This is a genomic window from Actinomadura sp. 9N407 (assembly GCF_044326315.1).
Lineage (GTDB): Bacteria > Actinomycetota > Actinomycetes > Streptosporangiales > Streptosporangiaceae > Spirillospora.
The window spans coordinates 1-55950 of record NZ_JBIRAW010000015.1; the positions used below are offsets into that span (position 1 = coordinate 1).

General features: G+C 69.9%; 55 protein-coding genes (1 of these 55 only partly in view). 34 read left to right on the forward strand and 21 right to left on the reverse strand.

The genetic code is table 11. The annotated features are described in order from the left end of the window. Positions 1-34: 34 nt before the first annotated feature. From ACH34Q_RS23520 to ACH34Q_RS23535, 4 genes are all read right to left on the reverse strand, one after another. Positions 35-787 carry a succinate dehydrogenase/fumarate reductase iron-sulfur subunit gene (locus ACH34Q_RS23520; protein ID WP_395985188.1) on the reverse strand — a complete coding sequence of 251 codons (753 nt, stop codon included), beginning with the start codon at positions 785-787 and terminating at the stop codon, positions 35-37. Continuing rightward, the gene (locus tag ACH34Q_RS23525; RefSeq protein ID WP_395985189.1) at positions 787-2724 is read right to left on the reverse strand and encodes a fumarate reductase/succinate dehydrogenase flavoprotein subunit; all 1938 of its coding nucleotides are present in this window, start codon (positions 2722-2724) and stop codon (positions 787-789) included. Before ACH34Q_RS23525 ends, ACH34Q_RS23520 begins: the two co-directional genes overlap by 1 nt. A gap of 2 nt (positions 2725-2726) precedes the next feature. Further along, positions 2727-3416, reverse strand: a complete 690-nt coding sequence (locus ACH34Q_RS23530) for a succinate dehydrogenase cytochrome b subunit (protein ID WP_395985190.1) — start codon at positions 3414-3416, stop codon at positions 2727-2729. Positions 3417-3594: 178 nt separating this feature from the next. Then, on the reverse strand, positions 3595-4833 hold the full coding sequence (locus ACH34Q_RS23535) for a PP2C family protein-serine/threonine phosphatase (protein WP_395985191.1): 1239 nt from the start codon (positions 4831-4833) through the stop codon (positions 3595-3597). Between the two features lie 286 nt (positions 4834-5119). Here ACH34Q_RS23535 and ACH34Q_RS23540 point away from each other — a divergent pair, with 286 nt between their 5' ends. Further along, complete coding sequence (locus ACH34Q_RS23540) at positions 5120-6844, forward strand: ABC transporter transmembrane domain-containing protein (RefSeq protein ID WP_395985192.1); 1725 nt, start codon at positions 5120-5122, stop codon at positions 6842-6844. Next, entirely contained in the window at positions 6841-8577 is a 1737-nt protein-coding gene (locus ACH34Q_RS23545; RefSeq protein ID WP_395985193.1) for an ABC transporter ATP-binding protein, read from the forward strand. The genes ACH34Q_RS23540 and ACH34Q_RS23545 overlap by 4 nt, the downstream gene beginning before the upstream one ends. Positions 8578-8644: 67 nt before the next feature. On the opposite strand, the gene ACH34Q_RS23550 is transcribed toward ACH34Q_RS23545, so the two are convergent. Beyond that, positions 8645-10756: a prolyl oligopeptidase family serine peptidase gene (locus ACH34Q_RS23550; RefSeq protein ID WP_395985194.1), complete on the reverse strand. Its 2112-nt coding sequence runs from the start codon at positions 10754-10756 to the stop codon at positions 8645-8647. Positions 10757-10911: 155 nt separating this feature from the next. Between ACH34Q_RS23550 and ACH34Q_RS23555 the strand changes: the two genes are divergently transcribed. The 4 genes from ACH34Q_RS23555 (at position 10912) to ACH34Q_RS23570 (ending at position 14361) form a co-directional block, all read left to right on the forward strand. After that, on the forward strand, positions 10912-12303 hold the full coding sequence (locus ACH34Q_RS23555) for a serine/threonine-protein kinase (protein WP_395985195.1): 1392 nt from the start codon (positions 10912-10914) through the stop codon (positions 12301-12303). Positions 12304-12365: 62 nt separating this feature from the next. Next, complete coding sequence (gene mshB, locus ACH34Q_RS23560) at positions 12366-13349, forward strand: N-acetyl-1-D-myo-inositol-2-amino-2-deoxy-alpha-D-glucopyranoside deacetylase (protein WP_395985196.1); 984 nt, start codon at positions 12366-12368, stop codon at positions 13347-13349. Then, complete coding sequence (locus ACH34Q_RS23565; protein ID WP_395985197.1) at positions 13346-13819, forward strand: DUF6113 family protein; 474 nt, start codon at positions 13346-13348, stop codon at positions 13817-13819. Before mshB ends, ACH34Q_RS23565 begins: the two co-directional genes overlap by 4 nt. Before the next feature lie 44 nt (positions 13820-13863). After that, positions 13864-14361, forward strand: coding sequence for a flavin reductase family protein (locus ACH34Q_RS23570; RefSeq protein ID WP_395985198.1), 498 nt, complete (start codon positions 13864-13866; stop codon positions 14359-14361). Between the two features lie 39 nt (positions 14362-14400). Here the strand turns inward: ACH34Q_RS23570 and rocD are convergent, their stop codons facing one another. Beyond that, the gene (gene rocD / locus ACH34Q_RS23575) at positions 14401-15594 is read right to left on the reverse strand and encodes an ornithine--oxo-acid transaminase (protein ID WP_395985199.1); all 1194 of its coding nucleotides are present in this window, start codon (positions 15592-15594) and stop codon (positions 14401-14403) included. An 88-nt stretch (positions 15595-15682) separates the two neighbouring features. Between rocD and ACH34Q_RS23580 the strand changes: the two genes are divergently transcribed. Beyond that, positions 15683-16141 carry an Lrp/AsnC family transcriptional regulator gene (locus ACH34Q_RS23580; protein WP_395985200.1) on the forward strand — a complete coding sequence of 153 codons (459 nt, stop codon included), beginning with the start codon at positions 15683-15685 and terminating at the stop codon, positions 16139-16141. Between the two features lie 25 nt (positions 16142-16166). Here the strand turns inward: ACH34Q_RS23580 and ACH34Q_RS23585 are convergent, their stop codons facing one another. Then, complete coding sequence (locus ACH34Q_RS23585; protein ID WP_395985201.1) at positions 16167-17288, reverse strand: protein kinase; 1122 nt, start codon at positions 17286-17288, stop codon at positions 16167-16169. A gap of 122 nt (positions 17289-17410) precedes the next feature. Between ACH34Q_RS23585 and rraA the strand changes: the two genes are divergently transcribed. The 3 genes from rraA to ACH34Q_RS23600 all read left to right on the forward strand — a co-directional run bounded on the left by rraA (position 17411) and on the right by ACH34Q_RS23600 (position 21701). Next, positions 17411-17890 carry a ribonuclease E activity regulator RraA gene (rraA, locus tag ACH34Q_RS23590; RefSeq protein ID WP_395985202.1) on the forward strand — a complete coding sequence of 160 codons (480 nt, stop codon included), beginning with the start codon at positions 17411-17413 and terminating at the stop codon, positions 17888-17890. A gap of 153 nt (positions 17891-18043) precedes the next feature. Next, complete coding sequence (locus ACH34Q_RS23595) at positions 18044-20101, forward strand: M6 family metalloprotease domain-containing protein (protein ID WP_395985203.1); 2058 nt, start codon at positions 18044-18046, stop codon at positions 20099-20101. Positions 20102-20405: 304 nt separating this feature from the next. Continuing rightward, entirely contained in the window at positions 20406-21701 is a 1296-nt protein-coding gene (locus ACH34Q_RS23600) for a hypothetical protein (RefSeq protein WP_395985204.1), read from the forward strand. On the opposite strand, the gene ACH34Q_RS23605 is transcribed toward ACH34Q_RS23600, so the two are convergent. Further along, positions 21690-22901 (reverse strand): Cmx/CmrA family chloramphenicol efflux MFS transporter, encoded by a 1212-nt coding sequence (locus ACH34Q_RS23605; RefSeq protein ID WP_395985205.1) that lies wholly within the window; start codon positions 22899-22901, stop codon positions 21690-21692. The two genes, ACH34Q_RS23600 and ACH34Q_RS23605, sit on opposite strands and share 12 nt — an antisense overlap. A gap of 65 nt (positions 22902-22966) precedes the next feature. Beyond that, a complete protein-coding gene (locus ACH34Q_RS23610) occupies positions 22967-23539 on the reverse strand; it encodes a TetR/AcrR family transcriptional regulator (RefSeq protein ID WP_395985206.1) in 573 nt (190 codons plus the stop codon). Between the two features lie 47 nt (positions 23540-23586). Here ACH34Q_RS23610 and ACH34Q_RS23615 point away from each other — a divergent pair, with 47 nt between their 5' ends. Beyond that, on the forward strand, positions 23587-24480 hold the full coding sequence (locus tag ACH34Q_RS23615; protein WP_395985207.1) for a Gfo/Idh/MocA family protein: 894 nt from the start codon (positions 23587-23589) through the stop codon (positions 24478-24480). On the opposite strand, the gene ACH34Q_RS23620 is transcribed toward ACH34Q_RS23615, so the two are convergent. Further along, positions 24473-24916: an ATP-binding protein gene (locus ACH34Q_RS23620; RefSeq protein WP_395985208.1), complete on the reverse strand. Its 444-nt coding sequence runs from the start codon at positions 24914-24916 to the stop codon at positions 24473-24475. The genes ACH34Q_RS23615 and ACH34Q_RS23620 overlap by 8 nt on opposite strands. A gap of 130 nt (positions 24917-25046) precedes the next feature. Here ACH34Q_RS23620 and ACH34Q_RS23625 point away from each other — a divergent pair, with 130 nt between their 5' ends. The 5 genes from ACH34Q_RS23625 (at position 25047) to ACH34Q_RS23645 (ending at position 28086) form a co-directional block, all read left to right on the forward strand. Further along, entirely contained in the window at positions 25047-25361 is a 315-nt protein-coding gene (locus tag ACH34Q_RS23625; RefSeq protein WP_395985209.1) for a helix-turn-helix domain-containing protein, read from the forward strand. Then, a complete protein-coding gene (locus ACH34Q_RS23630; protein ID WP_395985380.1) occupies positions 25309-25800 on the forward strand; it encodes a DUF5753 domain-containing protein in 492 nt (163 codons plus the stop codon). The genes ACH34Q_RS23625 and ACH34Q_RS23630 overlap by 53 nt, the downstream gene beginning before the upstream one ends. After that, entirely contained in the window at positions 25797-26012 is a 216-nt protein-coding gene (locus tag ACH34Q_RS23635) for a DUF397 domain-containing protein (protein ID WP_395985210.1), read from the forward strand. Before ACH34Q_RS23630 ends, ACH34Q_RS23635 begins: the two co-directional genes overlap by 4 nt. Before the next feature lie 90 nt (positions 26013-26102). After that, positions 26103-27332: a hypothetical protein gene (locus tag ACH34Q_RS23640; protein WP_395985211.1), complete on the forward strand. Its 1230-nt coding sequence runs from the start codon at positions 26103-26105 to the stop codon at positions 27330-27332. A gap of 28 nt (positions 27333-27360) precedes the next feature. Further along, positions 27361-28086, forward strand: coding sequence for a hypothetical protein (locus ACH34Q_RS23645; protein WP_395985212.1), 726 nt, complete (start codon positions 27361-27363; stop codon positions 28084-28086). A 253-nt stretch (positions 28087-28339) separates the two neighbouring features. On the opposite strand, the gene ACH34Q_RS23650 is transcribed toward ACH34Q_RS23645, so the two are convergent. Further along, complete coding sequence (locus tag ACH34Q_RS23650) at positions 28340-29008, reverse strand: TetR/AcrR family transcriptional regulator (RefSeq protein ID WP_395985213.1); 669 nt, start codon at positions 29006-29008, stop codon at positions 28340-28342. A gap of 74 nt (positions 29009-29082) precedes the next feature. Here ACH34Q_RS23650 and ACH34Q_RS23655 point away from each other — a divergent pair, with 74 nt between their 5' ends. Beyond that, complete coding sequence (locus tag ACH34Q_RS23655; protein WP_395985214.1) at positions 29083-30012, forward strand: NAD-dependent epimerase/dehydratase family protein; 930 nt, start codon at positions 29083-29085, stop codon at positions 30010-30012. Between the two features lie 394 nt (positions 30013-30406). Here the strand turns inward: ACH34Q_RS23655 and ACH34Q_RS23660 are convergent, their stop codons facing one another. The 3 genes from ACH34Q_RS23660 to ACH34Q_RS23670 all read right to left on the reverse strand — a co-directional run bounded on the left by ACH34Q_RS23660 (position 30407) and on the right by ACH34Q_RS23670 (position 34313). After that, a complete protein-coding gene (locus tag ACH34Q_RS23660; protein ID WP_395985215.1) occupies positions 30407-32131 on the reverse strand; it encodes a serine/threonine-protein kinase in 1725 nt (574 codons plus the stop codon). A gap of 243 nt (positions 32132-32374) precedes the next feature. After that, the gene (locus tag ACH34Q_RS23665) at positions 32375-32872 is read right to left on the reverse strand and encodes a hypothetical protein (protein ID WP_395985216.1); all 498 of its coding nucleotides are present in this window, start codon (positions 32870-32872) and stop codon (positions 32375-32377) included. Between the two features lie 838 nt (positions 32873-33710). Then, positions 33711-34313, reverse strand: a complete 603-nt coding sequence (locus ACH34Q_RS23670) for a hypothetical protein (RefSeq protein ID WP_395985217.1) — start codon at positions 34311-34313, stop codon at positions 33711-33713. 181 nt (positions 34314-34494) lie between these two features. Between ACH34Q_RS23670 and ACH34Q_RS23675 the strand changes: the two genes are divergently transcribed. Next, complete coding sequence (locus ACH34Q_RS23675) at positions 34495-36273, forward strand: serine/threonine-protein kinase (RefSeq protein WP_395985218.1); 1779 nt, start codon at positions 34495-34497, stop codon at positions 36271-36273. Here ACH34Q_RS23675 and ACH34Q_RS23680 read toward each other — a convergent pair whose 3' ends face one another. Then, entirely contained in the window at positions 36274-36606 is a 333-nt protein-coding gene (locus ACH34Q_RS23680; protein WP_395985219.1) for a YnfA family protein, read from the reverse strand. It abuts the gene before it with no gap. Positions 36607-36677: 71 nt separating this feature from the next. Between ACH34Q_RS23680 and ACH34Q_RS23685 the strand changes: the two genes are divergently transcribed. Both ACH34Q_RS23685 and ACH34Q_RS23690 read left to right on the forward strand, forming a co-directional pair. After that, positions 36678-37625, forward strand: coding sequence for a zinc-binding dehydrogenase (locus tag ACH34Q_RS23685; protein WP_395985220.1), 948 nt, complete (start codon positions 36678-36680; stop codon positions 37623-37625). After that, positions 37622-38503 carry an LLM class flavin-dependent oxidoreductase gene (locus ACH34Q_RS23690; RefSeq protein ID WP_395985221.1) on the forward strand — a complete coding sequence of 294 codons (882 nt, stop codon included), beginning with the start codon at positions 37622-37624 and terminating at the stop codon, positions 38501-38503. Before ACH34Q_RS23685 ends, ACH34Q_RS23690 begins: the two co-directional genes overlap by 4 nt. Before the next feature lie 80 nt (positions 38504-38583). Here ACH34Q_RS23690 and ACH34Q_RS23695 read toward each other — a convergent pair whose 3' ends face one another. Beyond that, a complete protein-coding gene (locus ACH34Q_RS23695; protein WP_395985222.1) occupies positions 38584-39102 on the reverse strand; it encodes an NADAR family protein in 519 nt (172 codons plus the stop codon). A 122-nt stretch (positions 39103-39224) separates the two neighbouring features. Here ACH34Q_RS23695 and ACH34Q_RS23700 point away from each other — a divergent pair, with 122 nt between their 5' ends. Beyond that, a complete protein-coding gene (locus ACH34Q_RS23700) occupies positions 39225-41195 on the forward strand; it encodes a TNT domain-containing protein (protein ID WP_395985223.1) in 1971 nt (656 codons plus the stop codon). 121 nt (positions 41196-41316) lie between these two features. Here ACH34Q_RS23700 and ACH34Q_RS23705 read toward each other — a convergent pair whose 3' ends face one another. Together ACH34Q_RS23705 and ACH34Q_RS23710 are read right to left on the reverse strand one after the other, a co-directional pair. Next, positions 41317-41997: a hypothetical protein gene (locus ACH34Q_RS23705; RefSeq protein ID WP_395985224.1), complete on the reverse strand. Its 681-nt coding sequence runs from the start codon at positions 41995-41997 to the stop codon at positions 41317-41319. A 293-nt stretch (positions 41998-42290) separates the two neighbouring features. Continuing rightward, positions 42291-43097 carry a class I SAM-dependent methyltransferase gene (locus ACH34Q_RS23710; RefSeq protein ID WP_395985225.1) on the reverse strand — a complete coding sequence of 269 codons (807 nt, stop codon included), beginning with the start codon at positions 43095-43097 and terminating at the stop codon, positions 42291-42293. A 175-nt stretch (positions 43098-43272) separates the two neighbouring features. On the opposite strand from ACH34Q_RS23710, the gene ACH34Q_RS23715 reads away from it, so the two are divergent. Then, positions 43273-43629 (forward strand): hypothetical protein, encoded by a 357-nt coding sequence (locus ACH34Q_RS23715; protein WP_395985226.1) that lies wholly within the window; start codon positions 43273-43275, stop codon positions 43627-43629. A gap of 146 nt (positions 43630-43775) precedes the next feature. Next, entirely contained in the window at positions 43776-44696 is a 921-nt protein-coding gene (locus ACH34Q_RS23720) for an enoyl-CoA hydratase-related protein (protein WP_395985227.1), read from the forward strand. Between the two features lie 171 nt (positions 44697-44867). On the opposite strand, the gene ACH34Q_RS23725 is transcribed toward ACH34Q_RS23720, so the two are convergent. Continuing rightward, a complete protein-coding gene (locus ACH34Q_RS23725; RefSeq protein ID WP_395985228.1) occupies positions 44868-45101 on the reverse strand; it encodes a DUF397 domain-containing protein in 234 nt (77 codons plus the stop codon). Positions 45102-45163: 62 nt separating this feature from the next. On the opposite strand from ACH34Q_RS23725, the gene ACH34Q_RS23730 reads away from it, so the two are divergent. Together ACH34Q_RS23730 and ACH34Q_RS23735 are read left to right on the forward strand one after the other, a co-directional pair. Further along, positions 45164-45943: a polysaccharide deacetylase family protein gene (locus tag ACH34Q_RS23730; RefSeq protein WP_395985229.1), complete on the forward strand. Its 780-nt coding sequence runs from the start codon at positions 45164-45166 to the stop codon at positions 45941-45943. Between the two features lie 95 nt (positions 45944-46038). Continuing rightward, positions 46039-46689 (forward strand): hypothetical protein, encoded by a 651-nt coding sequence (locus ACH34Q_RS23735; protein WP_395985230.1) that lies wholly within the window; start codon positions 46039-46041, stop codon positions 46687-46689. 12 nt (positions 46690-46701) lie between these two features. Here the strand turns inward: ACH34Q_RS23735 and ACH34Q_RS23740 are convergent, their stop codons facing one another. Further along, entirely contained in the window at positions 46702-46959 is a 258-nt protein-coding gene (locus ACH34Q_RS23740) for a hypothetical protein (protein WP_395985231.1), read from the reverse strand. A gap of 113 nt (positions 46960-47072) precedes the next feature. On the opposite strand from ACH34Q_RS23740, the gene fdxA reads away from it, so the two are divergent. The 8 genes from fdxA (at position 47073) to ACH34Q_RS23780 (ending at position 53937) form a co-directional block, all read left to right on the forward strand. Then, on the forward strand, positions 47073-47399 hold the full coding sequence (gene fdxA, locus ACH34Q_RS23745; protein ID WP_366613636.1) for a ferredoxin: 327 nt from the start codon (positions 47073-47075) through the stop codon (positions 47397-47399). Positions 47400-47581: 182 nt separating this feature from the next. After that, complete coding sequence (gene dapC, locus ACH34Q_RS23750) at positions 47582-48667, forward strand: succinyldiaminopimelate transaminase (RefSeq protein ID WP_395985232.1); 1086 nt, start codon at positions 47582-47584, stop codon at positions 48665-48667. A gap of 249 nt (positions 48668-48916) precedes the next feature. Then, complete coding sequence (locus tag ACH34Q_RS23755) at positions 48917-49525, forward strand: DUF4178 domain-containing protein (protein ID WP_395985381.1); 609 nt, start codon at positions 48917-48919, stop codon at positions 49523-49525. A 6-nt stretch (positions 49526-49531) separates the two neighbouring features. Beyond that, positions 49532-50101 carry a DUF2617 family protein gene (locus tag ACH34Q_RS23760; protein ID WP_395985233.1) on the forward strand — a complete coding sequence of 190 codons (570 nt, stop codon included), beginning with the start codon at positions 49532-49534 and terminating at the stop codon, positions 50099-50101. Continuing rightward, the gene (locus ACH34Q_RS23765) at positions 50098-50526 is read left to right on the forward strand and encodes a DUF4247 domain-containing protein (protein WP_395985234.1); all 429 of its coding nucleotides are present in this window, start codon (positions 50098-50100) and stop codon (positions 50524-50526) included. Before ACH34Q_RS23760 ends, ACH34Q_RS23765 begins: the two co-directional genes overlap by 4 nt. Continuing rightward, on the forward strand, positions 50523-51719 hold the full coding sequence (locus ACH34Q_RS23770) for a hypothetical protein (protein ID WP_395985235.1): 1197 nt from the start codon (positions 50523-50525) through the stop codon (positions 51717-51719). The genes ACH34Q_RS23765 and ACH34Q_RS23770 overlap by 4 nt, the downstream gene beginning before the upstream one ends. Then, positions 51716-52144, forward strand: coding sequence for a DUF350 domain-containing protein (locus ACH34Q_RS23775; RefSeq protein ID WP_395985236.1), 429 nt, complete (start codon positions 51716-51718; stop codon positions 52142-52144). Before ACH34Q_RS23770 ends, ACH34Q_RS23775 begins: the two co-directional genes overlap by 4 nt. Before the next feature lie 35 nt (positions 52145-52179). Then, entirely contained in the window at positions 52180-53937 is a 1758-nt protein-coding gene (locus ACH34Q_RS23780) for a polyamine aminopropyltransferase (RefSeq protein ID WP_395985237.1), read from the forward strand. Between the two features lie 17 nt (positions 53938-53954). Here ACH34Q_RS23780 and ACH34Q_RS23785 read toward each other — a convergent pair whose 3' ends face one another. After that, entirely contained in the window at positions 53955-54719 is a 765-nt protein-coding gene (locus ACH34Q_RS23785; RefSeq protein WP_395985238.1) for a MerR family transcriptional regulator, read from the reverse strand. Positions 54720-54823: 104 nt separating this feature from the next. On the opposite strand from ACH34Q_RS23785, the gene ACH34Q_RS23790 reads away from it, so the two are divergent. After that, a protein-coding gene (locus ACH34Q_RS23790) for an acyl-CoA dehydrogenase family protein (RefSeq protein ID WP_395985239.1) crosses the window boundary here: on the forward strand, positions 54824-55950 show its 5' portion. The gene runs 16 nt beyond the window's last position; the window shows 1127 of its 1143 coding nt (coding positions 1-1127); it begins with the start codon at positions 54824-54826; its stop codon lies beyond the right edge, outside the window.

The following is a 55950-nucleotide window of genomic DNA, read 5'->3' on the forward strand; positions in this document are numbered from 1 at the left end:
CCCCCCACCCCCCCCCCCCCCCCTCGACCGGGGGTTACTTCTTGCGGCCGCCGGCGCTGGCCTTGAGGTAGTCGTGGTTGAGCCGGCCGATCACGTCGATCGGGATGCCCTTCGGGCACGCGGAGGTGCACTCGCCGGTGTTGGTGCAGCCGCCGAAGCCCTCCTCGTCGTGGGTCTCCAGCATGCTGACCACCCGGTCCCAGCGCTCGGGCTGGCCCTGCGGCATCAGCCCGAGGTGGGTGACCTTGGCGCCGAGGAACAGCGCGCCCGAGCCGTTCGGGCAGGCCGCGACGCAGGCACCGCAGCCGATGCACTCGGCGGCCTCGAACGCGCGGTCGGCGTCCGGCTTGGGCACCGGCGTCGCGTGCGCCTCGGGCGCGGTCCCGGTCGGGGCGGAGATGAACCCGCCGGCCGAGATGATCCGGTCGAACGCCGACCGGTCCACGACCAGGTCCTTGACGACCGGGAACGCCTTGGCGCGCCACGGCTCGACGTCGATGACCTCGCCGTCCTTGAACTTGCGCATGTGCAGCTGGCACGTCGTGGTGGCCCGCTCGGGGCCGTGCGGCGTGCCGTTGATGACCAGCGAGCACATGCCGCAGATGCCCTCGCGGCAGTCGTGGTCGAACGCCACCGGCTCCTCGCCCTCGGCGATGAGCCGCTCGTTCAGGACGTCCAGCATCTCCAGGAAGGAGGCGTCGGGGGAGATGTCGTCGATCTTGTACTCGACCATCGCCCCCTTGGTCCCGGAGCTCTTCTGGCGCCAGACGCGCAGTGTCAACTTCATTACTTGTACGACCTCTGGCTCGGCTTGCAGTAATCGAACTCGAGGGCCTCCTTGTGGAGGACGGGCCGCTCGTCCCGCCCGCCCCACTCCCAGGCGGCCACGTAGGCGAAGTTGTCGTCGTCGCGCTTGGCCTCGCCCTCCTCGTCCTGGCTCTCGGCCCGGAAGTGGCCGCCGCAGGACTCGGCGCGGTGCAGCGCGTCGATGACCATCAGCTCGCCCAGCTCCAGGAAGTCGGCCACCCGGCCGGCCTTCTCCAGTTGCTGGTTGAGCTCCTCGCCCGTACCGGTGACCTTGACGCGCGTCCAGAACTCCTCGCGCAGCGCCGGGATGAGCTCCAGGGCCTTGCGCAGGCCCTCCTCGGTACGTTCCATGCCGCAGTACTCCCACATGATGTGGCCGAGCTCGCGGTGGAACGAGTCCACGGTACGGTCCCCGTCGATCGACAGGAGCCGTTCGATCTGGTCCTTCACCCGGGTCTCGGCCTCGGCGACGGAGGCCTCGTTCACCGGCGGGAGCTTCGTCTGGGCGATGTAGTCGCCGACGGTGTTCGGCAGGACGAAGTAGCCGTCCGCCAGGCCCTGCATCAGCGCGGACGCGCCGAGGCGGTTGGCGCCGTGGTCGGAGAAGTTGGCCTCGCCGATCACGAACAGGCCGGGGATGTTGGAGCGCAGGTCGTAGTCGACCCACAGGCCGCCCATCGTGTAGTGCACGGCGGGGTAGATGCGCATCGGCGTCTCGTACGGGTTCTCGCCGGTGATGCGCTCGTACATCTCGAAGAGGTTGCCGTACTTGGCCTCGATGGCCTTGCGGCCGAGCCGCCCGATCGCGCCGGCGAAGTCGAGGTAGACGCCCAGGCCGCCGGGGCCGACGCCGCGGCCCTCGTCGCAGACGTTCTTGGCGGCGCGGGAGGCGATGTCGCGGGGGACCAGGTTCCCGAACGAGGGGTAGATGCGCTCCAGGTAGTAGTCGCGCTCGTCCTCGGGGATGGCGGACGGCTTGCGGTCGTCGCCGCCCTTCACGGGCACCCACACCCGGCCGTCGTTGCGCAGCGACTCCGACATCAGCGTCAGCTTCGACTGGTGGTCGCCGCTGACCGGGATGCAGGTCGGGTGGATCTGGGTGTAGCAGGGGTTGGCGAAGTACGCACCGTGCTTGTGCGCGCGCCAGGACGCGGTGACGTTGGAGCCCATCGCGTTGGTCGACAGGAAGTAGACGTTCCCGTAGCCGCCGCTGGCCAGCACCACCGCGTCGGCGGTGTGGTGCGAGACCTCGCCGGTGATCAGATTCCGCACGACGACGCCGCGGGCGCGGCCGTCCTCCATGATCAGGTCGAGCATCTCGTGCCGCGCGTGCAGCTCCACGTTCCCGGCGTCGACCTGGCGCATCAGCGCCTGGTACGCGCCGAGCAGCAGCTGCTGGCCGGTCTGGCCGCGGGCGTAGAACGTCCGGGAGACCTGGGCGCCGCCGAACGAGCGGTTGTCGAGCAGGCCGCCGTACTCGCGGGCGAACGGGACGCCCTGCGCGACGCACTGGTCGATGATCTGGGTGGAGATCTCGGCCAGCCGGTGCACGTTCGACTCGCGGGACCGGAAGTCGCCGCCCTTGACCGTGTCGTAGAACAGCCGGTACACGCTGTCGCCGTCGTTGCGGTAGTTCTTGGCGGCGTTGATCCCGCCCTGCGCGGCGATCGAGTGGGCGCGCCGCGGGCTGTCCTGGAAGCAGAACTGGACGACGTGGTAGCCGGCCTCGCCGAGGGTGGCGCCGGCCGAGCCGCCGGCCAGCCCGGTGCCGATGATGATGATCTTCTTCTTGCGCCGGTTGGCCGGGTTGACCAGCTTGGCCTCGAACTGGCGGGTGGTCCAGCGGTCCCCGATCGGGCCCTCGGGGGCCCGCTCGTCGGCGACCGGATCGCCCGACTTGTAGAAAGTGTCGGTCATGTTCAGTTCACCCATCCGAAGGTGACGGCGAGGGGCACGGAGATGAAGCCGACGGTGATCACGGCGGCGACCGTTCCGGCCAGGATCCGCAGTGCGCGCTCGTTGGCCGGGGTACGCAGGCCGAGCGTCTGGAACGCGCTCCAGAGCCCGTGCCGCAGGTGCAGGCCGACCAGCAGGACGGCCAGGACGTAGAAGGCGGTGACGGGCCAGCGGGACGTGTCGAAGCCCTCGACGACCCGCTGGTACGGGGTGGCGTCCGGGCCGCCCCCGTTGACCACCAGGAACGTCATGTCCAGCAGGTGCCAGATGATGAACAGCAGGATGACGACGCCGCCGTACCGCATCGTGTGGACGGCATAGCCCTGCGCGTGCGACTTCTTCTTGGAGTGGTACTTCTCCGGCCGCGCCTTGGAGGCGCGGCGGGCCAGCGATACCGCCGACCACATGTGCAGGACCACCGCGATGGCCAGCACGACCTCGGTGAGCGTCAGTACCGTCCGGTGGGGGACGGCGGGCTCGCCGATCGTCCGCAGCCAGTGGGCGTAGTGATCGAAGCTCTCCGCCCCGTAGAAGACCTTGAGGTTGCCGAACATGTGCGCCAGGAGGAACAGCACGAGGATGCCGCCGGTGACGGCCATCACGGCCTTCTTGCCGACGGTCGATCGATAGATCGCAGGTATCGCTATAGCCACGACCTGCACGCTACGTCTGCCCTGGTCAGCAGATCCAAGTCATCGGCGCACTGGTTTCCATAGCCTCCGGCTATGACCCAAGCGGATCGGGCATTACGGTCACTTGGGGACGTTCGTCGTGGTGAGAGACCTCACACCAAGATCAGGAACTGTCGGGGCCGCCGGATCGCCCGCCGGATCACGATGCCGCGCCATCGCGGGAGAGCAGCAGGACCGCCAGGTCGTCGGTGAGGGCGTCGCCGTTGAGCTCCTCGACCTCGCCGACCAGAGTGTCGATCAGGCCCCGGCCGGTCGCGCCCCGGTGGCGCGCCTTGCGTGCCAGCCCGACCAGCCCTTCGGTGCCCAGCCGGGCCGGGCCCTGGCCGGTCCGGCCCTCGATGAGGCCGTCGGTGTAGAGCATCAGGCTCCACGACTCGCCCAGGTCGATCTCGGTCGTCGGCCACTCGGCGCCCGGCACCAGGCCCAGCGCCGGGCCGTGCGCGTACTCCGGCAGCGCGGTCACCTCGCTCGTGCCGCCGTCGCCGCCGTCCCCGCGGTTCTCGCGGAACAGCAGGGGCGCGGGATGGCCGGCCAGGTGCATCCGGGCGGTCCGCAGCGACGGCGCGATCGTGATCATGCACAGCGTGGTGAAGATCTCCTCGCTGCGCCGCTCGTGCCCGAGCACCGTGTCGAGCGTGCCGAGCAGCTGCTCGCCGGTGTGCCCGGCCAGCACGAGCGTCCGCCACGCCATCCGCAGCTGGACGCCCAGCGCCGCCTCGTCCGGGCCGTGCCCGCAGACGTCGCCGATCATCAGGTGGACGGTGCCGCCCTCGGTCTGCACCGTGTCGTAGAAGTCGCCGCCCAGCAGCGCGCGGCGGCGTCCGGGCCGGTAGCGGGTGTGGTGCCGCAGCCCCGGGTCGTCGATCAGCGGTACGGGCAGCAGGCCGCGCTCCAGCCGGGCGTTCTCGCGGCCCAGGATCCGGGCCTCCACCAGCCGGCGCTCGGTCTCCTCGGCCCGCTTGCGCTCGATCGAGTAGCGGATCGCGCGGGCCAGCAGCGGCCCGTCGACCTCCTGCTTGACCAGGTAGTCCTCGGCGCCGGCCGCGACCGCGCGGACGCCGAGCCGGGTGTCGTGGAAGCCCGTCAGCACGACCACGGCGGCGTTCTGGGAGATCGCCAGGACCTCCCGCAGCCGCTCGACCGGATCGTGGTCGTCGGGCGCGGACAGGTCGACGATGATGCACTGGGTACGGCGGGTCACCGAGCGGCGGGCGGCGGCCAGGCTCTCGGCCACCGTCATCCTGATCTCCAGGCCGCTGTCGGCGAGCATCTTCTCGACCAGGAAGACGTCCCCGGGGTCGTCGCCGATGAGGAGCAGGTCGATCCTGTCCTCGGCCCCAAGGGCGACGGCATGCGAACGATGGCTGATGGTGCTCACAGGGCTTCCGAAGTGTCGGTCGGGCGGCGGCACTGGCAACGGGCGGATCCGCGGATCCCGGCGGCGGGCGCGCCGCTCGCGGGCTCATGGGACCGGACCGCGCCGGGGCAGCGGCGTTTGCCTGGCCGCCTGGTTCCCGGCTCATGGAGCGGAGATGCAACGCTCCGTACGATCCGACCTTATCGTCTCCGATCACGATCGCGCATCCCCGGGCCGCCGCCGCGTGCCCGGCGGCCGCCGGAAAACCTGTCGAACTTCCGCCTCGCCCGTGCCTAACCTTCGGTCCGTGAAGCCGTTGCCGGTCGAAGATCCCGGCGAACCCGATCATCGGTCGCCGGCGCGCTACCTGCTCTGGCTGGCCCGTACCCAGGTGCGCAGCATCACAGCCGGCGCCGCCCTCGGGACCATCTGGATGCTCAGCCAGGCGCTGATGCCCGCCGTGATCGGCCGCGCCATCGATCAGGGCGTGGCGGCCAAGGACTCCGGTGCCCTGCTGTCCTGGGCCGGAGTGCTGCTCGGCCTGGGCGTCGTCCAGGCCGCGTCCGGCGTGACGCGGCACCGGTTCGCGGTGTTCAACTGGCTGGCCGCCGCGTACCGGACCGTCCAGGTCGTGACCCGCCAGGCGACCCGCCTCGGCTCGACCCTCCCGCGGCGCCTCAGCGCCGGCGAGGTGGTGAGCGTCGGAGTCGCCGACGTCGCCCACATCGGGGACGCGATGGACATCCTGTCGCGGGGCTCGGGCGCCATCGTGGCCGTCGCGGCGATCCTGCTGGCCTCCTCGCCGCCGCTGGGCCTGGTCGTGCTGATCGGCGTGCCGCTGATCCTGGCGCTGGCGGCGCCGCTGCTGCGCCCGTACCGCGAGCACGAGCAGCGCCAGCGGGAGCTGGCCGGCGAGCTGAACACCCAGGCCACCGACCTGGTGGCGGGCCTGCGCGTGCTGCGCGGCATCGGCGGCGAGCGGCTGTTCGCCGGCCGCTACCGGGCCGAGTCCCAGCGGGTACGGGCGGCGGGCGTGGCGGTGGCGCGGGCCGAGTCCAAGCTGAGCGGGGCCGAGGTCCTGCTGCCCGGGCTGCTGATCGCGCTGGTCACCTGGCTGGGCGCGCGGTTCGCGGCGGCCGGGACGATCAGCGTGGGCGAGCTGGTGGCGTTCTACGGGTACGCCGTGTTCCTGATCCATCCGCTCAAGACGGTGGGCGAGGCCGCCGGCAAGCTGACCAAGGCGCATGTGGCGGCGAGCCGGGTGGTCACGGTGCTCGGGCTGCGGCCCGAGGTGGCGCTGGCGGGCACGTCCCGTCCAGCGCCGGGCGGCGAGCTGGTGGACGCGGCGTCCGGGCTGGTCGTACGGCCCGGACGGCTCACCGCGATCGCGGCGAGCGACCCGCGCGACGCGCAGGCGATCGCCGACCGGCTCGGCCGGTACGCCGACGGGGACGTGACGTACGCCGGGACGCCGCTGAGCGAAATCGCCGAGCTGCGCGCGCACATCCTGCTCGCGGTCAACGAGGACCACCTGTTCTCCGGGCCCTTGGCGGACGGCCTCACCACGCCGGGCACCGGCGAGGACGCGCTGGAACGGGCGGTCCGGATCGCGAGCGCCGAGGACATCATCGCCGCGACCGGCGCGGACGCCCATGTCGCCGAGGCGGGCCGGGAGTTCTCCGGCGGCCAGCGGCAGCGGCTCCGGCTGGCCCGCGCGCTGGCCGCCGGGCACGAGGTCCTGATCATGGTGGAGCCGACCAGCGCGGTCGACGCCCATACCGAGGCCCGGATCGCCGAACGGCTGGCCACGGCCCGCGCGGGCCGTACCACCGTGGTGTGCACCACCAGCCCGCTGATGCTGGACCGGGCCGCCCACGTCGTCTACGTCGAGGACGGAACGGTGATCGCCGAGGGATCCCACCGGGACCTGCTGGACACCGAGCCGCGCTACGCCGCCACCGTCACGCGCGGTGAGGAGCAGCCCACAGGGGCACGGGACGGGACCGTCCGGGAGGAGGTGGCGAGCCCGTGAGCACCGAGATCCTGCCGATCGCGACGACCCGGCAGGTACGGGCGTACGCGCGGCGGCTGGCGCTGCGCCACCCGCGCGCGCTGCTGGGCGCGCTGGCGCTGCACGCCTCGGCCGCCATCGCCGGGCTGGTCACCCCGTGGCTGCTGGGCAACCTGGTGGAGGGGGTACGCGGCGGCGACGCGAGCATCGACTCGGTGGGCCTGGCCATCGCGGCCTTCGTGATCGTCCAGGGCGTGCTGCTGCGCTACGCCCACCTGGCGTCCGCGGTGCTGGGCGAGAAGGTCCTCGCCGAGCTTCGCGAGGAGTTCGTCGAACGGGTGCTGGCCCTGCCCCTGTCCACGGTGGAACGGGCCGGTACGGGCGACCTGGTCAGCCGAACGTCCCGGGACGTCGCCGCCCTCGCGACCAGCGTCCGGTACGCGATGCCCGAGACACTGATCGGGATCGTCGCGACCGTCCTGACGATCGGCGCGCTGATCCTGACAGGCCCGCTGGTGGCGCTGCCCTGCCTGATCGCCGTACCGCTGCTGTGGGGCGTGATGCGGTGGTACCTGAAACGGGCCGTCCCGGGCTACCTGCGGGAGAACGCCACGTGGGCGGAACTCACCGACGGACTGGCCGAGACCGTGCAGGGCGCCCGTACCGCCGAGGCCCTGGGCCTGGAGGCCCGCCGCAACCGCCGCGGTGACACCGACATCGCCCGTTCCTACGCGGCCGAGCGCTACACGCTGCGGCTGCGCACGGTGCTGTACCCGGTGATCGAGATGAGCTTCGTGCTGCCGGTCGCCGCCACGCTGGTGATCGGCGGGCTGTTCTACATCAACGGGATGGCCACGCTGGCGCAGGTGACGGCCGCCACGCTGTACGTCCAGCAGCTCATCGGACCGGTGGAGATGCTGCTGCATTGGATGGACGAGCTCCAGATCGGCTCGGCCTCGCTGGCCCGCCTGCTGGGGGTCGGCGACGGCACGGACGACAAGCCCGCGTTGGACGCCCCGCGAGCCCCGTCCAACGGCGAGGAACGCCTGACCGCCCGCGACGTCCGCTACGCGTACCGGCCGGGCAAGGACGTCCTGCACGGCGTCGACCTGGACCTTCGTCCCGGCGAACGGCTCGCCATCGTGGGGCCGTCCGGTGCCGGGAAGTCGACGCTGGGCCGCCTGCTGGCCGGGATCGACGCGCCGCGTACCGGCTCGGTGACGGTCGCGCCCGGCGACGTCCCGCTCGCCGACCTGCCGCTGGACGAGCTGCGCGGCCATGTCGCGCTGATCACCCAGGAGCACCACGTCTTCCGGGGCACGCTCCGCGAGAACCTCCTGATGGCCCGCGAGGACGCCACCGCCGACGCCATCGAGTCGGCCCTGCGCGCCGTCGAATGGGACGGCCCCGGCCTGGACACCACCGTCGGCACCGGCGGCGAGCCGCTCTCGCCCGCCCAGGCCCAGCAGCTGGCGCTGGCCCGGCTGATCCTGGCCGACCCGCACACCCTCGTCCTGGACGAGGCCACCTCGCTGCTGGACCCGCGTGCGGCGCGCCGCCTGGAGCGCTCGCTCGCCGCCGTCCTCGACGGCCGTACCGTCGTGGCCATCGCGCACCGGCTGCACACCGCGCACGACGCCGACCGGGTCGCGGTGGTCGAGGACGGCCGCGTCAGCGAACTGGGCACCCACGACGAACTGATCGCCGCCAGCGGCTCGTACGCAGCCCTCTGGTCAAGCTGGCAGCAACGTTGACTCGTGGCGTGTTCGCCCCAACGCGGCGGCGAGAAGGCGAACACGCCACGAGTCAACGGGGTGGGGATCAACGGGGTGGGAGGGCCTTCTTGAGGTAGTCGACCTGGAAGTGGAGGAGGTTCTCCGCCACGATCTCCTGCGGGGTCATGTGGGTGACTCCGGACAGGGGCAGGACGGTGTGGGGACGGCCTGCGGCCAGCAGGGCGCTGGACAGGCGGAGGGTGTGGGCGGCCACCACGTTGTCGTCGGCCAGGCCGTGGATCAGGAGCAGCGGACGCTCCAGGCGGCCGGCGTCCTTGATGAGCGAGTCGGCGGTGTAGCGCTCCGGCTCCTCGTCGGGGTCGCCCAGGTAGCGCTCGGTGTAATGGGTGTCGTAGAGCGTCCAGTCGGTCACCGGCGCGCCCGCCACGGCCGCGTGGAAGACGTCGGGACGGCGCAGCACCGCCAGGGCCGCCAGCCAGCCGCCGTACGACCAGCCGCGGATGGCCACGCGCTTGAGGTCGAGCGCGCCGGGGTGGCGGCGGGCGGCCTCCTCCAGGGCGGCCACCTGGTCCTCCAGTACGGGACCGGCCATGTCGCCGTGGATCGCGCGCTCCCAGGCGGGACCGCGCGAGGGCGTGCCGCGCCCGTCGGCGATGACGACGACGAAGCCCTGGTCGGCGAGCCACTGGGCCTCGTAGTAGGCCCGCCGTACGGCGAGGACGCGCTGGGCGTGCGGGCCGCCGTACGGGTCCATCAGGACCGGCAGGCGCCCGTGGCTGGGCTCCCAGCCGGTGGGCAGGACCACGGCGGTACGGAGTTCCCGCTTGCCCGCGCGCAGCAGCTCGACCCTGGGCGTGAGGTCGGGGGTCTCGGCCTTGGAGGCGATCTCCCGTACGCCGGAGGGGCCCCGGACCTCGACCGAGACTCCCGGACGGTCGAACCGGGAGCCGGTCAGCACGGTGACCTCGCCCGAACGGGTGCCGCCGAACACGCCCTGGCCCTCGGTCAGCCGGACCGTACGGCCGTCGGCGCCGTCGTACGACCACACGTGCTGCTCGGTGGGCTCCTCCGTACCGGTGAAGAGGACCCTCTCGCCCTCGACGCCGAGGACCGAGCGCACCTGGAGGCCGCCGGGCGTCACGGGCTTGCCGCCGACGGTGAGCCGGCGGGTGTCGGTCCCGGCGTCATCGACGTGCCAGACCAGCTCGCCGGAGCCGGTACGGGCGGGCAGGCCGGGGACGATCTCGGTCCAGATCGCGTCGTGCACGGTGTGCAGCAGGCTGGTCGCGCCGTTGGACGGATCGACGGCGAGCGCCCGCTGGGTGCGCTGGTCGCGGGACTGGACGACGATCAGCAGGCCGTGCCGGTCCCAGACGGCGGTGACCACGTACGGGAACTGGCCCCGGTCCCAGGCGACCGCGACCCGGCCGCCGTCGACCTTCGCCAGGGCGAGGGACACGATCGCGTTGGGCGTCCCCGCCGCCGGGTAGGCGACCTCACTGGCCGGACGGTCGGGATTGGCCGGGTCGGCGATCGTCCAGCGCTGGACGGGGGTCTCGTCCACCCGCGCGACCAGGAGCGTTCCGCCGTCGGGCGACCACCAGTGACCGCGCATCCGGCCCATCTCCTCGGCCGCGATGAACTCCGCGAGGCCGTACGAGACCTGGTCGCTCTCGGGCGTGATGAGCGCCCGGTCCGTCTCGTCGCCGATGGCCTGGAGCGGCAGAACGTGGATCGTCCGGCCGGAAACGTAGGCGACCCGCCGGCCGGCCGGGTCCAGGCGTGGGTCGAACACCGGCGTCTCGGCGGCCAGGGCACGCACCCTTCCCTGCTCCGCCGGAGACCGCAGGTCGGCCACGAACAGCTGCCCGGCGAGCGTGAACACCGCCTGCCGGACCTCGCGGTCCACGGCGTACCCGACGATGCCTCCGGCCTGCTCCCGCGCGCGCTCGCGGCGGGCCCGCTCCTCGGGCGGCAGTTCGGTCTCGCCCGGTACGTTCAGCGCGGCCGGGTCGGCGATCAGCCGCTCCTCGCCGGTCGCGACGTCCAGCGTCCACAGGCAGGTGACCGGGTCGTCGCCGGCCTTGGTCCGCAGGAAGGCCACGAACGAGCCGTCCGGCGCGATCTGGAAGGCGCGCGGGACACCGAGGGTGAACCGCCGCGTGCGGGCGCTCTGCCGCGGATAGCTGATGCTCATGGCATCCGAGTCTGCCAGCATGGCCCCGTGGGTACCGCGAGCGCCCGCGATCGGGAACCGCCGGAGATCGCGGCCGGGCTCGCGTAAGCTCGAAAACTTCTCCCCTTTCATTACATCACCGTCATAACGTCATCGCGGGTACGAAGGAGTGGTCCATGCCGGAGCTGCAGCCGGGAGATCCTCGGCGGCTGGGTTCGTACGAACTGCTCGAACGGCTTGGCGAGGGCGGGCAGGGCGTGGTCTACCTGGGGCGCAACGCCGCCGGGGAACAGGCCGCGATCAAGCTGCTGCGCGCCGATCTCACCGAGGACGCCTCCGCCCGCAACCGCTTCGTCCGCGAGGCGCAGGCGGCCAAGCAGGTCGCCCGGTTCTGTACGGCGCAGGTGCTGGAGGCCGATGTCGCCGGCGACCAGCCGTACATCGCCAGCGAGTACGTCCCGGGCAGGTCGCTGCACAAGCAGGTGATCGACGACGGCCCGATCACCGGTGCCGCGCTGGAGCGGCTGGGCATCGGCACGCTGACCGCGCTGGTGGCCATCCACCAGGCCGGGATCGTGCACCGCGACTTCAAGCCGCATAACGTGATCATGGCCCCGGACGGGCCGCGCGTGATCGACTTCGGCATCGCCCGGGCCCTGGACATCGGCCAGACGGCCGCCACCAAGGCCATCGGCACGCCCTCGTACATGGCGCCCGAGCAGGTGGCCGGTGCCACGCTCACCGAGGCCGTGGACGTGTGGGCCTGGGCCACCACGATGGCGTTCGCCGCGACCGGCCACCCGCCGTTCGGCGACGACACCGTGGTCGCGGTGATCAACCGGGTGATGAACGAGCCGCCGTCGCTGGTGGGCCTGCCGCCCGACCTGCACCGGCTGCTCTCGGCCGCATTGATCAAGGAGCCGGAGCGGCGGCCCACCGCGCAGCAGTTGATGATGACGCTGATCGGCGCCGGACCGGCCGGGCAGACCGCGATGGACGACCCGACCCAGGCCACCTCGCTGCTGGCCGAGGGCGAGCACCGGGCGGCCGGCCCGCCGATGTCGACCCAGCCGGTCGGCCGGACCCGCGCGATGGGTCCGGTCGGGGTCCCGCCGGGGCCGCCGATCCCGCCCGCGTACGGGCACGACCCGCGCCGCGCCAGCGGCTACCGCGACTGGGAGCCCGAGCGGAAGTCCAAGTGGCCGATCGTGGCCGCCGTCGGCGCGGTCGTCGCGCTGGCGCTGGTGGTGGGCCTGGTGTTCGCCTCGGCGGGCGGCGACGATCCCGGCGGTGACATCACGACGCCGCCGGTGACCACGTCGGAGTCGACGACCGACGAGGAGACCGAGCCCACCGAGCCGGAGACCGAGCCGACGACGCCGCGCCCGAGGCCGACCGAGCCGACCAGGGAGCCCACCACGACGCGGCCGACGACCCCGACCAGCGAGCCGACCACCTCCGAACCGGAGACGACCCCGCCGACCTCCGAGGAGCCGCCCGGTGGTGGCGGCGGTGGGGACGACGGCGGCGGTGGCCCGGTCGGCGGCGATCGCCCTGGCGGGGACTAGGGCGGCGGCGGGCCGGGAGGGCGGTATCCCGAGCGCCCTCCCGCTCTGAGTAGGCTCTGACCATGAAGGAGCCGCGGATCCTGTTCGTCCACGCCCATCCGGACGACGAGTCCATCGGGACCGGGGCCACCATGGCCAAGTATGCGGCCGAGGGCGCCCATGTCTGCCTCGTCACCTGCACGCTGGGCGAGGAGGGCGAGGTCATCCCGGATGAGCTGCGCCATCTCGCCTCCGACAAGGAGGATCGGCTCGGCGAGTACCGCATCGGCGAGCTGGCCGAGGCGTGCGCCGCGCTCGGTGTGACCGACCACCGCTACCTGGGCGGCGCCGGCCGCTGGCGCGACTCCGGGATGATGGGGGCCGCCAGCAACGACCATCCCCGGTGCTTCTGGCGGGCCGAGCTGGACGAGGCCGCCGGGGAGCTGGTGAAGGTCATCCGCGAGGTGCGGCCGCAGGTCCTGGTCACCTACGACGACCGCGGCAACTACGGCCATCCCGACCACATCCAGGCGCACCGGGTCGCGTGGCGAGCCTACGAACTGGCCGCCGACCCCTCCTATGTGGTGGACGGCGAGTCGGTCCGTGGTGAGTCGGCAAGCGGTGGATCGGTCAGTGGCGGCGAGTCGGCCGGTGGCGGCGAGCCCTGGCAGATCGGCAAGTTCTACGCCTACGCGACGCCCCGTACCGTGCTGGCGCGGGCGATCGCGGTGATGCGCGAGGCGCGGCTGCCGTTCGGCCGGGTGGCGGGCCTGGACGAGCTGGGCTCGGGCGTCCCGGACGGCCAGGTGACCACGGTGGTGGACTCCCGTGCCCACCTGCCGGCCAAGCTCGCGGCGCTGCGCGCCCACCGCACCCAGATCGTGGTCGCGCCCGAGGAGGTGGGCCCGTTCTTCGCCCTCTCCAACAACCTGGGGCAGCAGGCGTTCGGCACCGAGTACTTCATCCTGCTCGCGGGCGAGCGCGGCCCGGCCCCGGCGGGCGGCCGCGAGAACGGCCTGTTCGCCGAGCCGGCCCCGCCCGCTCCGCCCGTACCGCCCCGCCCGTGACGGGCCTCATGACCTCGGACGCCTCCGATGCCTCTGATGGCTCCGCGGCCGCGGACGGGCCCGCCGAGGGGCCGCTGGACGCGTTCGTCGCCGGGGCCGCGTACACGGCGCTGGGGCTGCTCGGGGCGCTCCTCGGGCTGCTCGGCTCGTTCGCCCATACGTGGACGGTCGGTGCCGTCCCGGTCGCGGGAATCGCCCTGATCGCGGCCAACTTCGCCGTGGTCAGGCTGGCCGGCTGGGGGATGGGCGGCCGGCTGGGCGCGGCGGTCCCGATGCTGTGCTGGTCGGCCGTCGCCGTCCTGATGTCGGTACGGCGCAGCGAGGGCGATCTGATCATCCCGGGCACCGATGCCGGTTACCTGTTCATCGTGGGCGGCCTGGTCGCGGGCGTGATCGCGGTGTCGCTGGTTCCGGCGCGGCGGCCCCCGGGCGACTGGCTGACCGGCGGCCTCGCCCTCAACCGGGGCTGAGGCCCCGTGGTCAAGGTGAGGCACGTGGTCAAGGTGAGGCGGTCGTGAACCCTGAGCCCGATTCCTCGCGGCTGCTGCGGCAGGTGGCCGGCCGGTTCGCCACCGGTGTCACGGTGGTGACCACGATCGCCGGCGGCGCCGACCGCGCGATGACCGTGAACGCCTTCACGTCGGTGTCGCTGGACCCGCCGCTGGTGCTGTTCTGCGTCGAGAAGATCGCGCGCTTCCACGATGTGGTGACGCGCTCGGGGACGTGGGGCGTGTCGGTGCTGGGCGAGAGCCTGCGGGACGCCTCGAACTGGTTCGCCACGCGCGGGCGCGACCTGGACGGCCAGCTGTCCGGCTGGGAGCACCATCGCGGGCCGGCCACCGGCGTCGCGCTGTTCTCCGGTGCCGTGGCGACGCTGGAGTGCCGGACGTACGCCGTCCACGAGGCCGGTGACCACAGCATCGTGGTGGGGGAGGTCGTCGCCCTGGACGTCCCCGACCCGGACGGCCGCCCCCTGGTCTTCTACGAGGGCGGCTACCGCACCCTCCAATGAGCGGCGGGCCTCGGATCGGAGGGCTTAGTCCGTGCCGGCTCAGTCCTTGAGTGCGATCTCCAGCTGGTCCAGGGCCCAGTCCAGATCCGCCGGCTCGATCACCAGCGGCGGCGCCAGCCGGATCGTCGTCTCGTGGGTCTCCTTGGCCAGCACGCCCAGCGCCATCAGCCGCTCGCTGACCGGACGGGCGAGCCCGTGCAGCTCCACCCCGGCCCACAGGCCGCGGCCGCGTACCTCCCGTACGAGATCCGACGACAGCGCGCCCAGCCGGCGGTGCATGTGCTCGCCGAGCGTACGGGAACGTTCCTGGAACTCGCCGGTCTTCAGCATGGCCACGACCTCGCGGCCGATCGCGCAGGCCAGCGGGTTGCCGCCGAACGTCGAGCCGTGCTGGCCGGGCTTGAAGACCCCGAGCACGTCGCTGTCGGCCACGACCGCCGAGACCGGCATGATGCCGCCGCCCAGCGCCTTGCCCAGGATGTAGACGTCCGGGACGACGTTCTCGTGCTCGACCGCGAACGTGGTGCCGGTACGGCCCAGCCCGGACTGGATCTCGTCGGCGATCATCAGGGCCCCGCCGGCCGTGCACAGCTCCCGTACGGCGCTGAGGAAGCCGCTGGGCGGCACGTTGACCCCGGCCTCACCCTGGATGGGCTCGATCAGTACACCGACCGTGTGCTCGTCCATGGCCGCGCGCAGCGCCTCGGCGTCGCCGTACGGAACGGTCCGGAACCCGGGCGTGTACGGGCCGTAGGAGTCCTTGGCGTCCGGGTCGGTGGAGAAGCTGACGATCGTGGTCGTCCGGCCGTGGAAGTTGCCCTCGAACGTGATGATGTTGGCGAGCCCCGCCGGGACGCCCTTGACCTCGTAGCCCCACTTGCGGGCGGTCTTCAGGGCGGTCTCGACGGCCTCGGCGCCGCTGTTCATCGGCAGCACCATGTCCTTGCCGCACATCTCGGCGAGCTCGGTCACGAACGGCCCGAACTGGTCGTGCTCGAACGCCCGGCTGACCAGTGTCACCCGTTCCAGCTGGCGCCGTACGGCCTCGGTGAGGCGGGGGTTGCGGTGCCCGAAGTTGACCGCGGAGTACGCGGCCAGCAGGTCGAGATAGCGCCGCCCCTCGACATCGGTGACCCAGGCGCCCTCGGCCTCGGCGATCACGATCGGCAGCGGGTGGTAGTTGTGCGCGCTGTGCTCCCCCGAGAGGGCCCGCAGCTGGTCGGTCAGGCTCACGACGCTCCTTCCGGCGGTTCAGGGATCAGCGTATGTTCGGGATCGGCGAACGACCAACGGGCAAAGTGGACTCAGGGGGAGCGATCCATTGCGTCTTGACGAGCTGGACCGGCGAATCGTTGCGCAGCTCCTGGAGCACGGCCGCGCCTCGTACACGCAGGTCGGCGACCAGGTCGGGCTCTCGGCCCCGGCGGTGAAGCGGCGGGTCGACCGGCTGCGGGCCGACGGCGTCATCACCGGCTTCGCCGCGATCGTGGAGCCGGCCGCGCTGGGCTGGACGACCGAGGCGTTCATCGAGATCTTCTGTACCGGGGCGACCTCGCCGGAGGAGATCTACTCCAGTATCCGCAAGCATCCCGAGGTCGTCGCCGCGTACACCATCAGCGGTGACGCCAGCGCGCTGGTGCATGTGCGGGTCCGCGACATCCAGCACCTCGAGCAGTGCCTGGAACGGCTGCGCCGCGAGGACAACATCACCGCGACCAAGACCGCGATCGTGCTGTCCCGCCTGATCGGCCGCCCCATCGACACCCCGGCCGCGGACTAGAGGCGGCTAGGGAGCCGCGAGAAGGCTAGAGCAAGAACGCGAACATCAGGACCAGGACGAGGATCCCGAACGCGCCGCCGCCGATGGCGAGCGCGATGGCCAGGTCGTTGCGGTAGCTGCCCATGATGGGCGGGCCGTTCGGAATCGTGGCAGGGGGCCCGGCGGGCGGGAAGTGCTGCTCGGGCGGCAGCGGGACCGCGAAGTTGGGCCTGACCTGCTGCCTTGCCGGCGCAGGCGCCGGTACGTTCGGTACGTCCGGCTTGGTGAGCCGCACCCTCTCTCCGGCCTCTGGCTGTGCGGGCACATCGTCCTGCGGCTTGGGAGCGACCTCTCGTACGGCCTCCGGGACCGCCTCGGGAGGGGCGCCGGGCTCGTAGGCGGGCAGCAGCGCGGAGATCTCGGCCGGGAGCCAGTCAGGGCCGGGCGGGCCCTCCTCCAGCTCCGCGATGATCGCGGCCGGCTCCGGACGGTCGTCGGGCTCGGGGGCCAGGCAGCGCTCGATCAGCCCGCGCAGCTCGTCCGGGCATCCGCTGAAATCCGTCGGGTCGAAGTGGAACGGCCTGGGGAACTTGCCGTGCCCGGTCGCGGCGTACAGGGCCACGTTCCCGAGCGCGAACACCTCGCCGGCGGGGGTGGTGGGGTGTTCGAGCGACCCGAAGTCGGTGAGGCGCGGCCCGCCGGCGGCCAGCAGGATGTTGGACGGCCGGAGGTCGCCGTGGACGAGGTCCGCTTCGTGCAGGGAGCGAAGCGCTTCGGCGATGGCGGCCACCAGCGCCCGGACGGCCGGAACGGGGAGCGGGCCGACCTCCGCGACCGCGTCCTCCAGCGTGGGCCCTGCCACGTACTCCGCCGCCACCCAGGGCAGCTGCCCTTCCGCGTGCCCGTCGACCACCCGGGCGAGGTAGGGACCGCGGGCGCGCTGCGCACCGGCGATCTCCTGCTTGAACCGCCGCCGGAACGCGGCGTCCCCGGCGAACCGGTCCCGGATCACCTTGATCGCCAGCGGCCGGCCGCTCTGCGTGGTGCCCAGATGGACCCGGCCGGTCCGGCCCTCGCCGATCCGGGCCAGCACCCGGTAGCCGCCGATCAGCGGAGGGTCACCGGGCCCGGGCGGCTCGAACACGGTGCCGGACCGGATGGGCTGCATGGCGACCTCCTGGTTGAGAAGAACGTTCTACCGAAGATCACCCGCCGCTGCCAGGCGCGAGCCGCCACGGCGGCCGCCCCTGGCCCCGTCCGGCCGGTTACCTACCGGTAAGCTCTGCGGGCATGGACTTCGCGACCGCCGACCTGATCGACGAATTCGGAGCCGAGCTGCAGAGCTGCGAGACGCAGTTCCGGGCGTACGGGGCGCGCGGGCGCTTCGCCGGCCCGGTCTCGACCGTACGCTGCCTGCGCGACAACGGCCTGGTGAAGAAGCTGCTCAACACCCCCGGCGAGGGGCGCGTCCTGGTCGTGGACGGCGCGGGCTCGCTGGGATCGGCCCTGATGGGCGACCTGATCGCCGCCGCGGCCGTCCGTAACGGCTGGGCCGGCGTCGTGATCAACGGCGCGGTACGGGACGTCGCCACGCTGCGCACCCTCGATCTCGGCGTCAAGGCCCTGGGCTCCAACCCGCGCAAGAGCGCCAAGGACGCGGCAGGGGAGACCGACGTCCCGGTCACGTTCGGCGGCGTGGAGTTCCGTCCCGGCGACCACCTCTACAGCGATGAGGACGGCATCGTCACCGCCCGCCGCGCCCTTCTCTGAACCCACGCGCGCGCGGGCCGCCGCCGTCGGAGTCCCCGGGCCTCGGCCTGTCGGGAGGTGCCAGCGCGGCCCCGGCAAGATCGTCCAACTCGGCCATTGCCGGGCGGAAGGGAGCTGTCTAGCGTCCAGCCCATCAACCGAAACAGGTGAGACATGGGCCTCAAGAAGACGCTCCTGGTGCCGCTCGCGGCGATGCTGACGCTCTCCCTCGCGGTCGCCCCGGCCACCGCCCAGCAGCGCACCCCGGTGCCCGAACCCACCAAGAACTCCTGGCAGATGCGGCACTGGCCGCAGACCCAGCCGTGGCAGCGCGACCAGCCGGTGCGCACGTACGCGGCGGGCGCGCCCAGGCCGGTCGACCCGCAGAACTACGAGCTCCCCGACACGATGACCTGGGACGACTACAGGAAGATCCCGGGCACCTCGTGGGCGGACCCGTCCCGGAAGGGATCGATCAAGAACTTCAAGGGTGCGGTGGTCCTGGTCGACTACCCCGACCAGGAGTTCGTGGTCACCCAGGCCAAGAACTCGACGCTCTTCGGCAATCCCAGCGAGATCGGGGACGTACCGCGCGACCAGGTCGCGCAGTTCTACCAGGACTTCCTCAACAAGCCCCAGAAACTCAACAACGGGCACTCCCTGCACGAGTACTGGATGGAGGACTCTGCCGGCCGGTACGGGGTCGACCTGAAGGCGTACGGCGCGTACCGGATGCCGGCCAAGGACCACGAGTACGGCGTGGACGGCATGCAGGGCGGCACGGGCTGCCCGGCCGGCGACACCTGCAACCGCAACATCCGTACGGACGCGCGGGCCGCGTGGATCGCCGACGTGGGGGAGGAGACGGCCGCGCAGTACGACTTCGTCTTCTTCCTCTCGGCCGGCCAGGACGAGTCGTCCACGTGGCAGGAATTCGGGCAGATGAAGTTCAACACCAAGGAGGACGTGACGCCCGAGTGGGGACCGCAGGACCCGAACCTTCCCAACTGGGTGCAGACGCGCTACGTACCGTGGACGTCATGGGCGGCAGGCTCGACCATCTGGCCGAACGCCACGTCAGGGAGCTCGACCCAGGCGGAGAGCTCCGGAATGGGCGTCTTCGCGCACGAGTTCAGCCACATCCTCGGGATCGGCGACAACTACAACAACCCGTACGGGATCCCCGCGCGCCGCTCGTACTCCGGTCCCTGGGAGATGCTGAGCCGCGGCAGCTTCAACGGCCCGGGCGGGCCGCACAGCCGGTGGATGATCCCGGCGACCGGCGGCGCCTCCATGGGCGCGCAGCACATGCTGCGCAACAAGCTCAAGCTCGGCATCGTCGACCCTGACCACGTCCTTCAGCTGAACCGCGACACGCTCGCCGCGACCGGGATGGTGGTGGCCAAGGTGACCGCGCGCGCCGCCGACCCCGGCAAGGGCGGCCTCGCGGGCATCAACCTGAAGCTGGGCGAGGGCGGCGACAAGAGCCCGACATGCGATACCGGCACGGACCCCACCTGTGACGGCGGCGGGTACGACAACTACACGGTCGAGGTCGTCGACCGGATGGGCTTCGACTCGTTCACCCCGGACTCGGGCGTGCTGCTGGCCAAGACCAAGGACCAGGACAGGGCTCCGTTCATCTGGGTGAAGGACGCCAACCCGCAGGACATCGACAAGGTCGATTTCGTCCTGCCGAACGGCACGCCCCAGAAGATGACGATCGGCGACTACCGGCAACTGTCGGACGCGCTCTACCACGCGGGCAAGGACTCGGGCAGTGAGTTCGAGTACGTCGACAAGGCCAACCGGCTGCACTTCTACGTGCTCGACCTCAAACGCGACAGCAAGGGCGTCCTGTCGTACACGGTCGCGATCCGTTCGCTGGACGGCGCGGGCGCACAGCGGCGCGGCGTCCAGGTGAACAATGGCAAGGCGACCGCCGCGGGCTCCGGCTGGGTCAGGTGCACCGTGCCGCTGCGCAACTCCGGCAAGGGCGGCAGCGGGCGCTACGCGTCGGACGTGTACCGCCTGACGGCCTCGGTCTCCGGCCAGGGCTGGCAGACCCGCGTACCGAACGAACTGGCCACCGCCCAGGCGGGGGCGCGCACGTCGGTGGAGGTCTGGGCCAAGCCGGGACCGGGCGCCGACCGCAAGGCGCGGCTGCAGGTGAAGGCCACCTCCGAGAGCGACCCGGGCAAGACCGACACCGGGACGTGCCGGCTGGGCTGACCTTGTCGGCCCTGCCGAACCTGCCGAACCTCTGCTGAAGCGCGGCCGCCTGAGTCGCCGTTTCGGTACGGCCCCCGTCGTGGTCTCCACGGCGGGGGCCGCTTTACGACGCCTTATTGGACCATCGGTTTACCACCGAGACCGAATCGTTATTGCACATCTTTTATGCCGACTCGGGCGGATCTGTCCGCCTCGCTCGCGCTGACCTTTGCCGATCTCCACCAGCGATGATGTCATCGCAAAGCGTGATCTTGGGCGAAAAGTCCCATGGTGTTAGGTTCCATGATCGCCTGGGAGGTGATCAGTGAACGTCCGCCACCTGCTCGCCCTCGCCACTCCGCTGGTGCTGGTGTCGGTCGGAACCCCTGCCTATACGTACTTCGCGGCCGCGAAGACCGCGAAGGTGGAGGCCTCTTCGGCGGCGGCGGCCCCGGGCAAGCCGCCTTACGTCCTCAAGGCGGGAAACGGTCCCGGCGGTGCCGTGCTCAACGGGATGGCCATGAATCTGCGGACCACTTCCGTTAAGGACGTCCTCGCAGGGAAGGGCGACCACAGGGGCAAGTGGGGCGGGGACTGCGGCGGCGCGGCGAAGGTACCGGCGGGCTCGAAGGTGTTCTGTTTCAACGCCGCGGACACCGGCACGCAGGAGTGGTACCCGCAGGGCGTCACCAGCGTCTCCGATGCCCAGCCGGACGAGACATGGGGCTCGGCCAAGCCCCTCATGGTCGGCTGGTACGACCGGGACAAGAAGGCACCGCACAAGAGCATGCGGGTCACCTTCGTCAACACCAAGAGCAACGCGTACAAGCACGTCCTGCTGGTGTGGCCGTACCAGGACACCCGGGGCCGGACCACGTACGAGCCCATCGGAACCAGTGGCTCCGACAAGGGCGTCCACGCGGGTGGGATCGCTTGGTACGGCAACCGCCTCTATGTGGCCGACACCGGTACGGGACTGCGCGTCTTCGACATGCGCCAGATCTTCGACCTAGGCAAGAGCGAGAACGGCGCGACCACGCATCCCGGCCTGGTGGGCCTGCACGGCAAGACGTACTACGGCCATGGCTACCGGTACGTGATGCCGCAGGTGCTCTCATACGTCCCGGCCAAACGAACGGGTGCCTCATGCACAGGGAACGGAACCCCCAGCCATTCGTGGCTCACCATCAACCGCACGGGCGATGACAAGCTCGTCACGGGGGAGTCCTGCCCGAACGGTAATGGCCGGGTGGCCCAGTTCCCCTTGGAGAACGGCTCGAACACGGGCGATCTGGTGAGCAACGGTAAGGGAGAGGTCCTCCCCGCCACGGTCGCCAAGCTCCCAGCGTCGTACATCCAGGGCGGAGCCACTTCCAATGGCACGTGGTGGTTCACCCGCAACGTCCCACCGGAGGAGCGGCCGTACCCACCGGGCGAGAACAAGAACCAAGGCGAACTCGTTCAGGCCCGGTGGTCGAGCGACTTCGAGGAGGTCAAGCGCCAGACCATCTCGTACGGCCCGGAGGACCTGTCCTGCTGGCGCGGTACCGATCAGATCTGGACGCTCGCCGAGCACGCCGGGCAGCGTGCCCTGTACGGGATGACGCGTTCAGAGTGCTGAGGCGCTGACACGGAGTTCCGTGCCCGCGGCCACCTCGTTCGTACGGAGAATGGACCGCCGGTGCATCGAGGCACCCAGCGCCACAGTGCCCAGCGCCGCCACGGCCATTCCGGCACCGACCCAGGCAGCGGAACGGTAACCGAACCCCGCACCGATGACGAGTCCTCCCAGCCATGGCGCGAGGGTGTTGCCGACGTTGAACGCAGAGGTGATCGTGGCCCCGGCCAGCGTACGGACCTCACCCAGGTTCGCGTACACGCGGACGCTCACCGCAGGGTTGGTCACCAGCCCGAACGCGCCGAGCAGCGGTACCAGCACGATGACCACGACGGGGTTGGTCGCCGCAAGCGCGATACCGGCCGAGGCGAGCACGACTCCCGTCATCCCCACGGTCAGTGCACCGAACGGGTGCGCATCGGCGATCCGCCCACCGATCGTGATACCGATCAGCGACCCGACACCGAACAGTGCGAGAACGGCCGGAACCGATCCCTCGGGCAATCCCGTCGTGTCCGTGAGCATGGCCCCCAGGTAGCTGAAGGTCGCCATCATGGAACTGAAGGTCAGGGCACTCGTCGCGTACGCGACCCACAGCCCCGGGTTCGCCATGCTGCGCAACTCGTCCCGCAGCCCAGGAATGCTCGCCGCGTCCTGCCGGCCCCTAGGGAGCGCATAGGCGATGCCCACCATCGCCACCGTGGACAGCACCGCGACCGTCCAGAACGCCGACCGCCACCCCAGGAACTGCCCCAGGAACGTGCCCCCGGGAACGCCCAGCACCGTCGAGACCGTGATCCCGCCGATGACGATCGCGACCGCCCGTCCCTTCACCGCGTCGGGTACCAGGTCCACGGCCGCGACCACCGCCACGCCGAAGAACCCGGCACTCGCGAACGCGCCGATCAGCCGCGTCGCGAACAGCACCTCGTAGCCCGGTGTCAGCGCGCCGATCACATGCATCAGCACGAAGACCCCGAGGAAGGCCAGCAGCGCCGTACGCCGGGGCAACCGCAGCGTGGCCATCGCCAGCACCGGCGCGCCGGCCACCATCCCGATCGCGTACGCGGAGATCAGCAGCCCCGCCGTGGGCACCGACACGCCCAGCTCGGACGCCATCGCGGGCAGCAGCCCGGCCAGCATGAACTCCGAGGTCCCCTGCGCGAAGATCGCGAACCCCAGTACGTAGATCGCCCCAGGCATGATCCGACTCCTATTCTGTATCGTTCAGTCCAAAACTTGCGAAAAAAAAAGGGGGCCCTCGCGGCTCAGAAAGCGCGCAACGCCGCGCTCGCCACCGCCTTCAGCGCCTCGCGTCCCGCGCCCGACCGCCCGCCCACCCGGATCCCGCTGACCGTCGCGATGACGAAGTGCGCCAGCTCGTCCGGATCCCGGCCGGGATCGATCTCCCCGGCCCGCTGCCCGTCGGCGACCGCGGCCTTCAGGACCGCCAGCCGCCGTGCGTAGTCCTTGCGGATCAGCTCGCCGATCACCGGATCGCGCGGCGCCAGCTCGATCCCGGTGTTGACCACCAGGCAGCCCAGCGCGTCCCCGGCCTCGTCGTCGATCATCCGGTCCAGCAGCTCGGCGATCTTCTCCCGTACCGTCCCCTGGCCCTCCAGCAGCTCGGTGTAGTCGACCGCCTTGACCTCCATGTACCGCCGCAGCGCTCGCTCGAACAGGTCGTGCTTGCTCTTGAACGTGTTGTAGATGCTGCTGCGGCCCAGCCCCGTGGCGTCGCACAGGTCCTGGGTGGACGTCGCCTCGTAGCCGGCGGCCCAGAACGCGCGCATCGCCGCGTCGACCGCCCGCTCCTCGTCGAAGTTCCTCGGCCGCGCCATGTCCCGTACCGTAACGTTCTGGAACGGTCAGTGCAATACTCGTCCTCATGGACAACCTCAAGATCGGCGTGATCGGCCTGGGCGACATCGCGCAGAAGGCCTACCTGCCCGTCCTGTCGGCCCAACCGGGCCTGGACCTGCACCTGCACACCCGTACCCGTTCGACCCTCGACCGGGTCGGCGACACGTACCGCCTGCCCGACCGCCACGCGACCCTCGATGACCTCCTGGCCCAGAACCTGGACGCCGCGTTCGTCCACGCCCCCACCCAGGACCACCGGGCCATCACCGAACGCCTCATCACCGCAGGTGTCCCGACCTACGTCGACAAACCACTGGCAGCGAACCTCGCCGACGCCGTCCACCTGGCCGACCTCGCCAAAAAACACGGAACAGGCCTCATGGTCGGCTTCAACCGCCGCTACGCCCCGGATTACCGGGCCCTCCTGGACCACCCGAGGGACCTGATCGTTCTCCAGAAGAACCGCGTCGGCCTCGCCGCGGCCCCACGCGCGGTCGTCTTCGACGACTTCATCCACGTCGCAGACACCCTCCGCTTCCTGGCCCCCGGCCCCATCGACCACGTCGACATCCGCACCCGCGTCCTGGACGGCGAACTGCACCACATCGTCCTGCAGCTCTCCGGCGACGGCTTCACCGCGATCGGCATCATGAACCGTTCGAGCGGCTCCACCGAAGAGACCCTCGAAGTCATGGGCCGCGACACCAAACGCCAGGTCATCAACCTCGCCGACGTCATCGACCACCGGAACGCCACGACCCTGCACCGCCGCGGCGACTGGATCCCCGTCGCCCGCCAGCGCGGCATCGAGCAGATCACCCTGGCCTTCCTCGACGCCGTCCGTACCGGAGACCACCACCCCACGGACGACGCCCTGGAAACCCACCGCCTCTGCGAGCGGATCGTCGAACTCACCTGATCAGGGCCCACATCACATGCCGCCCCTCCGGCGTGACGTACTCACCGACCTCCGCCACATGCGCCGCCACCAGCGCGAGCCCGCGCCCATGCTCGTCCAGGCTCTCCTCGTCCCACCCCTCACCCGGCGGACCGGGCCCATCGTCCCGGACGGCGATCCGAATGCCACCGGGCCCCACCGTCAATTCGGCCCGTATCCGCCCGCCGGGTTGCCCACTGGCGCTATGCCAGAGCGCGTTCGTCCCGTACTCGCTGGCCACCAGCTCCAGATCCTTGCTCCCCACCACCGAACGCACCCAATGCCGCAGCAACGAGACCGACGCGGCCGTCCCCGGCAGATCCACGACCCACTGATCGCCCGCCACGCCATTTCCCTCCCCGGAAAGCAGCATCGCCGGCTCCACGGCCGTCTCGCCCTCTGGTGTCACCATGCTCATGCCCCGGAATCCGACCACCCCACCCCCGCCCAGGTCAGCCCGTACGAGGCCCCCGCAGCCTCCCTTCGGGAAACGTTTCCCGTACCGCGAATCGGTAGCGCTGAGTGGCCGAATATGCTCACGTAGTGACATGACGCACGAGAGCGGCCCGACCATCCGCCTCCGCCGCGTGGGCATCGAACTGCGCCGCATCCGCGAATCCGCAGGCCTCTCGGTGCACGAGGCCGGCCGCCTGCTCAACCGTTCCCCGTCCTCCATCAGCAAGTACGAGAACGGCCAGGTCAGGCTCTGGAACCGCGAACTCGACCGGATCCTCGACCACTACGACGTCAAGGACCCCGCCCTCCGCCGAGGCGATCCGCACGTACGAGCCCAACCTCATTCCAGGCCTGCTGCAGACCGAGGAGTACGCCCGAGCCGTCATCACGGCGGTCCCGCTTGGTGACCCGCAGGAGACCGTGGACCGGTTCGTGGGCCTCCGCATGGGGCGGCAGCGCCTCCTGACCTGTGGCAACCCGCCTCCCATACACGCGATCATCGGTGTGGCGGCCTTGCGTCAAGTCATGGGTGGTCGAGCGGTGATGACCGACCAACTCGAACTCCTCCAAGAGTTGGCACGTCTCGACCACATCACGCTCCAGGTCATTCCGTACGACGCCGGCGCGCACGCCGCACTCGACGGCCCGTTCATCATCCTGGACGTGAGGCCGGCGCACCGAATCGTGCTGGCGAACCATGTGCTCGGCGCGGTGTATTCGGACCTTGCCGCAGAAGTCAGAAGGTGTACTTTGGTCTTTGAAAGCCTGCAAAAGTCGGCCCTGTCCAAAGCCGCCTCTCTAGCCTTGATTGAGCAAGTCATTGAGGACCTTCAAAGGAAACCATGAACGATCCACGTCCCGCAGAACACGCCTGGCGCAAGAGTAAAAGAAGCGGCGGTCAGGGCAGCGCCTGTGTCGAGGTGGCGCCAGTCGGCAGGACAGTCACACTGCGCGACTCGAAGGACCCGCACGGCCCGTACGTCTACCTGGCGGGCCCGGCCTGGAGTGCTCTGATCGGCCAGATCAGGGCGGGAGCCCTAGATATCCAAGGGCCCTGATATGTAAGCAAGATAATCTTGCGGACCGGTAGACCATCTGGTCGGCCACGCGCGTTCATGTTTCGGAGTGCGAATGACAGGTACGGTTTGATGAACGCCACAGAGTTGAGAGAAGCCCGCATCGAGGATGCGAGGAACGTCCTGGTCGCGCCTTCGACGTTGCATGATAATGACTTGATCAGGGACTTTTTCGGGTCCGCGATCACGCCAGAGGACCTTGCTTCTGGTTCGCTCGACCTCGCGCAGAAGACCGTCTACCTGTGTGGCGATGTATCCGGGATCAGCGGCCGCCAACTGCATGCGGCGGACCGGGTCTTCGTCATCCGGGAGTTGTCACACGGTTACCGCGAGGACGTCGACAAACCTTGGACCCTCGTCGACATCGGCCAGGTTCCCATCCGCGTATACGGCGCCGGCGTGTACTACCGCCGCTTCTTCGACCTCGGCGCCGACCACTTCGGACGGATCCGTGCGGAGCATGCGTTCCAGTCCCTGACGGAGTCGAACAAGCCTGGAACAGCACACCGCAGTGGAATCTACCTGACGCCCGTCACGCGAAACGGTGACGAACTACATTTCCGCCTGCTCCGGTGCTCCACGAATCTCTCGGGACCGACCGAGAGCTTTCGTCCGACCGACACGGACATCGTCGAGGCTCTGAACCGCGAGGCCGCCACCGTCTTCCGGGACCAGGCGCCGCTGAATCACGTCCTCGCTCAGACTTACCACAACACTCCTGCCACGGGCGTGCGCAAGCAGTCCAAGGCCAAGATCTCGGCCCATGCCGACAAGACCAAGGACATGCCCGTCAACGGCATCATGGCCTTCTGCACGTTCTATGACCGGCTCGACAAGCTGCAACCCCTGGCCGAAGACGCCTTCGACTACGGTGTGAAGGGTGCCAGCGGGCTGACCAAGTTGCGCTTTCGCCTCAAGGAGCCGACCGAAAACGGCGACAGAGGCGCGCTCCCCACGCAGTTCACTGTGACTCTCTATCCCGGCTCCGTGTTCTTCATGCCGCTGTCCACCAACCGCCTGTATACGCACGAGATCCGGCCCTCGGCGTTGGACGCCGAGTTGCTCCCGATCCGCCTGGGATACGTGGTGCGCTGTTCGAGCGCCGAAGCCCTTCACAAGGACGGCGAAACGTTCCTCAAAGTGGGCGAAGATCTGGTGAAGCTGGGGCCACCCACGCCGGCGGGCATGGATGAGTTGCGCAGGCTGTACGCCGAGGAGAACAAGACATCGTCCTTCATTGATTACGGCGACGAGTTTCTCTTCAGCATGAACACGGGAGACTACGTTGCCCCCCGAGATTAGGATCCAGGATGAGATCCTCTCGTGCGCTTTGCCGACCGAGGAGAATCTCTTTGCGGAGCTGTCCGCGTCGGCTCGTTTGGACGACGTAGGAAAAGGCCGACGCGGCGCCGTTCTCACCAAGATCGACGAGACGGACGGCGTGCCTCTCGTACGTACCACCACTCGATACAGCAGCCCGACGCAGCGTTTCCGGGCGGTGCACGAACGGCTGGCGCAGCAGATCCAAGAACGTGCGGCGCTTTCGGTCGGCTTCAACAACGCTCTCATCGAGAGCTACACGAACGCCTACAAGACCATGGGCAGTCATTCCGACCAAGCCCTCGATCTGGCCGACGGGTCGTTCATCGCCGTTTTCTCCTGCTACCGGCACCCCGAAGCGGGCCCGCCAAGGAAGCTGATCTTCGAGTCAAAGGGGTCCGGTGGCGAGAAGTTCGAGATCCCCCTCGCCCACAGCAGTGTCGTCGCGTTTTCAGTCGACTCGAATCGGCGACTCAAGCACAAGATCGTACTGGACGCGCCCGTCCAGCCGGCGGACAACCAATGGTTGGGCGTCACCTTTCGAACGTCAAAGACCTTCGTTCGGTTTCGTGACGGACACGTCTACCTCCCGCAGGGTGCGCGCCTCATGCAGGCCGATGATGAGCAGAGGCGCGAGTTCTACCAGCTACGGCGTCGTGAGAACAATGAAACGGACTTCGTCTACCCCCTGCTGACGTACACCGTCAGCGAGAGCGATCTGATGCCGCCCGTCTGACCTTGTCGTTCACGACGGGCCCATCGACCGCCACATCCCAGGCCGCCCCGCCGACCGTGACGTACGCCCGGCATACGCGAAGCAGCGACGAACGTCGCGGACGGGGTGGCGACGTTGAACTGCTCCTGGTCGCGCGGCAACGGAGCCCGGCGGCCTACCCGCCGGGCTGAAGATCACCTCGAAGGACACTTTCCTCACCGACCAGAGCCCGCGCAGCGACACCCGCGGGCTTCACCCTCCCTGGCTTGGGAACTCACTCCCAAGGGGCGACGAGTTCGTCGACCTCGGCGGCGTAGATCAGCGCAGCCTCGGGGAGCGTCGCAGCGAAGTGTCCCTCGATCTCCAGGGAGACGATTCCGTGGAGTCGGGTCCAGAAGGTGATCGCCGACCGTACGAGTGAGCCGTCCAGTGATGGGGCTCCGGCGCGGGCGGCCCAGTCGGCGCAGGCCGCGTCGGCCGCCGCGTTCGTACGGACCGCACGCCGGGGAGGCTCCGAGGCGTGGACGGCCATGATGACGCCCAGGGCCCGCTGCGCGTGCGGAGTCGTGCGTTCGGTGGGCGCGTCGTAGCCGGGGACGGGCGTACCGAAGATCAGCAGATAGCGCTGGGCATGCGCGAGCGCCCATTCGCGGTACGCCTCGGCGAGCGCACGCAGCCGCGCAGCGGCCGACCCGTCGCGGTGTGCGGCCGCTTCCAGGACATCGGCCAGCTCGGCGTAGGCGTCGACGAGGAGTTCGGTGAGCAGCTCGTCGCGTCCTGAGAAGTAGCGGTACAGCGCGGGACCGCTCAATCCGAGGTGCTTGGCGACCGCGTTGACCGACAGGGCGGCGGCCCCTCGTTCGATCAGCTGGTCCAGCGCGGCACTCAGTGCCTCCTGGCGGATCTGGCGGCGGTAGCGCTCGCGCGGCGTTTCGTCTGACATCCGATGACCTTCGTTAGACCCTATTGCGAAATTTACTGTATGTTGTGAACGCAAGCCTATCTAAGGGAGCTGGCATGAGCAATCACACTGACATCGTCTGCGGAGCGGGGCCCCTCGGCCTCGCCGTCACCCGTGCCCTGCTCGACGCGGGCCGGCCGGTCCGGCTGGTGTCCCGCAGCGGCCGCGCCGCCGTCCCGGGAGCCGAGCCGGTCGCCGCCGACCTCACCGACTCCACCGCCGCGGCCAAGGCCTTCGACGGAGCCGAGGTGGTCTACCACTGCGCGTCGGTGCCCCGGCCGTCCTGGACGAGCCACCTCGCGCCGCTGATGGACAACATCGTCGGCGGCGCCGCCGAGCACGGTGCCTCTGTCGTCTACGCCGACAACCTCTACGCCTACGGCCCCGTCACCGGCCCGCTCACCGAGGAACTGCCGTACGCGCCGCAGGGCCCCAAGGAGCGCGTACGCGCGGAGCTCGCCGAGACCTTGATGAGCGCCCACCGGGACGGCCGTGTCCGCGCGACGATCGGCCGTGCCTCGGACTTTTTCGGCCCGCACGTGACCGTCTCGAACATGGGCGACCGGGTGTTCCCCGCCGCGCTCGGCGGCAAGGCCGCCAAGCTCCTTCCCGGCGTCGAGACCCCGCACACCTACACCTTCATCGACGACTTCGCCCGAGCCTTGGTCGTCCTCGGCTCGAACGAGACCGCCTACGGCCAGGCCTGGCACGTACCCAGCGCCCCCACCCTGACGACCCGCGAGTTCGTCGAACTCGTCTACGCCGAGGTGGGCGCCAAGCCCAAGCTGAGCGTGCTCCCCAAGCCCGCGATCGGCGCCCTCAGCCTGGTCAACGCGACGATGCGCGACGTGCGGGAGACCCTCCACCAGAGCGAGCGGTCGTTCATCGTCGACCACTCCAAGTACGAGAAGGCATTCGGCGCGCCCACCACCCCGCACGCCGAGGCCATCCGAGCCACCCTCGCCTGGTACCGGACCAAGTCCTGATCCCGACCCGCCGGCGGAGATAGCTGGCTGCTCTGCGAAGCCCCACATCCAACCGTGAAACCCGCGTCAACATGCCGCGACCGCCACGGGCTCGGAGCCAACCCCAGGGCGGGCTGCCAACCCGTGGATGCTGGACGAGTTGCAAGCGATGCGCCGGCCTCTGCAAGCGGATGGAGGCCGGTTATAAACCCGCGAGCCGCGCAAGAGCCGAGTCCGCTCGCTAGTAGGCGGCCTCGGCGCCCCAGGCGCTGGTCCCCTCAGCGCTCGTCCTCTCGGACGATCCGGTCTTCCCCGACGCTTCGGCGATGACGCCTCAACGCGACGGCGGAGACTCCAGCCCTCCGCGCTCGTTCGCTAGGACGGCTGGGCTCAGATGGTCTACGAGTCTTGTCGCCTAACGTGCCAGAACCGTAAGAGTGGGAAGCGAACCCTCAACGCGTGCGCCCGCCGAATCGGGATCGATTATAACCCGGCGTTCATTCACTTCGGATTTCGTTACACCTATCCCGACGGGATTGAACCGTGCGACCTTGTATCTCCCCGGCTTGAGAGTTTTAGGGGTTGGGATGACGAACTCGCTGATGTTGACGGAGTCGAACGTCCAAGCGCACAGCTTGTAGTCGTACCATCCCTTATTGTTGCCATCCTTTTTGATGTACTTGCCTACGAGCATGATGGGTGTTCCGGTCGGTATGCCCTTGGATTCTCTATCGTCACTTGGGTAGAGCCACGCGACCGGAGGCGCGTTCTTCCCCTTGTAGTCACTATCGCTTCCCAAGCCCACGGTATAGCCGCTGTGATATGCGTCGCCTCGCTCAGAATTAGGAGAGTGGCAACGGAAATTTCCTGGGCCTAGATACTGTAGGCCCCATGGTGTGCGTGCGAGTGAGGCATTTTCCAGCTGGAATCGGGTCCCTGCGCGTACGCGGGCCGGCGAGATCGTGTTCTTCTCTCTGATGGTCGGACTCGCGGTACTGTCGCCGTCAGGAATCGTCGCATTGTCAAGGACGACCCCAGGGCGGTGGAAGTAGGCACGGTAGTCGCCGGACGAGGTTCCACCGACGGTGGCGCCCTCCGGCCAGAAGAGGACCACGACCATGACGGCTGCCGCGGTCGCGGCTCCGGCCGAGGCGGCGCCCTTCACCCCGCCGATCTTCGTGAGTAGGCCCTGGCTTCCCAGCGCGTGTCCTGCTTCGCTGGTTGTCCCGACCACGGCTCCTGGCGAAAGGATGCCCCCGCTTAGAAAGGTGACAGGAATGGTCGCTGTGAGGACAGCGGCAGCCGCTCCGAGGGCGACCAGACCGCGCCGTTCCCAGTCCGGACCGTAGTTCGCTGTGGCCAGGCCTTCGAGCTCGCTGGTGAAAGACGAGATGTCCCACTGACGTCGGCCTGGATCCTTGGCCATTCCCTGGACGATCAGAGGTCGCAACGGCTCTGGCACGTCCTCCACGGGCAGGGGAGCGGTGATGTGCTGGGCTCGCAGACCCGGTTGCGTGGTGGCGCCGTACGGCTTGTGTCCTGTCACGCACTCGTAGAAGACGCAGGTAGCGGCATAAACGTCCGTCGCGGGTGTAGCGGGCCCTCCCGCCCACTGCTCGGGAGCCATGTAAGCAGGAGTGCCCATGATGCCGCCCTGGCCGGACAGGCCTGCGACACCGAAGTCGAGCAATTTACTCTGACCGTCGTTCCGTACAATGACGTTGGCGGGCTTGTAGTCGCGGTGAATCACACCAACGGAATGTGCGGCAGCGAGTCCCTGGAGAGAACCCTTAAGAAGGATCAGCGCCGTCTCAGGTGTCAACGGCTGTCCGTGCCTGTCCAGCACTCTGCGTAGGGAGTGCCCGGGAACCGCTTCCATGATGATCGCCGCGCCTTGCGGCGAATCGATGTAGTCGATGAGGCGCGTCACGTGCGGGTTGGTCACCCGTTTGAGCAGTTCGGCCTCATTGCGGAATATCTCGCGTGCACGGGTGTCGCTGAGCAGGTTCGAGGAGAGGTATTTGATCGCGAACTGTGCACCGGAGAATTCGTGCCGGGCCAGAACCACACGCCCCTGAGCCCCCGCCCCCAGCTCCTGGACTTCGACGTAGCCGGGGAGCTGCCAGCTCCCCGGTTTCATCCGATATTCCGCAGTTGCTTGGTCAACACCTCGGTCGCCCGCTTCGCGATCGGATCACCCGGCTTCTTGGGTTCTGTCCGCTCGGAATACATTGTAGCGACGACTAGATTACCCCGCACCGTATAATCATACAGTACGTGGAGGATATTGTACTTGGTGGTCGATGGTGAATATTCTTGTTGCTCTGTTCCTCGGAGCCAAGTCCATTCGATAAGGTTACTTTCGTTGACCTTCCAAGTATCCTTATGGGCATAAAGGGTAAAGTTCTCGCGGATTTTTTTTTGGTGGCACGTTTTGTTTGGGTGGACAGGAGTTGGCCTTTTTCTTTAGTGCCTCGAAGGCGGCCATGGCTGTGGGGGGAGTGTCATAGAGAGCCAGTACCTGTGTATATTGAATATCGCCCTTCCCGCTCTCCTTGCTGTTGAACTGGCGGCTTGTGATATGGGCGTTCCCTGGGAGTTTGGCGGCGGCAAGTGAACAGATGGGCACGCCGCCATTCTTCAGGACTTCTGCGACGGTACTGATTTCCTTGACCTTGGGGCTGATCTCTCCTGGAGTCAGCAAGCCTTTTTCGACTTGTTTCTCTGTGTATGTGGGTGGTGGCGCGGGCGTGGGGGCCGCACTCTGTGAAGGAACGGCCTTATTTTCGTCACCGCCGCAACTGGCCAACGTCAAGACTGAGACGGCCAGCAGTACGCTGTAGGACCTTATGCGGGACCTGCCGTGGCTGATCGCCTTCATTGTCGAGTGTTGGTCTGGATCTCGCTCACGACCAGTGGCGCGGCTGCCGAGGGTGAGGTCAGGCTTCCGAGAGTGCCGCTGGGAGCGTCGCATTCCGACCCTTCGCAAGTCCAGGTGACGTCCCAAGTGATGGTCGCCATAATCTGGTAAGCCCCGCTGGGAGCATTGGCCGAAGAGCGTTGGTAGATGTGGCTGCACTCCGTTCCGTTCTCGCTGCCTGGGCTGTTGCAGATGATGGTCGTCTCGCCGAGGTTCCACGTTACGGATCGTGGGGTCGCCGTGGCCTGGACAACTTGGTCACCCGCCGAAGCAGGTGGGGTTCGTACTGTTTCGAAGCCGTCTATCCAGAGTGCGGTGCGCATCTTGACATATGTCTTGCCGTCTGGGGCGGTGTGCACGGTGGGAACCGGCATCGGTGTCGATGCACGGGCCTTTTCAGCAAGATCGATGGTGGCGGGCGGTGCGGCTGTGGGCGCTACCTCGGGATCGCCTCCGAACCCCAGTCCTTCCTCGTCACGGACGAGAGTGGGGATCGTGCCGGATCCGCCGCCGCCCCCTGTGCCGCCTCCTCCGCCGGTCTGGCTTCCGTCGCTTTCCGGGAAGCAGACCGGGACGTTCGTGCCGATTCCGCAGGGGGCGGCGTGGGCGGGGAGGACGCCTAGGAAGGGCGTGGCCAGGGCGGCGGCTGTCAGGGATGCGCCTGCCAAAGCCTTCAGGCGTCGGGGGCGGTGGGCGTGGGGCATGGAGGGTCCTTCCCTGCTTGCCGCTGGACTTGGGGGTGGCGTCCCGTTCGAGCGGGCGGGGGCCGCGCGTGCGGTGGGGCGCGGCAGGCGGGGGGTCAGCATTTGTCGTCCCGTACGGTCTCGGAGACCTTCCAGGTGCCGGCGTCGTAGCGGACGGCGGTGCGGTGAAGGTAGGACGCTCCTTCGCTGCCGCCGATGCGTTTGCCGGTCTTGGCGGAGAAGCGGTAGCTCGCGAGGGTACGGAGGCAGTCGATGACGTAGACGGTCTGTCCGTCCTTGGCCCGGGCGTAGACCTTCGCGTTGGAGATGTTGGTGAAGCGCCAGATCTCGCCCTTGGCCTTGGTCTGCTCGACATCGCGGGTGATCTGGCCGAGCAGCGGGTCCATGGCGACCGTGGTCAGGTCCGTCGGGTCGTTGGACTCGTACACCCGCTTGTAGACGCGCTGGTACTCGCGGTAGACGTCGAGGACGGTCTTGTTGACCTGGGCGGTCGGGAGGGCCGAGGGGGCGGCGGTGCCGGCGGGGGCGTCGTTCTGCGGGGACGTGCTCGCCAGGGAGCCGTTGGGCTTGAAGTCGCCCGAGGAGGACTGCTGGCCGCAGGCCGTCAGGGCAGCGGTGGCTAGGAGAGCGGCCAGTACGAGGGTCGGTCGTACGCAAGGACGCCCGTGCGGGGAGGTACGTACCAACCGGGCGTGCATCGCCATCCCTGATCGTCCAGTCTCGACTAACGGGGCGGAGTACGCGCGAAAGCTTACAGAGGAGTGTGGTGTGGGAAAAGAGCTTCGTTGCGGAAAGGTTCGTTACCTGAGGCCATGAACTTTCCGTGATGTCCGGCGATCCCATCGTGAGTGTTCGATGATCAGGGTGGGAGGGTGCGCGATGAGCGAGTGGCGAATCGATGGGTTCGATGAGGTCCGGGAGTTGGGCGCCGGGGCGCAGGGCCGTGTTGTGCTGGCCCGGCATCGGACGGCCGGGACTCCGGTGGCGATCAAGTACCTGAACGAGGGGTCCGGGCAGGAGTTCGAGCGGCTCCGGCATGAGGCCGTGCTGCTGGGACGGGTGTCGGACCGGCATGTGGCGCGGCTGTACCAGCTGGTGGAGGGTGACCACGGGGCCGCGATCGTCATGGAGGCGGTCAACGGGGTCTCGTTGAAGCGGGTGCTGTCCGAGCATGGGGCGCTGGGGGCTGAGGCGTCGCTGACGGTTCTCAAGGGGTCGTTGCTGGGGTTGGCGGCGGCGCATGCGGTCGGGGTCGTGCACCGCGATTACAAGCCCGCGAACGTGGTCGTGCAGGCCGATGGGTTGAGCAAGCTCATCGACTTCGGGATCGCGGTGCCGCAGGGTGCGGACGGTAGGTCCGGTACGCCCGCGTACATGCCGCCGGAGCAGTGGCGGGGCGAGCCTGCGACACCGGCTGCGGACGTGTACGCGGCCACCTGTGTCTTCTTCGAGTGTGTGACGGGGCGGCGGCCCTTTACGGGGGCGGGGCCCGAACTGATGGGCCAGCACCTGAACGGGTCTGTTCCGGTGGACGTGCTGCCGGAGGCGTTGCGCGAGTTGGTCACGCGGGGGATGGCCAAGGCGCCGGGGGAGCGGCCCTATGGGGCGGCGGCGTTCGTGGAGGAGTTGGAACGGTCGGCTTCGGCCGCGTATGGCGCTGATTGGGAGCAGCGAGGCGTTCGTGCCCTGGCTGGTACGGCGGTCGCGTTGGCGGCGTTGTTCCCCTTGGTGGCGGCAGGGCTCGCTCCTGCGGCACCGGTCGCGGTGGGCACCGTCGCGACCGGGAGTGCCGTTGGCGGTGGCGCGGCCGCGCCCAGTGCGGGGATTTTCGGGGGTGTTGGTGCCAAGGTCGCTGTGGCCGTCGCGGGAGCGGCCGTGGTGGCGGGTACGGGAGCGACCGTCGCGTTGAATACGTTCGGGGACGACCCGCTGCCTCCGGTGCGGCCGGTGGCGGCGAGCATCTCTACGTACAACCAGACGTTCACCGATGCACGGCTCGTGGTGCAGAACGCGCAGTACGTGCAGATCTCCGGGCATCGCGACCCGGCCATGCAGAAGCGCATCAACCAGGCGCTGCGGGCGCCCTTGGACGAGACCATCGCCTACCTCAGGACCTCCACCAAGGAAATGGGCGCGCAGTGCACCCAGGACGCTCAGGCCAGTACGACGGCGAAGATGGGGCTCAAGGGGCCCGACCTGATCTCCGCCGTCTACTCGGTGAAGTCGCGGTACTGTGCGCCGGCCGATGGGGTGATGCCCGGGCGCGCGGTGACGGTGAATCTGAAGACGGGGCGTGCGCTGACGGCGGACGACGTGTTCCTGCCCGGCACTCTCAGCGCGAGTGGCGTGAAGACCCTCTGGGGGCGGCTGCGCAGCGAAGCCACTGAGAGTCTGCCCGGCGGGCAGGATTTTTGGGGATCGCTCGGGTGCGTGCACGGCGGGCCTCAGCGATCGCACTTCTATCCGCGTAAGGACGCCGAGCTCGGGACTGCGGTGGCGACGGCGTTCTTCACGGCCGACGGCTTCGAGATCAACTGGTCGACCGGAGGGAGTACCTGCTTCTACGACCGGCTCACGGCGCCGTATTCCAAGGTCAAGGACCTGCTGAAGCCCGAGATCGTGAAGATGCTGCCCGCTGCGTCGCCGCAGCGTACGTAGTCAGTTGCGCGGGGCGTACATGATGACGGCGACGCCGGCCAGGCAGATGAGGGCGCCGGCGATGTCGTAGCGGTCGGGGCGGTAGCCGTCGAGGGCCATGCCCCACAGGAGGGAACCGGCGACGAAGACGCCGCCGTACGCGGCCAGGATGCGGCCGAAGTGGGCGTCGGGCTGGAGGGTGGCGACGAAGCCGTACAGGCCGAGCGCGATGACGCCCGCGCCCATCCAGGCGATGCCGCGGTGCTCGCGGACGCCCTGCCAGATCAGCCAGGCGCCGCCGATCTCGGCGACGGCGGCCAGGGCGAAGAGCAGCAGGGAGCGGGCGATCGTCATGATCGTGACAGTACTGGTTTGACCTCAAGCGCGATCGAGGTTGCAGGCTTGTCCCGAAGGGGAGGCAAGCGATGCGCGCAGTGTGGTTGACGGAATTCGGCGGGCCGGACGTGCTCGTCGGCGGTGCGGCTCCCGAGCCGGTGGCGGGGCCCGGGCAGGTGCTCGTGGACGTGGCGTTCGCGAACATCACGTTCGTGGAGACCCAGTTCCGGTCGGGCGCGCCGTCGCCGTTCAAGGCCGATCTGCCCGTGATTCCGGGGAACGGGGTCGGCGGTGTGGTCGCGGCGGTCGGCGAAGGCGTTGACGGAAGCCTGCTGGGGACGCGGGTCGTCACCGGTATGGGCGGGTCGGGCGGTTATGCCGAACGGGCCGTGGTGGACGCGGCGGGGCTGTTCGCGGTGCCCGAGGGGCTCGGACTGGACGATGCGGTCGCACTGCTGGCCGATGGCCGTACGGCGACGATGATGCTGCGGGCGGCGGCGCCACGTACCGGGGAACGGGTCCTGGTGGAGGCCGCCGCTGGGGGAGTCGGCACGCTGCTCGTACAGCTCGCCAAGGCTGCGGGTGCCACGGTCGTCGCGGCGGCGGGCGGTGAAAGGAAGCTGGAACTGGCGCGGGAACTCGGCGCCGACGAGGTGGTCGACTACGGGCGGCCGGGCTGGACCGATTCGGTACGGGCCGTGGACGTGGTGTTCGACGGGGTCGGCGGCGAGATCGGACGGGCCGCGTTCGATCTGCTGGCCAAGGGCGGCCGGATGGTCAGTTTCGGGCTCGCGAGTGGTGAATGGGCGGGCATCCCAGAGGAGAAGGCCGCTGAACGGGGCGTCACGCTCGTACAGCCGAAGCCTGACCCGGTGCTCATGCGCGAGTACACGGAGAGCGCCCTTAGGGAAGCGGCTGCGGGACGCCTGCGTCCGGTGATCGGGCAACGCTTCCCCTTGGAACGGGCCTCCGACGCGCACGCGGCCATCGAAACGCGCGCCACTGTTGGGAAGACCCTCCTGGAGGTTCGGTCATGAAGGTCGGAGTGAACCTGCCGTCGGCGGGCGTGGGTCAGGCGGCGGGAGTCGCCGCGCATGCCAAGCATGCCGAGGATGTGGGCCTGGAATCGGTGTGGGTCGGCGACCACCTGATCGCCAAGGACCGGCCGTTCCTCGACAGCACGCTGAGGCTGGCGACCGCCGCCGCCGTCACCGAGCGGGTACGGATCGGCTTCGGCGTCATGATCCTGGCGCTGCGGCCGGTCGCGTGGGCGGCCAAGCAGGTCGCGAGCTTGCAGCACCTGTCCGGCGATCGCGTCCTGCTGGGGGTGGGCGCGGGCGGGTCGGTGCACGGCGACGCCGGCTGGCGTGCTGTGGGCGTTCCGTACGGTGAACGCGGCGCGCGGACCGACGCGGCGCTGGAGCTGCTGCCGGGCCTCGTCATGGGGGAGACCACGAAGGTCGCCGGCGAGGAGGTCACGCTGTCGCCGGGCGCGACGATGCCACCGGTCGTCATCGGGGGCGGGCCCGCGACACTGCGCCGCGCGGCACGGTTCGGGGACGAGTGGTATCCGGCGTTCTCCGAGCCCGCACAGGTCGCGGAGGGGGCGCGGCGGCTGGCGGAGCTGGCGGCGGAGTACGGCCGTCCGGCGCCGCGGCTGACGGTCGGCGTGAGCGTCGGGCTCGGTGACGTGCCCGCGGAACGGATCGACGCGCAGGTACGGGGGCTCACCGACTACGGCATGACCGAGGACGAGGCCCGCGGGGCGCTCGTCACCGGCAGCCCGGAGCAGGCGGCGGAACGGTTCGGGCTGCTGGCGGAGGCGGGCGCGCATCGGGTCATCGCGATGCCGTTCCTCGACGACCCGATGCGCCAGACCGAGCTGCTCGGCGAAGTCGCCGCGCTACTCGCCTGAGTCGCGACGCTCAGCTGAGTCGCGGTGCTCGCCTGAGTCGCGGTGCTCGGCTGAGCACCGCTCACTGAAGGCCGCGCGGGTTACGAACGCAGCGCCTCGCGGGCGTCCATCAGGGCGAACCCGAGGAGGTTGAGGCCGCGCCACTGGGACGGGCGCAGCGCCTCCGGCTGGTGCTCGTCGAAGCCGATGCCCCAGATGGTGTCCAGAGGGCTGGCTTCGACCAGCACCTTGCCGGTGGTGGAGAACAGGTAGTCGCGCAGCTTCTCGTCGGCCGCGAACTTGGCCGTGCTGCCCCGGACGACGATGTCGTACCGCGCGGCCACCCAGGCGTCCTCGTCGAAGTTCCGGACGCGGCGTCCGAGGGCCTTGGCACGGCCGGGGTCCGGGTTGGCGAGGATCTTGTCCACGGTGGCCGCGTCGCCGAAGAGACGGGCCTTCTCGGCCATCATGTAGTGCTCGGCGGTCGGGTACGCCACGCCGTCGAGCGTGAACGTGGACGGGTACCACTGGCTCAGGCAGCCCTTCGGCTGCCGGCCGCCCCAGAACAGCACGAACTCCGGGAGTCCGGCGCGTTCCTCCAGCTCGAGAAGCTCGTCCATGTGCATGCCCCGAGGGTGCCGAAGGGATCGGACGAGGGCAAGTCGGTTTACCGGCGGACCACCCGATACGCGATCAATCGGTAGCCTTCCGGGCAGCGCATTGATCGATATGGGGGCGGTTCGTGAGCGGGCAGAAGGAGCGCATGGCGGAGGTCCAGCGGCGGGTCATCGACGTTCTGGCGAGGGTGGCACCGCCCGGCAGCCGCCGGATCGACGCGCACTGCGTGGCGACGGTCGCGGTGAACGACATGGCGCTGAGCGTGCTCACCGAGGACGGCAAGATCGTGACGCCGGAGGCGATGCCGCCCGAGCTGACCGAGGCGCTGCTGGAACTGCGCCGCGCGCACTACCTGACCGAGCAGGGCACCTGGTTCTCGGCCCGGTTCATGCTGGAGCCCGGCTCGCCGATCCGGCCGATCTACAACTACGACTTCGATCCGAACTGGGACCCGCCGATCGCGGTGGACGCCTGGCGGCGCGACCAGATCGTCATGCCGCGCGACGGCGCGCACATGCCGGAGTGGCTGAAGGACCGGCTGGAGGACCGCGAGCCGGTCTACCGGCCGCCCACCGAGATCGAGGCGCTCAACCCGATCGAGCAGATGGAGATCCTGTCCAACGAGTTCAGCATCCTGGTGGGGGACCAGGCGCCCGCGCTGTGGGACACGGTGTTCGGCTACTACCAGGTGATCGGCGACCATGCGGAGTTCCCGGCGGCCATGGTGCAGCGTGCCGACAAGACGATGCTGACGTGGCCGATGCCTCCGGCGGCGAAGGCGATACTGGACCGCCTCCGCGCCGGTACGTACGGCTTCCAGGGGAGCACCTGGTCGCGCATCGACTACCGGGTGGCGTACGAGGAGGGGACGGTACGCGTCCAGGCGAAGTTCACCAACGACGACGAACCGGCCTGGAACAGCGAGCCGTGGGCCCAGGACGTGCGGCTGGAACTGGCGCTCTTCCCCAACCACGGCGAGCGCGACTGGATGAAGCGCCGCCTCCAGGTCGCCGGGCCCGCGCCGGCCGGTTCGGTGCCGCCGGCGCCCGCCACGATCGTCGAGCCCGCCGCCCAGGTCGGCGGGGTGCGCAAGGCTCGCGTGTTCGACCAGGTGGAGCCGGACGGCGGCCGGCCGTCGGTGTCCCGTCCCGCCGTACCGGACGGCGAGGTCGCGCGCCTGGTCGAGTACCTCCGGCGGGCTCCGATCGTGAAGGCGGCGCGCTCGTCCGCACCGGACCAGCTGGACACCTCGCGCGGCGACCGCGTACCGCTGACCTTCCACAGCGACGGCTCGTGGGTCTGGGCCGGAGCGGTGGCCTACTACCTCGAAGAGCACGGCGTACCGCCGGAACCCGATCTCGTCGCGCACATCCGCTCGCGCGGGTTCCAGGTCCCCGATCTGGACGACGACACCCTGGACGTAGCGAGCACCGCCGTCACCGGCCGTCCGGCTCCTGAACGCGTCAACACCCTGGCGCTGCCCATGGGCGAGCTGTCCGAGCCGTCAGCGCTGGAGAGCCGGTTGAACGAGCTGGGTGTGCCCACCTCGGCTTACCGGATCGGCGAGATCGCGGACGGTGCGTGGAGCATGCTGGCGGAGGGCGGACGCTGGACGGTCTTCCTGTCCGAGAACGGCGCGCGCGCCGAGCAGGTGGCCTTCGACAACGAACGGCAGGCATCGGCCTACCTGCTGGGTTGTCTCCTGCTAGGCCCCGAGCCTTCGGAGCCGTCCGGCGCATCCCAGGAGCAGGCCCCGGAGACTCCGATCGAGCCGCTGGCGGGTGAGCCGCCGCTGACGCTGTTCCGGTCCCGGAAGATCCTTGAGGTCCCGGCCGGTACGACCGTGGACCGGTACGGCGGCGAGGGCGGCAACGTCACCTATGCGGTACGGACCCCGTTCGGTGAACGGTCACTGCCCCCGGACTGGGCGAACCGCCCGTACCAGGCCTACCGCCTGCGACGGCCGCTGCGCGCGCTGACCGGGGTCGCCGTGCCATGGTTCGACCAGCCCGGCGGCGGTACGGCCTACCTCTTCGAACGATCCATCGCGGACCTGCTCGCCGACGGATCGCTGATCCCCGTACACGACGCCTGATCCCGTACGCGACGACCGATCCCCGTACGGGACGCGTACGCGACGACTGAGGCGCGAGGGATGGGCTCGGAGGCGCGAGGCGGGCTCGGGGGCTCAGAGGCGCTAGGGGCGGGCCTGGAGGTCAGGCGCGGCCGATGTCGGCGACCAGGTCCAGGCCGAGGACCAGGTCGAGATGGATGGCCGTCTCCAGCTTGGCCCCGGGCTCGACCCCCGGGTCGGCGATGAGCTGGTCGAGAACGGACAGGGCGGTGGGGCTGTCCAGATCGTCCCAGAGGGCCGCTTCGGCCTCCGCCGCGTACGCCCGGTCCATGGGGCGGCCCGGCTGGGTGGCCCACTCGGCCACGGCCTCGCGCCAGTGCGCCAGGTCGCGGCCCGCGACGACGACGAGATCGCCGTCCATCATGTCGGGTTCGCTGTAGCGCTCGCGGAGGATGGCCAGCCGTACGCACAGCGGGTCCACGCTCGCGCTCTCCACCAGCTTGGCCCACTCGTACCGTTCCGGCGGGACGGTGAGGCAGCGGTGGCCGAGCACGGCCTCGGAGCCCACCCAGACCGCGTCGTCCGGGAGCGTCTCCGGATCCGCGACCTCCACCTCGGGCAGGCTGAGCTCACCGAATTCGACGTGCGGCCGTACCTGTTCGGAACGGGTCAGGATGGCGCGGCGCCGGGCACGCTCGGCCACCCGGCGGAGCAGATCGGCGGTCACCAGCGCGCGTTCACTCCCGGTATGGACGTGCACGCTCAGCGCGTAAGGCGGGATCTCTTGGACCTGTCCGGTGCGATGGTCGTGCAGGCGCAGCATGACCCAACCCTACGGTCGAGTCCGCCCGGAAACCCACGACGACCCGGCCCCGTTCCCCGATCCGCAGGAGAGAACGGACCCTGAACGGAGCCGGAACGGGCACTGACCGCGTTCCGAACGGTTCAGAACGGACGGCGGAAAACCGGGCACCAGAGACCCGTGTCAGCCACCGCGCGAGCGCGTTACCTGGCCGGTGGGGCGATGCCGGAGGCGAGCGTCATCGGGCAGATCGCGAAGCGATGCCGCACTCGCCCAAGGCACCGTGGGCCGGGAACTTTGGAACACTGCCGGACTCAGATGCCGGGGCCGGAGAACGGGGGCCCCTCGGGCATCGGGGCGGCGCCGTCGGGCTTGCGGACGGCGGCGAAGCGCAGCCGCACGTAGTCGGCGACCCAGCCCGACTCGCGGCGCAGCGCGGGGGCGGCCAGGTCGTTGATCCGGCCGAGCAGCGCGTCGGCCATCTCCGGCGGCACGTCGGCGAGCGCGCGCGGCGCGTAGACGCGGACCCAGTCGGCGGCGCCGTTCGGGCCCTCGGTCATCCGGGACGGGCGCTCGGCGTGTTCGAGCAGCCGGAGCGTGAACCCGCCGTCCTCCAGCCGCTTGGCGTACTCGGCGGGGGTCGGGAAGTACCAGGGCAGCTCGGGTTCGCCGAGCCCGAACACCCGCCACGCGGTCTGCATCGCCACGATCAGCTCGGCGCAGTTGCCGGCGCCGCCCAGCTCGCCGACGAACCGGCCGCCGGGCCGCAGCGCCTGGTGCACCTGCGTGATCACCGCGTCCGGGTCACGGGTCATCCAGTGCAGCGCGGCGTTGGAGGCCACCGCGTCGAACGGCTCGGTGATGGTGAAGTCGTGGGCGTCCCCGACCGTGAACGACAGCCCGGGGTACAGCCGGCTCGCCTGGGCGACCATCTCCGCCGAACCGTCGATGCCCAGCACCTCGGCGCCGCGCTCGGCGATCTCCGCCGCGAACGTGCCGGTACCGCACCCGAGGTCGATGATCCGCTCCCCGGGTTGCGGGTCGAGCAGATCCACCAGGGGCGCGCCATGTGCGGAGACGTACCCGAAAGCGGAGTCGTACGTCGCGACGGCCCAATTCACCGTCGTAATTTATCTGATCGGTCATGAAGATGTAGCGGCGTTGCCGATGCCGGACCGCGTAAGGTGACCAGGTTCACCGCTAGTGACCGGGTTTCCGGATTTCCGCACGCCCCGAGCCCGTGTCCGGGCGGCCCGGCCGACCCTCTCGCCGGGCGGTGCCCCGTACGGTCGGGGCATGGGTGAGCGCGGCGGCACGGGCGCCGAGATACGGATCATCGGCGCGGAGCTCGCGGACGGGCTGGAACTGCGCACGCTCGGCCTGGCGGCGCGCGGGAGGCCGGAGCTGCGGGTGTCGGGGCTGGCGCCCTATCTCGGCCAGGGCTGGGCGCGGGTGGTGGCCGTCCTGGCCCAGCGGCTGGCGGCCCTGGACGGCGCGATCCCGGCCGAGCTCGACCTGGCTCCCGAGGTCACGGTCGGCCTGGTGACCAATGAGGGCGACCTCGTACCGGTTCCGCCCGCCGGCTTCACCGGACCGGCGGGCGACTGGCGGCGCGACGTCCTGCTCGCGCTGTTCCCGTCCGCACACTCCTGAACGGCCTCGGGACGTCTCCGGACGGGCGGGCGACCGGCGGGTACCAGGGCGGGTGCGGTCCGGGCGGGCGGCGTTCCTAGAATCCTGTTCTGGTCACACCGGTGACCGGGCGGGCGGTGACCCGTCAGGCGCGAGAAGGGGCCGCAGTGCCGAATACCGAGGCAGGGTCGAACACCGGGGCAGGGTCGAACACCGAGCCGTACAGCGAGATCCGGTACGAGGTTCAGGACGGGATCGCGACGATCACCCTGAACCGGCCGGAGCGGATGAACGCGTACACGTGGGTGATGCGTGGGGAGATGCTCGACGTCTTCGACAGGATCGACGCTGACGACGACGTACGCGTCGTGGTGGTCACCGGGGCCGGCCGGGCCTTCTGCGCCGGCGCCGACCTGGGCGGGGGCGGCGCCACCTTCGACAAGGAGCAGTCGAAGGACATGTTCGCCGGGGAGGACGACGTCCTGGAGGACGGCACCCCGCGCGACGGCGGCGGTACGGTCGCGCTGCGCATCGCGCGCTGCCTGAAGCCGGTCATCGGTGCCTTCAACGGCGCGGCCGTCGGTGTCGGCGTGACGATGACGTTGCCGATGGACATCCGGCTGGCCAGCGAGAAGGCCAAGTTCGGGTTCGTGTTCGCGCGGCGCGGGATCGTCACCGAGGCGGCGTCGAGCTGGTTCCTGCCGCGGCTGGTCGGGGTCGCGCAGGCGATGGAGTGGGCCGCCACCGGCCGCGTCTTCGGTGCCGAGGAGGCCCTGAACGGCGGCCTGGTGTCGCGCGTGTACGCCCCGGACGAGCTGCTGCCCGCCGCGTACGCGCTGGCCCGTGAGATCGCCGACAACACCTCGGCCGTCTCGGTCGCCGCGATCCGCCGCCTGATCTGGTCCGGCCTGTCGGCCCCGTCCCCGTGGGACGCCCACATCGCCGACTCGCGCCTGATGGCGGCCATGGGCGGGGCCCCGGACGCCAACGAGGGCGTCACCTCGTTCCTGGAGAAGCGCGAGGCCGTCTTCCCCATGAAGGTCAGCAAGGACCTCCCCGCCGAAGTCCCCGACTGGCCCGTCCGCTAGACAGTGTTTCAAAGTCCCGGCCCAGGTACTCGCCTGGCGGCTCGCACCTGACCGTGCCTTGTGCGAGCGCGGCATCGCTTCGCGATCTGCCCGGTGAGGCTCGCCTCCGGCATCGCCCCACCGGCCAGGTAACGCGCTCGCGCGGTGGCTGAGGCCACCTTGAGACAGGCCCTAGACCCCTCCCGTTGACTCGTGGCGTGTTCGTCCTTCCCGGATCGAGAAGAGGCGAACACGCCACGAGTCAACGCAGGGGGAGACCGGTATCCGGGTGAGCATCAGGGCCGGCCCGTCCGGCAGCTTGGAGTCGCGAACGGCGACCTGCCGGCCGACCTCGGCGACCTCGGTGCAAATGCCCCACAGGCAGGCATGGAGGGTGACATGCCGCAGGCTCCTGCAGATCACCATGTGTATGGCCAGAGTGACGGAGGGTATGTAGCGCCCGAAGCGACACGTTTCGGGGGTGCGTGGTGCGGAGTCGGAATTTCACCATTCCGCTGGCGGCGGGACTGCTGGCCGCCGGATGCGTCGGGTGTACGGGGCAGGGAACCGGGGACAGCCGCCAGGCCGGAGCGGCGCGGCATCAGGTCGCGCTGAAGAAGGGGGCGTCCTCGCCGTCTCCGACGCCGCCGCCGGCGAGACGGATCGACTGCGTGCAGGTCAAATGCCTGGCGCTCACGTTCGATGACGGTCCGGGCGAGTACACCGGGCAGGTGATGGACGACCTGCGCAAGGCGGGCGCGCGCGCCACGTTCTTCATGCTCGGCCAGAACGTCGGCATGCATAAGGACCTCGTACGGCGGATGGTCATGGAGGGCCACGAGGTCGCCAATCACACGTGGTCCCACGAGGATCTGACCGGCCTGTCTTCCGGCGGCGTGCGTTCGCAGGTGGACCGTACGCAGCAGGCCATCAAGGCGGCGTCCGGGGTCGCGCCCACGATGTTCCGGCCTCCGTACGGGGCGACCGATGCCCAGGTGGGGAAGGCCGTGGGGATGCCGCAGATCATGTGGAGCGTGGACAGTCTGGACTGGCTGCACCGCAATGAGCGCCGGAACGTCCGGGCCGGGGTGAACGAGCCCGAGAAGGGCGGCGTCGTGCTCTTCCATGACATCCACAAGCCGACCGTGACGGCCGTACCGGAGATCGTGTCGGGGCTCGAGAAGCGGGGCTTCACGCTCGTGACGGTGTCGGAGCTGTTCCAGTCCAAGCGGCTCAAGCCGGGGGCCAAGTACACGCACCTTTGGTGACGGCGACGGGTGAGGACGGCAGGTGAAGGCGAACACGGGCCGGCCGGCGGGCGTCGAAGGAACCGACGATTTCTTCGCCTCGCACGGAGGTATGCGTGGAATCCCCTTCGTCACCCGAGCCGGACCTTGAGCCCGAGCACGGTTCAGAGGCCGAGCACGGTCTCGTTTCCGAGCAGGGTGGGACGGTCGAGTTCCGGCCGGCTCCCGCGGGCCGCTGGACGCTGGCGGCTCTCTGCGGCCTCGGGCTCGCCGGGGCGGCCCTGAGCTGGCTGATCCTCGCGGAGGGGCCTGCGGGCCCGCTCCTGTACGGCCTGGGCTACTCCGTGGTGCTCTTCGCCCCCGCGGTGGCGGTCGGGCTCGTGGTCATCGACCGGCGCGGTGTCACGCGGGTGGGACCCGACGGCGTTCAGAACACGCGGTTCGGGAGAACGCGCAGGGTCGCCTGGCACGAGATGGCGGGGTTCGAGGTCCGGACGACGCTCGCCGGACGGTCCGTACGGGTGCGCCTGCGGGAGGGACGTCCGGTCACGCTCGCGGCTCCCGTCCAGGGCAAGGCCGCGCGCGACGAGGACTTCGGGGAGCGGATGGGGACGCTCCAGACCCTGGCCGCGACGTACCGGCACGCGCCGCCGGACCTGAACGCGCGGTCCTCGTGGCGCCCGCGCTCCCGTACGTCCCTGCTGGCGCTCCTGGCGGCCGGTCCGCTGCTGCTGGCGGTCTGGTCACCGTGGCTGGGAACGGGCTGACGCCGAGGTGAGTCAGTCCTGGCCGCGGGGGCGGCGGCGGGGTGGCGGCTGCGGCGGTACGACCTTGGCGGCCACCACGATGTCCTCGGGGACCTCGACCATCTCGCCGGTACGGCGGCGGACCTGGAGCAGTTTGCCGGACCACGATTCGAGCACGCCCACCACGTCGCTGTACTCTCCCGTAGGCAGACGGCGGCGCAGCGAGATCCGCTGACCTACGTCGGCCGGAGTGATGGACACGACCAGCCGCGCGGCGAAGTGGCCGGACATGTGAGTACCCCCCGTGTCGAATCGTCTGAGCCGTGGTGGCAATACTATTCACAGCGAGCGTGCGGTGAGCCGTGACGTGCGGCGGGGCCGGTAACCCGAGAGGAGTCACTGACGTGACCTACGTCATCGCGCAGCCCTGCGTGGACCTGCTCGACAAGGCATGCATTGAGGAATGCCCGGTCGACTGCATCTACGAGGGGAAGCGCCAGCTCTACATCCACCCGGACGAGTGCGTCGACTGTGGTGCGTGCGAGCCGGTTTGCCCGGTTGAGGCCATCTACTACGAGGACGACGTCCCCGAGCAGTGGAAGGACTTCTACAAGGTCAACGTGGAGTTCTTCGACGACCTCGGCTCTCCGGGCGGTGCCTCCAAGGTTGGGAAGATCGACAAGGACCACCCGATCGTCGCCGCACTGCCTCCCCAGGAGCACGACGAGTAGGACCGGGGCGTTCCCGGACACCAGGGTTGCCTGCCCTCGGGGCCGTGGTCTCCTCACGTCGGAGACCACGGCCCTGCGGGTTGCAGAAGGCTGTTGCCCTGGTGAGAAGAGTGTCCGGTGAGAAGACAGTGCACTGTTGAGGATCGTGCACCTGTTGACGATCGTGTGAAGGAGGGGCCAGGGTGCTGACGCTGCCGGATTTCCCGTGGGATCGGCTCGAGCCGTACCGGGAGCGCGCCGCCCGGCACCCCGGCGGCGTGGTCGACCTGTCGGTCGGCACGCCCGTCGACCCGACCCCCGAGCCCATCCGGGCCGCGCTGGCGGCGGCCTCCGACGCGCCCGGCTACCCGACGACGTACGGGACGCCCCGGCTGCGTGAGGCGGTGGCGGGCTGGCTCCGCCGGCGCCTCGGCGTGTCCGGTGCCGATCCGGCCGCGGTACTGCCGGTCATCGGCAGCAAGGAACTGGTGGCCTGGCTGCCGACCCTGCTGGGCGCCGGCCAAGGCGACCGGGTGGTCTTCCCCCAGCTCGCGTACCCGACGTACGACGTCGGCGCGCGGCTCGCGGGAGCCGTCCCGATGGCCGCCGACTCCCTGCTCTCCCTCGGCCCCGCCGTGCCGAAGATCTTCTGGCTGAACTCGCCGTCCAACCCGACCGGCAAGGTGCTGCCCGCCGAGCACCTGCGCAAGGTCGTCTCCTGGGCGCGCGAGCGCGGCACGATCGTGATCAGCGACGAGTGCTACCTGGAGTTCGGCTGGGACGCCGAGCGCCCGCCGGTCTCGGTGCTGCACCCCGACGTGTGCGGCGGCTCGCACGAGGGCCTGCTGGCGGTGAACTCGCTGTCCAAGCGCTCCAACCTGGCCGGCTACCGGGCCGGCATCGTGACCGGCGACCCGGTGCTGGTCAAGCGGCTGCTGGAGGTGCGTAAGCACGCCGGGATGATCGTGCCGGCGCCGGTGCAGGCCGCGATGACGGTGGCGTTCGAGGACGACGCGCACGTGGACGAGCAGCGCGCCCGGTACGCCCGGCGCCGCGAGATCCTGCGTCCCGCGTTCGAGCGGCACGGCTTCCGGATCGACCACTCCGAGGCCGGCCTGTACCTGTGGGCGACGCGGGACGAGCCGTGCTGGGACACCGTCGGCCACCTCGCCGACCTCGGCATCATCGTCGGCCCCGGCGACTTCTACGGCCCGGCGGGCGGCCGGCATGTCCGGATCGCCCTCACCGTCACCGACGAGCGAGTCGACGCGGGCGCCGCGCGCCTCTGATCCGCCTCAAATCCGCCTCTGTGTCGCCCGGAGCCGCCCGAGTCCGCCTGAGTCGCTCCTGGATCCGGTTGGATCCGGTTGGATCCGGTTGGATCCGGATGCGGGCCGGGAGCGATCGCCGGCCGGCGGGAACCCGCGCGGAGGGAGTGACGTCCGAGGTACCGATAGTCATTCTGTGCGGTTGTCTGTAGGATCCCGCGCGTTGCCCGGTTTGCCGTTGTTTTGATGGAGGTGCCCGTGGACGGGCGAATGATTGCCGTCCTGCTGGCGCTCATCCTGTGCGCTCTGATCGTGATCATCGTGCTGATGCTGCGCCGCCGTTCGCCCGCCTCCGCGCCAGGGAGCGCCGCCCCGGCGCCCGTGCCGCGCGATCCGTTCGCCGCCGAGGACCAGGTGGCCGGGGATCCGCGGACGCTCAAGGCCGGTGACATGGTCGAGTACCTCGGTGTCCGCTACTTCGTCCGCGGCTCGCTGCGGTTGCGCGAGGGCGGCTTCACCTGGAGCGAGCACCTGCTCGACGCGGACACCATCGAGGGCGCCAAGGTCTGGATCTCCGTCGAGGAGGACCCCGACCTGGAGGTCGTCTGGTGGACCGAGCAGGAGGTCGGCGACCTCGTACCGGATCGCAAGACCCTCGTCCTGGACGGTGTCGAGTACCGGCGCGACGAGCACGGTACCGCCGACTACACCGGTGAGGGCACCACGGGAGTGGGCGACAAGGGCCGGGTCGAGTACGTCGACTACGAGGCGCCCGGCGGCCGCTACCTGTCGTTCGAGCGGTTCGGCGGCGGTGCGTGGGAGGCCGGTACCGGCGAGCGCGTGCCGACCGGCACCCTGACGATCTACCCCGGAAGCTGACCTCCCTTGCTCACCTCGGTCGATACCCCCTATGCCGACACGCGCGCCGACGCCCTGTCGTTCGCGCTCGGCCTGGCTCCCCTGGAGGCGCTGGCCGTACTGTCCGTCCAGATCCCCGGCGGCCCGGCGGTGGAGTTGCGCCTGCTCGGCGCGTCCCACCAGGTCCTCGTGGCGGCGGACGGTGCGCGCGGCCCGAACGAGGCGGCGTTCAGCGAAACGGTCGCCTGCCTGCCCGGCGACCCCGAACCGCTGCCCGGCCGGATGCGCGCCAGCCAGGGCGGCTGGGCGTACGACTTCACCGCGACCACGGTGACCCATGACGACGACGCGGCGTTCGGCCGTGCCGTGCGGGACCTGCTCGTACGGCTGGACGGGCGCGAGGACGCGCTGACGGGAACGTTCCCCGGCTCGCCGTACGCCGTCACCGCCCTCGCCCTGTCGGCGGAGCCGCTCGTGTTCGCGGACCCGTCCCCCTCGACCCCGCCCGCCGGCCGGACCGGCTGGCGGACCTGGCACGCCTACCCCCAGACCCGGGAGATCGTCATGACGCGGAGCCGGCTGGTGAGCGAGCGATGAGCGCTCCTCGCCGCGGCAGCATGAAGGGGCCGCTGATCGGAGCCGGGCTGATGGCCTCGCTCGGTGCGGTCGTCCTGCTGCTCGCGATGTTCGGCGGCAAGGTGTCGCCGCGCGACCACATCACCAAGAGCTACAAGAAGGTGTCGGCCGGGACGTACACGTCGACGAAGGCACCGCTCGAACTGTCCGAGGACATCACCGACAAGTACAAGACGAAGGAACGCGTCTACACGCCGTCGGGAGTCTTCCTGCGCTACCACAACGCGGTCGTCGGGATCCTGCCGGACGGCAGCGGCTCGCGGATCACCCTCGACACCCCTGAGCGCGGGTACGCCCGCTACCACACCTACGTCGGCGGCAACTGGGGCGGTGCCGGCGGGCGCGCCTCGTCCTTCCGCGGTGGCGGGCCTGGGGAGGGCAAGTGACCTCAGGCGGCGGCGACCAGCCGAAAAAGAACCAGAACCAGAACCAGCCCAAGAAGAACCAGAACCAGCAGAAGAACAAGAACAAGAACAAGAAGAAGCAGGGGCAGACGCAGGCCGAGCGGGTCGCCGCGGAGAAGAGGAAGGCCAACCTGACCGGCGGCGGCTGCCTCGTCGCGATCATCATGGTGGTGGTCGTCGGTCCTGTCCTCTGGGGCATGTACGACTCGGGCGTCTTCGATCGCAACGACAAGGCGATGGAGACCGCGCCGGTCTTCGGTCCCAAGGACGCGGGCAAGCTGGTCGAGCGGCTCTCCGCCGCCACCAAGGCACAGGGCGTCTGCTACGGCTGGGTCATCGACTCGGGCCGCACCAAGCACATCCCCAAGGTGACGCCCTCGTACAGCGGTACGTTCCGTCCCGAGGCGCCGAAGCCCACGGCGCGTCCCACGCCTCCGGCCACGGCCCGTCCCACGACCCCGTCCGGGGCACGGCCCACGCCGCGCGCCACGGCACCCACGCCGCGCGCCACGGTACCCACGCCGCGTACGACGGCACCGCGGGCACGCGGTACGGCACCGGCCACGCCCGGGACCACCCGCCAGGCCGTGCCACGGAGCCCCCGGACCTCGCCGGTGCCCGTTCCCTCCGACATGCTGTCGGCGTACGAGCGGTCCGTGATCGACGAGGACCTGGAGAAGCTGACGGATCGCGGCGTCGAGTACGGGTCCAATCTCGGGGTGGGCGTCGACCCGCGCCAGCGGCCCGCCGACTGCGCGAAGTGGGTCGTGCTGGAGGCCGACTACCTGTACTCGTCGCAGTACCAGGAGTGGTCCTCCGGGTCGACCGAGATCAAGTCGAATCTCGGTGAGCTGGAGGACGTCTCGTCCTACGACCTCGAGCAACTGCTCGGCCAGGACGGCTTCGACGACCCCGACGACATCAACGGGGACAACGGGATCGCCCGGCTCGCGGACCAGATCGGCGTGATGCCGATGGTGGTCTCCATGAACGATCTCGCCCCGCCGGTGCCGGCCCCCGCCGACCAGTCGGCGCCCCCGCCCGGCGACAAGATCGCCCAGTCGGACTTCACCGCACGCAATGTCTTCGTAGGAATCGGGATCGCGCTGATCGCGGGCGGGATGGTCCTGATCATCGTCGCCGCCGTACGGAACCGGAGAGGCACCAGCTCATGATCAACGACATCCTCCAGGAGAGCGGTGCCGCGCTCGCGTACGGCGCGGTCGGCATCGCCCTGATGGCCCTGGGCTACCTGGTGGTCGAGGTGACCACGCCGGGCCATCTCGGGCACCAGATCTGGACCGACCGCAACCGGGGCGCCGCCCTCGTTCTGGCGGCCAAGCTGCTCGGTGTCGGCGCCATCGTCACCACCGCCATCGCCAGCAGCGAGGACCGGCTGGCCGAGGGCATCCTCAGCACCGCCGTCTACGGGCTGCTGGGGATCATCCTGATGACCATCGCGTTCTACGCGCTCGACCTGCTGACGCCCGGCAAGCTCGGTGCCACCGTGGTCGACCCGCGCGACCTGCACCCGGCCTGCTGGGTGGTGGCCGCCTCCGACCTCGCCACGGCGGCGATCGTGGCCGCGGCCATTTCCTGAGCGACGCCTCGGGACCGTACCGGGGGGAGGTCCCTATGTCAGAGAACCCGCAGCACAGCACAGGCACGCAGAGAGACGTCGGCAAGCAGGAGAACACCGGCAAGCAGGTGGACGTCGGCAAGCAGGAAGGCGCCGGCACGCGGCAGAAGGCGGGCACGGCTGTGGCCGAGCCCGAGGAGGAGGCCGCGTCCGGCGCGCCGGAGGAGACCGAGGCTGAGGCTGGAACCGAGGCCCGGCCGGTGGCGCTGCGGCTGCCGGCCAGGGCCGCGCGCACCCTGGTGCTCGCGGCGGTGTTCACCTGCGCCGCCTGCGGCCTGGTGTACGAGCTGGCACTGGTGGCGCTCGGCAGCTACCTGATGGGCAACTCGGTCACGCAGGCGTCGATCGTGCTGTCGGTGATGGTCTTCGCGATGGGCGTCGGCTCGCTGGCCGCCAAGCCGCTGCAGAGCCGTCCGGTCGCCGCTTTCGCGATCGTGGAGGGCGCGCTGGCGCTGCTCGGCGGGCTGTCGGTGCTGATCCTGTACGCGGCGTTCGCCTGGCTGGACCTGTACGTGCCCGCCCTGGTGGTGATCGCGTTCGGGGTCGGCGCGCTGATCGGCGCGGAGATCCCGCTGCTGATGACGCTGCTGCAGCGGATCCGCCGGCAGGACGCGGGCAGCGCGGTCGCCGACCTGTTCGCCGCCGACTACGTGGGCGCGCTGCTCGGCGGGCTGGCGTTCCCGTTCTTCCTGCTGCCGCTGTTCGGGCACATCAAGGGCGCGCTGCTGGTCGGCGCGGTGAACGCGGTGGCCGGCATCGCGGTGGTGCTGTGGCTGTTCCGGCAGGACGTCGGCCGCGGTGTCAGGGTCGGGCTGTGGGCGGGTATGGCGGCCGTGCTGGCCGTCCTCGGAACGACGTACGCGCTGGCCGACGGCTTCGAGATGTCGGCACGCCAGGTCCTCTACCGGGACCCGATCGCGCTGACCCGGCAGACCCCGTACCAGGAGATCGTGCTGACCCGGAAGGTCGCGCTGTCCGGCCGTCCCGACCTGAGGCTGTTCCTGAACGGCGACCTGCAGTTCTCGTCGGTCGACGAGTACCGCTACCACGAGGCCCTGGTGCATCCCGCGATGGCCGGGAAGCGCCGCGACGTGCTGATCCTCGGCGGCGGGGACGGGCTGGCGCTGCGCGAGGTGCTGCGCTATCCGGACGTACGGAGCGTGACGCTGGTCGAGCTGGATCCCGAGATGGTCAAGCTGGCCCGTACCCACAAGGAGATCGCCGCCCTCAACGGGCACGCCTTCGACGACCCCCGGGTCCGTACGGTCACGGCCGACGCGTTCTCCTGGCTCCGTTCCGTGGACCGGAGCTTCGACTCGATCGTCGTGGACATGCCGGATCCGGACGACGTCGCCACCGCCAAGCTGTACTCGGTGGAGTTCTACGGCCTGGTCAAGCGGGCGCTCAACCCGGGCGGCCGGATGGTCGTCCAGTCGGGCTCGCCCTACTTCGCCCCCAACTCGTTCTGGTGCATCGGGAAGACCATCGGCGAGGCGGGGTGGGCGACCGTTCCGTACCACGTGGACGTGCCCAGCTTCGGCGACTGGGGCTATGTGCTGGCCACGCCCACCAGCGAGCCGCCGAAGCTGGAACTGCCGTCCGACCTCCCCGGCGGGCTGCGCTTCCTGGACGCCGACGTGCTCCGATCGGCCGCCGTCTTCGGCAAGGACCTGCGCCGGCGCGACGTCGAGGTGAACACGCTCATGAATCCGCGCCTCGTCGAGTACGAGGGCGACGAATGGAAGAACTCCTAGTCGCCAGTTCCGGACGCCTAGTCGTCAGGTCCCGGACGCCTGGGCGCCAGGTACGGCCCCGCCTGGTCGCGCGGTACGGAGCGTCTGATCGCCCGGTCGACGGCGCGCTGGAACGAGCCGACCAGTGACTGGATCATCAGCGGCTTGAGCTTGGTGGCCAGCTCCAGCAGCCGTTCCCGTTCCTCGGGCGGCCGGCCGCGCTGGCGGTAGGGCTGGACGACGGTGTCCTGGAAGACCGCCTGCAGCTCGGCGGCCAGCTCGGTGGTGTGCCGCTCGACGGTCGCGTGCGCGGCGATCAGCGTGTCCAGCGGCATCGCCGACAGCTCGGCGCCCATCCCGAGCAGCGCGGGACTGATCACCCGGACGCTTCCGGACGGGGTCCGCTCGACCACGCCGAGCGCCTCCAGCTTCGCGACCGCGTCGTCGTCCAGATGGCGGCCCGCCCGCCGGTCCAGCTCGGGCCCGTCCAGCTCCTCGGCCTGCTCGGGTGCCCAGGGGGACAGCAGCGCGCGTTGCAGCGCCAGGTCCTCGGGCGGGGCGTCGGCGGGGATCCGGTCCAGATGCTTCTCGATCGCCGCGAGCGTGAGGCCGAGCGCCTGCAGTTCCCGGACGAGCTCCAGCCGCGCCAGGTGGTCCGCCCCGTACAGGCCCGTACGGCCCCTGAGCCGCGGCGGGGGCAGCAGGCCGCGGCCGGCGTAGAACCGCACCGTACGCACCGTGAAGCCGGTGCGGGCGGCCAGCTCGTCGACCGTCATCTCCTCGGCTGCCGTCTCCTCGGGCATGCGGCCCCTCCCGCTATGTGACAGTCCCAGTGTTACATTGTTTGTGTATCAGTACACACTTACGAGCAGTACCCACTGACGAGAGAGCACCAGGGAGCCGGCGGATGGCACGCGAGATCTTCACGGCGGAGCACGAGGCGTTCCGGGACATGGTCCGGTCCTTCATCGAGAAGGAGATCGCGCCGCACCACGAGCAGTGGGAGAGGGACGGCGTCGTCTCCCGCGAGGTGTGGCTGGCCGCCGGCCGGCAGGGCCTGCTGGGCATCGACATGCCCGAGGAGTACGGGGGCGGGGGCAACGCCGACTACCGCTACTACGTGATCATGAACGAGGAGTTCGCCAAGGCCGGTGTGCACGGCCCCGGGTTCTCGGTGCACAACGACATCAACGGCGGCTACCTGCGCCAGCTGTGCAACGACGAGCAGAAGGCCCGCTGGTTCCCGGGCTACTGCTCCGGCGAGATCATCACCGGTATCGCGATGACCGAGCCCGCGGCGGGCTCGGACCTGCAGGGCATCAAGGCCACCGCGCCCAAGGACGGCGACGACTACGTCCTCAGCGGCTCCAAGACCTTCATCTCCAACGGCATCCTCGCCGACCTGGTGATCGTGGTCGCCAAGACCGACCCGGCCGCCGGCGCCCGGGGCGTCAGCCTGCTGGCCGTCGAGCGCGGCATGGCCGGCTTCGAGCGCGGCCGCAACCTCGACAAGGTCGGCATGCACGCCCAGGACACCGCCGAGCTGTTCTTCGACAACGTCCGGGTCCCCAAGGCCAACCTGCTCGGCGAGGAGGGCATGGGCTTCATCTACCTGATGCAGAACCTCGCCCGCGAGCGCCTGTCCATCGGCGCCACCGCCCAGGCCGCCGCCGAATCCGCGTTCGAGCAGACCCTGGAGTACTGCAAGACCCGCGAGGCGTTCGGCCGCCCGATCGGCAAGTTCCAGCACAACCGCTTCACGCTCGCCGAGATGAAGACCGAGCTCACGGTGACCCGCTCGTTCACCGACGCGTGCATCGTCAAGGAGGGCAAGGGCGAGCTGACCCCCGAAGAGGCGGCGATGCTCAAGTACTGGAACACCGAACTGCTCAAGCGCGTCGTCGACCGCTGCGTCCAGCTGCACGGCGGCTACGGCTACATGACCGAGTACCCGATCGCCAAGGCGTACCAGGACGTCCGGATCCAGACCATCTTCGGCGGCACGACCGAGATCATGAAGGAGATCATCGGCCG

Bases quoted from the DNA above. Each gene is read 5' to 3' on its own strand.
- ACH34Q_RS23520 (WP_395985188.1), bottom strand. From the start codon at position 787: ATGAAGTTGACACTGCGCGTCTGGCGCCAGAAGAGCTCCGGGACCAAG.
- ACH34Q_RS23525 (WP_395985189.1), bottom strand. From the start codon at position 2,724: ATGACCGACACTTTCTACAAGTCGGGCGATCCGGTCGCCGACGAGCGG.
- ACH34Q_RS23550 (WP_395985194.1), bottom strand. From the start codon at position 10,756: ATGAGCATCAGCTATCCGCGGCAGAGCGCCCGCACGCGGCGGTTCACC.
- ACH34Q_RS23555 (WP_395985195.1), top strand. From the start codon at position 10,912: ATGCCGGAGCTGCAGCCGGGAGATCCTCGGCGGCTGGGTTCGTACGAA.
- mshB (WP_395985196.1), top strand. From the start codon at position 12,366: ATGAAGGAGCCGCGGATCCTGTTCGTCCACGCCCATCCGGACGACGAG.
- ACH34Q_RS23585 (WP_395985201.1), bottom strand. From the start codon at position 17,288: ATGCAGCCCATCCGGTCCGGCACCGTGTTCGAGCCGCCCGGGCCCGGT.
- rraA (WP_395985202.1), top strand. From the start codon at position 17,411: ATGGACTTCGCGACCGCCGACCTGATCGACGAATTCGGAGCCGAGCTG.
- ACH34Q_RS23595 (WP_395985203.1), top strand. From the start codon at position 18,044: ATGGGCCTCAAGAAGACGCTCCTGGTGCCGCTCGCGGCGATGCTGACG.
- ACH34Q_RS23605 (WP_395985205.1), bottom strand. From the start codon at position 22,901: ATGCCTGGGGCGATCTACGTACTGGGGTTCGCGATCTTCGCGCAGGGG.
- ACH34Q_RS23610 (WP_395985206.1), bottom strand. From the start codon at position 23,539: ATGGCGCGGCCGAGGAACTTCGACGAGGAGCGGGCGGTCGACGCGGCG.
- ACH34Q_RS23615 (WP_395985207.1), top strand. From the start codon at position 23,587: ATGGACAACCTCAAGATCGGCGTGATCGGCCTGGGCGACATCGCGCAG.
- ACH34Q_RS23620 (WP_395985208.1), bottom strand. From the start codon at position 24,916: ATGAGCATGGTGACACCAGAGGGCGAGACGGCCGTGGAGCCGGCGATG.
- ACH34Q_RS23625 (WP_395985209.1), top strand. From the start codon at position 25,047: ATGACGCACGAGAGCGGCCCGACCATCCGCCTCCGCCGCGTGGGCATC.
- ACH34Q_RS23635 (WP_395985210.1), top strand. From the start codon at position 25,797: ATGAACGATCCACGTCCCGCAGAACACGCCTGGCGCAAGAGTAAAAGA.
- ACH34Q_RS23640 (WP_395985211.1), top strand. From the start codon at position 26,103: ATGAACGCCACAGAGTTGAGAGAAGCCCGCATCGAGGATGCGAGGAAC.
- ACH34Q_RS23650 (WP_395985213.1), bottom strand. From the start codon at position 29,008: ATGTCAGACGAAACGCCGCGCGAGCGCTACCGCCGCCAGATCCGCCAG.
- ACH34Q_RS23655 (WP_395985214.1), top strand. From the start codon at position 29,083: ATGAGCAATCACACTGACATCGTCTGCGGAGCGGGGCCCCTCGGCCTC.
- ACH34Q_RS23660 (WP_395985215.1), bottom strand. From the start codon at position 32,131: ATGAAACCGGGGAGCTGGCAGCTCCCCGGCTACGTCGAAGTCCAGGAG.
- ACH34Q_RS23665 (WP_395985216.1), bottom strand. From the start codon at position 32,872: ATGAAGGCGATCAGCCACGGCAGGTCCCGCATAAGGTCCTACAGCGTA.
- ACH34Q_RS23670 (WP_395985217.1), bottom strand. From the start codon at position 34,313: ATGCACGCCCGGTTGGTACGTACCTCCCCGCACGGGCGTCCTTGCGTA.
- ACH34Q_RS23675 (WP_395985218.1), top strand. From the start codon at position 34,495: ATGAGCGAGTGGCGAATCGATGGGTTCGATGAGGTCCGGGAGTTGGGC.
- ACH34Q_RS23680 (WP_395985219.1), bottom strand. From the start codon at position 36,606: ATGACGATCGCCCGCTCCCTGCTGCTCTTCGCCCTGGCCGCCGTCGCC.
- ACH34Q_RS23685 (WP_395985220.1), top strand. From the start codon at position 36,678: ATGCGCGCAGTGTGGTTGACGGAATTCGGCGGGCCGGACGTGCTCGTC.
- ACH34Q_RS23690 (WP_395985221.1), top strand. From the start codon at position 37,622: ATGAAGGTCGGAGTGAACCTGCCGTCGGCGGGCGTGGGTCAGGCGGCG.
- ACH34Q_RS23695 (WP_395985222.1), bottom strand. From the start codon at position 39,102: ATGGACGAGCTTCTCGAGCTGGAGGAACGCGCCGGACTCCCGGAGTTC.
- ACH34Q_RS23705 (WP_395985224.1), bottom strand. From the start codon at position 41,997: ATGCTGCGCCTGCACGACCATCGCACCGGACAGGTCCAAGAGATCCCG.
- ACH34Q_RS23715 (WP_395985226.1), top strand. From the start codon at position 43,273: ATGGGTGAGCGCGGCGGCACGGGCGCCGAGATACGGATCATCGGCGCG.
- ACH34Q_RS23725 (WP_395985228.1), bottom strand. From the start codon at position 45,101: ATGGTGATCTGCAGGAGCCTGCGGCATGTCACCCTCCATGCCTGCCTG.
- ACH34Q_RS23740 (WP_395985231.1), bottom strand. From the start codon at position 46,959: ATGTCCGGCCACTTCGCCGCGCGGCTGGTCGTGTCCATCACTCCGGCC.
- ACH34Q_RS23755 (WP_395985381.1), top strand. From the start codon at position 48,917: ATGATTGCCGTCCTGCTGGCGCTCATCCTGTGCGCTCTGATCGTGATC.
- ACH34Q_RS23765 (WP_395985234.1), top strand. From the start codon at position 50,098: ATGAGCGCTCCTCGCCGCGGCAGCATGAAGGGGCCGCTGATCGGAGCC.
- ACH34Q_RS23775 (WP_395985236.1), top strand. From the start codon at position 51,716: ATGATCAACGACATCCTCCAGGAGAGCGGTGCCGCGCTCGCGTACGGC.
- ACH34Q_RS23780 (WP_395985237.1), top strand. From the start codon at position 52,180: ATGTCAGAGAACCCGCAGCACAGCACAGGCACGCAGAGAGACGTCGGC.
- ACH34Q_RS23785 (WP_395985238.1), bottom strand. From the start codon at position 54,719: ATGCCCGAGGAGACGGCAGCCGAGGAGATGACGGTCGACGAGCTGGCC.